General features: G+C 57.0%; 57 protein-coding genes and 2 tRNA genes (2 of these 59 running past the window's edge). 42 read left to right on the top strand and 17 right to left on the bottom strand.

Going from position 1 to position 55,028, the window contains the following annotated elements:
- Both ACR0L9_RS15485 and ACR0L9_RS15480 read right to left on the bottom strand, forming a co-directional pair.
- A protein-coding gene (locus ACR0L9_RS15485) for a Gfo/Idh/MocA family protein (RefSeq protein ID WP_480896022.1) crosses the window boundary here: on the bottom strand, positions 1-801 show its 5' portion. Its footprint begins 231 nt before the window's first position; the window shows 801 of its 1,032 coding nt (coding positions 1-801); it begins with the start codon at positions 799-801; its stop codon lies beyond the left edge, outside the window.
- Positions 798-1,886: an isocitrate/isopropylmalate dehydrogenase family protein gene (locus ACR0L9_RS15480; RefSeq protein WP_480896021.1), complete on the bottom strand. Its 1,089-nt coding sequence runs from the start codon at positions 1,884-1,886 to the stop codon at positions 798-800. Before ACR0L9_RS15480 ends, ACR0L9_RS15485 begins: the two co-directional genes overlap by 4 nt.
- Positions 1,887-2,021: 135 nt before the next feature.
- Between ACR0L9_RS15480 and ACR0L9_RS15475 the strand changes: the two genes are divergently transcribed.
- Genes ACR0L9_RS15475 through otnC form a run of 7 tightly spaced genes read left to right on the top strand, consistent with a single transcriptional unit; the run spans position 2,022 to position 8,344 of the window.
- A complete protein-coding gene (locus tag ACR0L9_RS15475) occupies positions 2,022-3,029 on the top strand; it encodes a tripartite tricarboxylate transporter substrate binding protein (RefSeq protein ID WP_170423468.1) in 1,008 nt (335 codons plus the stop codon).
- A gap of 56 nt (positions 3,030-3,085) precedes the next feature.
- On the top strand, positions 3,086-3,835 hold the full coding sequence (locus ACR0L9_RS15470; RefSeq protein WP_480763335.1) for a hypothetical protein: 750 nt from the start codon (positions 3,086-3,088) through the stop codon (positions 3,833-3,835).
- Between the two features lie 4 nt (positions 3,836-3,839).
- The gene (locus ACR0L9_RS15465; RefSeq protein ID WP_480896019.1) at positions 3,840-5,351 is read left to right on the top strand and encodes a tripartite tricarboxylate transporter permease; all 1,512 of its coding nucleotides are present in this window, start codon (positions 3,840-3,842) and stop codon (positions 5,349-5,351) included.
- Positions 5,351-5,638: a putative quinol monooxygenase gene (locus ACR0L9_RS15460; protein ID WP_480896018.1), complete on the top strand. Its 288-nt coding sequence runs from the start codon at positions 5,351-5,353 to the stop codon at positions 5,636-5,638. The genes ACR0L9_RS15465 and ACR0L9_RS15460 overlap by 1 nt, the downstream gene beginning before the upstream one ends.
- Positions 5,635-6,435 (top strand): N-acyl homoserine lactonase family protein, encoded by an 801-nt coding sequence (locus ACR0L9_RS15455; protein WP_480896017.1) that lies wholly within the window; start codon positions 5,635-5,637, stop codon positions 6,433-6,435. The genes ACR0L9_RS15460 and ACR0L9_RS15455 overlap by 4 nt, the downstream gene beginning before the upstream one ends.
- Positions 6,429-7,706 (top strand): 3-oxo-tetronate kinase, encoded by a 1,278-nt coding sequence (gene otnK / locus ACR0L9_RS15450; RefSeq protein WP_480896014.1) that lies wholly within the window; start codon positions 6,429-6,431, stop codon positions 7,704-7,706. Before ACR0L9_RS15455 ends, otnK begins: the two co-directional genes overlap by 7 nt.
- A complete protein-coding gene (otnC, locus tag ACR0L9_RS15445) occupies positions 7,703-8,344 on the top strand; it encodes a 3-oxo-tetronate 4-phosphate decarboxylase (RefSeq protein WP_480896012.1) in 642 nt (213 codons plus the stop codon). Before otnK ends, otnC begins: the two co-directional genes overlap by 4 nt.
- 412 nt (positions 8,345-8,756) lie before the next feature.
- Here the strand turns inward: otnC and ACR0L9_RS15440 are convergent.
- Both ACR0L9_RS15440 and ACR0L9_RS15435 read right to left on the bottom strand, forming a co-directional pair.
- Positions 8,757-8,832, bottom strand: a tRNA-Ala gene (locus ACR0L9_RS15440).
- A gap of 137 nt (positions 8,833-8,969) precedes the next feature.
- Positions 8,970-9,293 (bottom strand): TIGR02300 family protein, encoded by a 324-nt coding sequence (locus tag ACR0L9_RS15435; RefSeq protein WP_170402007.1) that lies wholly within the window; start codon positions 9,291-9,293, stop codon positions 8,970-8,972.
- A gap of 100 nt (positions 9,294-9,393) precedes the next feature.
- On the opposite strand from ACR0L9_RS15435, the gene ACR0L9_RS15430 reads away from it, so the two are divergent.
- The 3 genes from ACR0L9_RS15430 (at position 9,394) to ACR0L9_RS15420 (ending at position 12,006) form a co-directional block, all read left to right on the top strand.
- On the top strand, positions 9,394-10,086 hold the full coding sequence (locus ACR0L9_RS15430; RefSeq protein WP_480439232.1) for a M48 family metallopeptidase: 693 nt from the start codon (positions 9,394-9,396) through the stop codon (positions 10,084-10,086).
- A 30-nt stretch (positions 10,087-10,116) separates the two neighbouring features.
- The gene (locus tag ACR0L9_RS15425) at positions 10,117-10,764 is read left to right on the top strand and encodes a GntR family transcriptional regulator (protein ID WP_170395556.1); all 648 of its coding nucleotides are present in this window, start codon (positions 10,117-10,119) and stop codon (positions 10,762-10,764) included.
- A gap of 111 nt (positions 10,765-10,875) precedes the next feature.
- Positions 10,876-12,006 (top strand): lytic murein transglycosylase, encoded by a 1,131-nt coding sequence (locus ACR0L9_RS15420; RefSeq protein WP_480896010.1) that lies wholly within the window; start codon positions 10,876-10,878, stop codon positions 12,004-12,006.
- 4 nt (positions 12,007-12,010) lie between these two features.
- On the opposite strand, the gene ACR0L9_RS15415 is transcribed toward ACR0L9_RS15420, so the two are convergent.
- Entirely contained in the window at positions 12,011-12,973 is a 963-nt protein-coding gene (locus ACR0L9_RS15415) for an acetyl-CoA carboxylase carboxyltransferase subunit alpha (RefSeq protein WP_170395560.1), read from the bottom strand.
- A 121-nt stretch (positions 12,974-13,094) separates the two neighbouring features.
- Here ACR0L9_RS15415 and ACR0L9_RS15410 point away from each other — a divergent pair, with 121 nt between their 5' ends.
- Positions 13,095-13,928 carry an AraC family transcriptional regulator gene (locus tag ACR0L9_RS15410; protein WP_480896031.1) on the top strand — a complete coding sequence of 278 codons (834 nt, stop codon included), beginning with the start codon at positions 13,095-13,097 and terminating at the stop codon, positions 13,926-13,928.
- Position 13,929: 1 nt separating this feature from the next.
- Here ACR0L9_RS15410 and ACR0L9_RS15405 read toward each other — a convergent pair whose 3' ends face one another.
- Positions 13,930-14,526 (bottom strand): LysE family translocator, encoded by a 597-nt coding sequence (locus ACR0L9_RS15405; RefSeq protein WP_170395564.1) that lies wholly within the window; start codon positions 14,524-14,526, stop codon positions 13,930-13,932.
- 72 nt (positions 14,527-14,598) lie between these two features.
- Here ACR0L9_RS15405 and ACR0L9_RS15400 point away from each other — a divergent pair, with 72 nt between their 5' ends.
- Both ACR0L9_RS15400 and ACR0L9_RS15395 read left to right on the top strand, forming a co-directional pair.
- Positions 14,599-15,051 carry an Lrp/AsnC family transcriptional regulator gene (locus ACR0L9_RS15400; RefSeq protein ID WP_170733525.1) on the top strand — a complete coding sequence of 151 codons (453 nt, stop codon included), beginning with the start codon at positions 14,599-14,601 and terminating at the stop codon, positions 15,049-15,051.
- A 118-nt stretch (positions 15,052-15,169) separates the two neighbouring features.
- Positions 15,170-15,748: a PA14 domain-containing protein gene (locus ACR0L9_RS15395; RefSeq protein ID WP_170395568.1), complete on the top strand. Its 579-nt coding sequence runs from the start codon at positions 15,170-15,172 to the stop codon at positions 15,746-15,748.
- Between the two features lie 39 nt (positions 15,749-15,787).
- On the opposite strand, the gene ACR0L9_RS15390 is transcribed toward ACR0L9_RS15395, so the two are convergent.
- On the bottom strand, positions 15,788-16,750 hold the full coding sequence (locus ACR0L9_RS15390) for an L-malyl-CoA/beta-methylmalyl-CoA lyase (protein ID WP_480896009.1): 963 nt from the start codon (positions 16,748-16,750) through the stop codon (positions 15,788-15,790).
- 295 nt (positions 16,751-17,045) lie between these two features.
- Here ACR0L9_RS15390 and dgcN point away from each other — a divergent pair, with 295 nt between their 5' ends.
- From dgcN to ACR0L9_RS15375, 3 genes are all read left to right on the top strand, one after another.
- Positions 17,046-18,047 (top strand): N-acetyltransferase DgcN, encoded by a 1,002-nt coding sequence (dgcN, locus tag ACR0L9_RS15385; protein WP_170395572.1) that lies wholly within the window; start codon positions 17,046-17,048, stop codon positions 18,045-18,047.
- A 68-nt stretch (positions 18,048-18,115) separates the two neighbouring features.
- Positions 18,116-19,081, top strand: coding sequence for an N-acetyl-D-Glu racemase DgcA (gene dgcA / locus ACR0L9_RS15380; RefSeq protein ID WP_480896008.1), 966 nt, complete (start codon positions 18,116-18,118; stop codon positions 19,079-19,081).
- Between the two features lie 10 nt (positions 19,082-19,091).
- On the top strand, positions 19,092-19,952 hold the full coding sequence (locus ACR0L9_RS15375; protein WP_480896007.1) for a D-amino-acid transaminase: 861 nt from the start codon (positions 19,092-19,094) through the stop codon (positions 19,950-19,952).
- 45 nt (positions 19,953-19,997) lie between these two features.
- Here ACR0L9_RS15375 and ACR0L9_RS15370 read toward each other — a convergent pair whose 3' ends face one another.
- From ACR0L9_RS15370 to ACR0L9_RS15360, 3 genes are all read right to left on the bottom strand, one after another.
- Complete coding sequence (locus ACR0L9_RS15370; protein WP_170512703.1) at positions 19,998-20,312, bottom strand: DUF1244 domain-containing protein; 315 nt, start codon at positions 20,310-20,312, stop codon at positions 19,998-20,000.
- A gap of 114 nt (positions 20,313-20,426) precedes the next feature.
- Positions 20,427-20,666 (bottom strand): DUF6868 family protein, encoded by a 240-nt coding sequence (locus ACR0L9_RS15365; protein ID WP_170626220.1) that lies wholly within the window; start codon positions 20,664-20,666, stop codon positions 20,427-20,429.
- 87 nt (positions 20,667-20,753) lie between these two features.
- Positions 20,754-21,491 (bottom strand): N-formylglutamate amidohydrolase, encoded by a 738-nt coding sequence (locus ACR0L9_RS15360; protein ID WP_480896006.1) that lies wholly within the window; start codon positions 21,489-21,491, stop codon positions 20,754-20,756.
- A gap of 118 nt (positions 21,492-21,609) precedes the next feature.
- Between ACR0L9_RS15360 and pyk the strand changes: the two genes are divergently transcribed.
- From pyk to rplT, 5 genes are all read left to right on the top strand, one after another.
- Positions 21,610-23,055, top strand: coding sequence for a pyruvate kinase (gene pyk / locus ACR0L9_RS15355; protein ID WP_170395584.1), 1,446 nt, complete (start codon positions 21,610-21,612; stop codon positions 23,053-23,055).
- Between the two features lie 243 nt (positions 23,056-23,298).
- Positions 23,299-23,736: a universal stress protein gene (locus ACR0L9_RS15350; protein ID WP_170395586.1), complete on the top strand. Its 438-nt coding sequence runs from the start codon at positions 23,299-23,301 to the stop codon at positions 23,734-23,736.
- 14 nt (positions 23,737-23,750) lie between these two features.
- Positions 23,751-25,301 (top strand): alanine/glycine:cation symporter family protein, encoded by a 1,551-nt coding sequence (locus ACR0L9_RS15345; protein WP_170465878.1) that lies wholly within the window; start codon positions 23,751-23,753, stop codon positions 25,299-25,301.
- 182 nt (positions 25,302-25,483) lie between these two features.
- Positions 25,484-25,684, top strand: coding sequence for a 50S ribosomal protein L35 (gene rpmI, locus ACR0L9_RS15340; RefSeq protein WP_010443552.1), 201 nt, complete (start codon positions 25,484-25,486; stop codon positions 25,682-25,684).
- A 14-nt stretch (positions 25,685-25,698) separates the two neighbouring features.
- The gene (gene rplT / locus ACR0L9_RS15335; RefSeq protein WP_008756009.1) at positions 25,699-26,064 is read left to right on the top strand and encodes a 50S ribosomal protein L20; all 366 of its coding nucleotides are present in this window, start codon (positions 25,699-25,701) and stop codon (positions 26,062-26,064) included.
- Positions 26,065-26,395: 331 nt separating this feature from the next.
- Here rplT and ACR0L9_RS15330 read toward each other — a convergent pair.
- Positions 26,396-26,485, bottom strand: a tRNA-Ser gene (locus ACR0L9_RS15330).
- A gap of 334 nt (positions 26,486-26,819) precedes the next feature.
- Between ACR0L9_RS15330 and ACR0L9_RS15325 the strand changes: the two genes are divergently transcribed.
- Both ACR0L9_RS15325 and ACR0L9_RS15320 read left to right on the top strand, forming a co-directional pair.
- Positions 26,820-27,746, top strand: coding sequence for a FecR family protein (locus tag ACR0L9_RS15325; RefSeq protein WP_480896004.1), 927 nt, complete (start codon positions 26,820-26,822; stop codon positions 27,744-27,746).
- A gap of 162 nt (positions 27,747-27,908) precedes the next feature.
- Positions 27,909-30,029 carry a CHASE2 domain-containing protein gene (locus ACR0L9_RS15320; RefSeq protein WP_480896003.1) on the top strand — a complete coding sequence of 707 codons (2,121 nt, stop codon included), beginning with the start codon at positions 27,909-27,911 and terminating at the stop codon, positions 30,027-30,029.
- A 220-nt stretch (positions 30,030-30,249) separates the two neighbouring features.
- On the opposite strand, the gene hemC is transcribed toward ACR0L9_RS15320, so the two are convergent.
- Positions 30,250-31,206, bottom strand: a complete 957-nt coding sequence (gene hemC, locus ACR0L9_RS15315; protein WP_480896001.1) for a hydroxymethylbilane synthase — start codon at positions 31,204-31,206, stop codon at positions 30,250-30,252.
- A 107-nt stretch (positions 31,207-31,313) separates the two neighbouring features.
- Between hemC and hemE the strand changes: the two genes are divergently transcribed.
- Positions 31,314-32,348, top strand: coding sequence for a uroporphyrinogen decarboxylase (hemE, locus tag ACR0L9_RS15310; protein WP_480896000.1), 1,035 nt, complete (start codon positions 31,314-31,316; stop codon positions 32,346-32,348).
- 58 nt (positions 32,349-32,406) lie between these two features.
- On the opposite strand, the gene ACR0L9_RS15305 is transcribed toward hemE, so the two are convergent.
- Positions 32,407-33,501, bottom strand: a complete 1,095-nt coding sequence (locus ACR0L9_RS15305; protein WP_480571380.1) for a CaiB/BaiF CoA transferase family protein — start codon at positions 33,499-33,501, stop codon at positions 32,407-32,409.
- 155 nt (positions 33,502-33,656) lie between these two features.
- On the opposite strand from ACR0L9_RS15305, the gene ACR0L9_RS15300 reads away from it, so the two are divergent.
- The 7 genes from ACR0L9_RS15300 to uvrC all read left to right on the top strand — a co-directional run bounded on the left by ACR0L9_RS15300 (position 33,657) and on the right by uvrC (position 40,950).
- Positions 33,657-34,172 (top strand): SRPBCC family protein, encoded by a 516-nt coding sequence (locus tag ACR0L9_RS15300; RefSeq protein WP_170395597.1) that lies wholly within the window; start codon positions 33,657-33,659, stop codon positions 34,170-34,172.
- 91 nt (positions 34,173-34,263) lie between these two features.
- Positions 34,264-35,193, top strand: coding sequence for an ABC transporter ATP-binding protein (locus ACR0L9_RS15295; protein WP_170395599.1), 930 nt, complete (start codon positions 34,264-34,266; stop codon positions 35,191-35,193).
- A complete protein-coding gene (locus tag ACR0L9_RS15290; protein ID WP_170395601.1) occupies positions 35,190-35,951 on the top strand; it encodes an ABC transporter permease in 762 nt (253 codons plus the stop codon). Before ACR0L9_RS15295 ends, ACR0L9_RS15290 begins: the two co-directional genes overlap by 4 nt.
- A 104-nt stretch (positions 35,952-36,055) precedes the next feature.
- Positions 36,056-36,853, top strand: a complete 798-nt coding sequence (locus tag ACR0L9_RS15285; RefSeq protein ID WP_170395603.1) for a S49 family peptidase — start codon at positions 36,056-36,058, stop codon at positions 36,851-36,853.
- A 168-nt stretch (positions 36,854-37,021) separates the two neighbouring features.
- Positions 37,022-37,984 carry a calcium/sodium antiporter gene (locus tag ACR0L9_RS15280; protein ID WP_170395605.1) on the top strand — a complete coding sequence of 321 codons (963 nt, stop codon included), beginning with the start codon at positions 37,022-37,024 and terminating at the stop codon, positions 37,982-37,984.
- Between the two features lie 21 nt (positions 37,985-38,005).
- Positions 38,006-38,785, top strand: coding sequence for an SDR family oxidoreductase (locus ACR0L9_RS15275; RefSeq protein WP_170395607.1), 780 nt, complete (start codon positions 38,006-38,008; stop codon positions 38,783-38,785).
- A 290-nt stretch (positions 38,786-39,075) separates the two neighbouring features.
- Positions 39,076-40,950, top strand: coding sequence for an excinuclease ABC subunit UvrC (uvrC, locus tag ACR0L9_RS15270; RefSeq protein ID WP_480895997.1), 1,875 nt, complete (start codon positions 39,076-39,078; stop codon positions 40,948-40,950).
- Here the strand turns inward: uvrC and ACR0L9_RS15265 are convergent.
- Positions 40,947-41,831, bottom strand: coding sequence for a DMT family transporter (locus ACR0L9_RS15265; RefSeq protein ID WP_480895996.1), 885 nt, complete (start codon positions 41,829-41,831; stop codon positions 40,947-40,949). The two genes, uvrC and ACR0L9_RS15265, sit on opposite strands and share 4 nt — an antisense overlap.
- A 190-nt stretch (positions 41,832-42,021) precedes the next feature.
- Between ACR0L9_RS15265 and pgsA the strand changes: the two genes are divergently transcribed.
- Genes pgsA through ACR0L9_RS15250 form a run of 3 tightly spaced genes read left to right on the top strand, consistent with a single transcriptional unit; the run spans position 42,022 to position 43,384 of the window.
- Positions 42,022-42,690: a CDP-diacylglycerol--glycerol-3-phosphate 3-phosphatidyltransferase gene (pgsA, locus tag ACR0L9_RS15260; RefSeq protein ID WP_170395613.1), complete on the top strand. Its 669-nt coding sequence runs from the start codon at positions 42,022-42,024 to the stop codon at positions 42,688-42,690.
- A gap of 3 nt (positions 42,691-42,693) precedes the next feature.
- Entirely contained in the window at positions 42,694-42,939 is a 246-nt protein-coding gene (moaD, locus tag ACR0L9_RS15255; RefSeq protein ID WP_170395615.1) for a molybdopterin converting factor subunit 1, read from the top strand.
- Between the two features lies 1 nt (position 42,940).
- A complete protein-coding gene (locus ACR0L9_RS15250) occupies positions 42,941-43,384 on the top strand; it encodes a molybdopterin synthase catalytic subunit (RefSeq protein WP_170395617.1) in 444 nt (147 codons plus the stop codon).
- Positions 43,385-43,389: 5 nt separating this feature from the next.
- Here ACR0L9_RS15250 and ACR0L9_RS15245 read toward each other — a convergent pair whose 3' ends face one another.
- The 3 genes from ACR0L9_RS15245 to ubiA form a co-directional block, all read right to left on the bottom strand.
- A complete protein-coding gene (locus tag ACR0L9_RS15245) occupies positions 43,390-43,710 on the bottom strand; it encodes a hypothetical protein (protein ID WP_170395619.1) in 321 nt (106 codons plus the stop codon).
- Between the two features lies 1 nt (position 43,711).
- Entirely contained in the window at positions 43,712-45,634 is a 1,923-nt protein-coding gene (locus ACR0L9_RS15240; protein WP_480895995.1) for an OmpA family protein, read from the bottom strand.
- A 67-nt stretch (positions 45,635-45,701) separates the two neighbouring features.
- Positions 45,702-46,664: a 4-hydroxybenzoate octaprenyltransferase gene (gene ubiA, locus ACR0L9_RS15235; RefSeq protein WP_170736745.1), complete on the bottom strand. Its 963-nt coding sequence runs from the start codon at positions 46,662-46,664 to the stop codon at positions 45,702-45,704.
- Between the two features lie 12 nt (positions 46,665-46,676).
- Between ubiA and ACR0L9_RS15230 the strand changes: the two genes are divergently transcribed.
- The 8 genes from ACR0L9_RS15230 to pheT form a co-directional block, all read left to right on the top strand.
- Entirely contained in the window at positions 46,677-47,402 is a 726-nt protein-coding gene (locus ACR0L9_RS15230) for a 16S rRNA (uracil(1498)-N(3))-methyltransferase (protein ID WP_170408406.1), read from the top strand.
- Complete coding sequence (locus tag ACR0L9_RS15225; RefSeq protein WP_170802322.1) at positions 47,399-48,247, top strand: GNAT family N-acetyltransferase; 849 nt, start codon at positions 47,399-47,401, stop codon at positions 48,245-48,247. Before ACR0L9_RS15230 ends, ACR0L9_RS15225 begins: the two co-directional genes overlap by 4 nt.
- A complete protein-coding gene (locus ACR0L9_RS15220; protein ID WP_170818562.1) occupies positions 48,244-48,771 on the top strand; it encodes a hypothetical protein in 528 nt (175 codons plus the stop codon). The genes ACR0L9_RS15225 and ACR0L9_RS15220 overlap by 4 nt, the downstream gene beginning before the upstream one ends.
- A 66-nt stretch (positions 48,772-48,837) precedes the next feature.
- Positions 48,838-50,208: a glutamate--cysteine ligase gene (locus ACR0L9_RS15215; RefSeq protein WP_480895994.1), complete on the top strand. Its 1,371-nt coding sequence runs from the start codon at positions 48,838-48,840 to the stop codon at positions 50,206-50,208.
- A 70-nt stretch (positions 50,209-50,278) separates the two neighbouring features.
- Complete coding sequence (gene pheS / locus ACR0L9_RS15210) at positions 50,279-51,352, top strand: phenylalanine--tRNA ligase subunit alpha (protein WP_010443591.1); 1,074 nt, start codon at positions 50,279-50,281, stop codon at positions 51,350-51,352.
- The gene (locus ACR0L9_RS15205; RefSeq protein WP_480895993.1) at positions 51,349-51,861 is read left to right on the top strand and encodes a hypothetical protein; all 513 of its coding nucleotides are present in this window, start codon (positions 51,349-51,351) and stop codon (positions 51,859-51,861) included. Before pheS ends, ACR0L9_RS15205 begins: the two co-directional genes overlap by 4 nt.
- Positions 51,862-52,126: 265 nt before the next feature.
- On the top strand, positions 52,127-52,930 hold the full coding sequence (locus ACR0L9_RS15200) for a CE1 family esterase (RefSeq protein ID WP_480895992.1): 804 nt from the start codon (positions 52,127-52,129) through the stop codon (positions 52,928-52,930).
- 78 nt (positions 52,931-53,008) lie between these two features.
- Positions 53,009-55,028, top strand: the 5' portion of a protein-coding gene (gene pheT / locus ACR0L9_RS15195) for a phenylalanine--tRNA ligase subunit beta (RefSeq protein WP_480895991.1). It continues 377 nt past the right edge of the window; 2,020 of the gene's 2,397 nt are visible here — the first part of the coding sequence; the start codon lies at positions 53,009-53,011; the stop codon falls past the right edge of the window.

The raw sequence follows: 55,028 nt of genomic DNA, 5'->3' as shown, positions 1-55,028 counted from the left end.
AACTGAACCATCGCCGTTAAGAACCAATGATCCTGTTGTTCCTTCAATGAGAGCTTCACCCATAGTTTGACGCAGGTTTTTGGCGCTGTGGTCAAGACACCTGTTCCCATCGAACAGAGCTTTCAAACCATTGGGATGATCAAACAGGATATAGCCGGCGTCCTCACCCGCGATAATGGGGTTCACTTGGCGCAAGTCCGCATAAACTGCGCTGGGCGCATCGAACAAGAATCGGAATGTGTCGACCCAGTGAACCGCTGTTTCATGAACCAGGAAACGCGGCATGTCCTGAAAATACGGCTGCCGGTCAAGGTAGGCTCGTGGTCCCTGTCCGTCGCCGGGCCGAAGCCGGAAAGTAGCTTGCAAAGGTGTACCAATTCGACCCTCGGTCATCGCCTCTTTGATCGCGCGATACCAAGGTTGAAAGCGAAAGTTCTCGTGTACAACAATAGTTGCTCCTACCGCTTCGGCCTCTGAAACAATTTTCTCAGCTTCATGCAGCGACATGCAGAAAGGTTTTTGGCAGATCAACCACTTTATTCCAGAGCGCAACGCCATTCGGATGGCATCGGCCTGCGCTACAGGCGGAAGGATGATGTCCACAAGATCTGGTTGTTCCGCCTCCAGCATTTTTGATAGATCATCGTAAGCGGCCAGTCCTGTATCTTTCGCCTTTTTGATGTCACGGTTGCAGGATGCAATCGGAATCGCTCCGGGCATTCGAGACCAGCTTTCGTAGTGGAACTTGCTGAAATACCCCGCACCTACGCACGCGACCGTGATGGCTTGTTGAGTATTCATGCCAGCAATGCTTCCAATACCGATGAGGCTGCGTCCTGTGTTCCGGCTGTGCCACCTAGGTCACGCGTCAGGTTTTGACCGCTCTCAGTCACCTTTTCCACGGCTTCCTGTAAACGTTCGCCATCTTTGGACAATTCTGGATGATTATGGGTCAACCCTAACCATTCAAGCATCATTGCTGCAGACAGGATCATTGCGAAAGGATTGGCAATGTCTTGTCCCGCAATGTCCGGAGCAGAGCCGTGACAGGGTTGGAACACGGCGTGGTTCAACCCGATATCTGCTGAAGGAGCCAATCCAAGACCGCCCATAAGGCCGGCGCCAAGGTCAGAAAGGATGTCGCCGAACATGTTCTCAGTGACCAAAACATCGAATTCCCAAGGTTTTTGAACCATCCATAGAGCGGTGGCATCAACATAAGCATGGTCTGCCTGCAATTCGGGATGGTTTGCAGCTTCTGCATCAAACATCGATCTGAAGAACGCAAAGGCGCGGAATACATTGGCTTTGTCGACACATGTAACTCGACCCCGACCGCGCCCGGTTCTTTTGCGGTTCTGGGCGAGTTCAAACGCAAACCGGAACAGTTTTTCGGACACCTCACGAGTGATCAGCAGAGTTTCACGTGCTTCGTGTTCAGTAACTTCTCCAGCGCCTTGGGTGAAGAACAGTCCTTCTGTGCTTTCGCGTATCAAGACAAAGTCGATCTCTTTTCCGGGAGGCAGCGCCAAGGGGGTCATTTGTCCGCTGCTTACCTTTACTGGTCTTACACCAGCGAAAAGTCCAAGTTGCTTTCGCAGATCGATCTGCGGTGAAATCTCGGTTCCGTCAGGGTAGCGAACATCCGGCAAACCCATTGCAGATAGCAGAATCGCATCAGCCTTGCGTGCAGTTTCAAGTGAACCAGTCGGAAACGATTCTCCAGTTTTGGCGTAGTGGGCTGCGCCCGCCGGAGCGTCTGTAAACACCAGTTCGTAGGAAGGACCGCCGCGCGAGAGCTGACGCAGAATTTCAAGCGTAGGGGCCATAATTTCCGGGCCGATTCCGTCCCCGTGGAACACTGCCACATCATAACTTTTCTTCATCTTAGCCCGCTTCCTTCCCGTTTCGCATTCATAGCGCGATAGCAGCTTTCACTACAGTCCGTTGACAACGCATTCTTTAATGTATACGCAAATAAATGCAATAATAAACGCAAAGATGTTTGGGAGGACTTGGAAATGAAACTGAAGCTAGGGCAGTTGGCGGCCGCAGCCGTGATTGCAACCGGGATTTCAGGGGCTGCTACCGCGCAGGATTACCCTTACCGTGATATCACCACAGCTGTGGTCTGGGGGGCCGGTGGCGGCACGGACACGATCAACCGAATGATCATGGCCGAAATGGAAAAACACCTTCCAGTCTCGATCAATGTGATCAACCAAACCGGTGGGGTCGCAGGCTCCAACGGCATGGTCTACGTCATGAACCAACCAGACGATGGCTATACACTGGTTGGTCTGTCTGAATCGAACGTCACCGCTGCTGTGCAGGGTGGTTGGGATAAGAAATTTGACTTTTGGTATCCGTTTATTGTTGGCGGATCACCCGATCTGATCTCGGTTCCGGCGGACAGCCCTTACAATACTCTGGAAGAACTGGTCGACGCTGCCAAAGCCGCTCCTGGCACTATTCCCGCTGCCGCGTCCGGCGCGGGTTCGATCCACCACTTGAATCTTCTCGCCATCGAGAAAGGGTCCGGTGCAGAGTTCAAGTTTGTTCCATACAAAGGCTCAGCGCCCGGGCAGGAAGCGGCGATAGCAGGTGAGGTTGCGTTGGTTGTGACTTCGCTGGCTGAACAAGCTCCTTTGATCGAAGGCGGACAGTTGAAGCCACTTGCGATGTTGACACCGGAAGATGCGCAGATTGCCGGAGCTACAGTGCCATCTGCCTTTGGCATCTATGACGGTCTCGACAAGTATCTGCCACTAAAACAAGCCATCGGATTTGCCGTTCACAGCTCGGCTGGAGATGATGTGAAGGCGGCCCTCGGCGAAGCGTTCGAGCAGGCGATTGCATCCGATACCGTCGCTGAATGGGCTGAGGCAAACAATTATGATGTCGGTGGTCAACACGGCGAAGAAGCTCAAGAATTGTTTGCGAACCTTGAGGCTACTTTTGCCTATACCTTGCAAGATTTGGGCGCTGCCACGGTCGATCCAGCCTCGCTGGGTATCGAGAAGCCCTAATCCGATCAACTTTGGAAGGGCGCGTCTGATCGCGCCCTTTCCTCCAGGAGGCAGGCATGGACAAAATCGACGAAACACTGGTCATGCGGACCCGCGATTTCTGGGCTGCGATTGTTCTAATAACAGTGTCCGTCTTTTTCCTTTGGAAGACGTTGGACATCCCACTTTGGGGTGAAAACCGCGCAGGTGTAAGTGGGTCGGACTGGTACAACTCGGCTGCAATTGTACCGTTGTTCATCTTCTGTGGATTGCTTGTGTTGTCCTTCGTCTTGCTGGCTAATTCGATCCGCTCAGGTGGAGCCCAGAACGCACTCACGGCTTTGGGGATTGGATGGGATAAGTCGGAAGCCTATCGAGCAACAACAATAGGCCTGATCCTTCTTGCATACGTCGTCGGGCTGGTTCCCAGAGTGGACTTCATATTGTGCTCGGGGTTACTGATTACAGCTTTGACTTACGGCTACTACGGCGGTCACGCGCGGCGTGCTTTGGTAGCCTGTATCGCAGTTGTTTCTGCCGGGGTTTTTGCGTTCGCCGTGTTTCCCGCGCAGGCGGAATGGAATGCACACGGTGATGATTGGTTTACACTGGCCCTATGGGTCTCGCTATCACTTGTGGTGTTGATCAAATCGGCTTCCGAACGCGTTTTGCGGTTTGTGCCAGTCGTCGCAATACTGGCCCCGCTGATCCTCGTCTGCGCGATGGCCTTTATTTTCCGACAGAACGTGCCCGCGCGCGGGGGGCTGATCTTCAAGCAAATCGAATACCACTACTACGTGACGCTTCGTCCGTTATGGAAAGACTGACCGGATGGACCTTATCCTTTCGCAACTGGCTGGGTTTGGGACCGCATTCGTTGGTCTGGCAGTGGACCCGCTGACCTATCTGTATTTGATTGCTTCCGTGTTCCTAGGCATCACGTTCGGCGCATTGCCCGGCCTGACCGCAACGCTGGCAGTGACGATCCTGACGGGATTTTTCGGCAACAAGATCCCATTGGACTATTCGCTTATCGCTTTGCTCGGGGCCTATGTCGGCGCGATTTACGGCGGCTCTTACCCGTCTATTCTGCTGAACATACCTGGCACAGCAGCCAGCGCGGCGACTGCCATGGATGGCTACCCTCTGGCCAAAGCAGGTCGAGGGGGCGAAGCACTTGGTCTGACCACAACGGCCAGCTTTATCGGTACGGTTATCGGGACGATCACGCTTTTGATTTTTGTCTGGGCACTGCTTTTGGTTTCGAAGAACATCGCGAGTCCGGAAAAAGCACTCTTGGCTTTGTTTGGCATCCTTCTATCCGGCACACTTATGAGCGAGGATCTGGTGATCAAGGGATGGATCGCCGGTCTGATCGGGCTTGCAATGTCTATGGTAGGGCTCGATCCGCTTCTGTCTGAGCCGCGCTATACTTTCGGCTGGTCTTACTTATTGAGCGGGTTTCAGGTTGTGCCCGTTTTGATGGGGGCTTTTGCGATACCTCAAATCATCGACGGTCTAAGGCATGTTGAAGCCGGGAAAGTTCTGGCACTGAAGGGCCGTATTCTTCCAAACCTTCGCTCTATTCGACGCTACCTGCCGACCATAGGCCGTTCAGGGGTAATTGGGACCGGGGTGGGAGCGCTTCCTGGCGTGGGCGAAGATGTCGCCGGTTGGGTCAGCTACGGTGTCGGCAAGACCGTATCTGCTGAGGGCGACAAGTTCGGAAAAGGTTCATTGGAAGGTCTGCTATGCTCTGAAACAGCAAACAACGCCTGCATTGGGGGCGCGCTAATCCCGCTTTTGGTTTTGGGCATTCCCGGTTCGCCACCCGCCGCGGCTTTGATGGGGGCTTTCAAGATCAACAACGTGATCCTGGGCCCCACGATAGACCCCGAGATCATTCTGCGCGTAGTCGCAATCCTAGTGCTGGCATCCCTGACTATGTTCTTGATGGGCCTGTTCACTGCTCGGGTCTTTATCAAAATACTCGCCATACCGCAGACCATCTTCTTGCCGGTTGTGATGGTTCTGACAACAATCGGGTCCTTCAGCGTCGGTGGTGGCATCAATGATCTCTACCTGATGCTTGGTGTCGGCGCCGTCGCCTATTTTATGAACCTGATGAAGTACCCAATCGCTCCATTGGTCATTGGGGTTATACTGGGAAGCCTGTTTGACGAAACTTTCCGCCGATCGCTGTTCTTGTCGGACGGGGATCTTTCTGTCTTCTTTTCGCGACCCGGTGCGGCCATTCTACTTGTGCTCAACGTTGGTCTGATCCTCAGCCAACTGCCCATGGCAAAGCGCGCTTTCTTACGTTTGAAAGGACTTTCCGTCTGATGTTTGTGGTTACCGTCACCTTCACTCTCAAGCCCGGTACGAGAGAAACCTTTTTGCCGCTAATGGTCGAAAACGCTTCAACCTCTTTGCGTGAAGAACCCGGATGCCAGCAGTTTGACGTTTGCCTCGGCGACGATCCCGAGACAGTTTTTCTCTATGAGGTTTATGATGACAGCGTGGCGTTCTACGCCCACCTAGAAAGCGCGCATTTCCAGTCCTTCGATACGGCTGTGGCTGATATGATCGCCACCAAGACTGTTCAACAGTATTCCGAGGTCATCCGATGAACGATTGGGAAATTCACGCCGTGAAATACGCGGATCGCAATGCCCGCACTCGACGCGACAGCTTCATATTGGATGACAATCACGATGCACCTCACGCGATGGACTATTTCGTTTGGGTGCTCAAGCGTGGCAACAAAGTTATACTGGTCGATACCGGATACGACAGCGACGAGGCAGCCGCCCGTGGACGTCCCATTGTGATGGACCCACGCGAGGCTTTGCGCCCATTGGACATCATGCCCGAAGCGGTGACCGAGGTTATCGTGACCCATCTCCATTATGACCACGCTGGGGGGCTGCATATGTTCCCAAATGCGAAGTTGCACATGCAATCGGCGGAAATGGCCTTCGCTACAGGTCCCTGCATGTGCCACGACCACTTACGCGCGCCTTTCTCGGCGGGCCATATCTGCGAGGTCGTAAAGCGCCTCTATTCAGGCAAGGTCGTGTTCTACGACGGAGAGGCCGAGATAGCAGATGGGGTGACCGTACACTGTATCGGCGGGCATTCGCGGGGGTTGCAATGTGTTCGTGTAAGAACAGCAGCCGGGTGGATGGTTCTGGCCTCGGATGCCTCGCATTACTACGAGAATTTCATGGCGCGAAAAGCTTTTCCCATCGTCGTCGACCTGCAGGACATGATGGATGGTTTCAAGACCCTAGAGAGGTTGGCCTCACATCCTCGACTTATCGTGCCCGGCCATGATCCACTTGTGCGCGAGATTTTTCCCGTCGGAGCAGCACCGCACATCCATAGGCTGGATCCAGGGCCGACGAAGGACATTAAGATATGCTAATCGGCGTCATAGCGGACGATTTCACTGGTGCGAGCGACATTGCGAACACCTTGGCAAAGGGCGTCGAGCCGGAAGGTGGGTTAAGAACCGCGCAGTTTCCAGGTATTCCGGATACCCCGGCCGACAAAGAGATCGAAGCGGGTGTCGTCTCACTCAAGAGCCGCACCGCACCTGTCGAAGAAGCTGTTGCGGACGGCCTGCGAGCCCTGCGATGGCTTAAAGATCAAGGATGCCGCCAGTTCATCTTCAAGTATTGCTCGACCTTTGATTCCACTAGGCAGGGAAATATCGGCCCGGTTGCTGAAGCGTTGGCCAACGAACTGGGCGCGCAAAAGGTGGTTTTCTGTCCAGCCTTTCCGACAACGGGGCGCACCATCTATCACGGCCATCTATTTGTGCTCGGCAAGCTGTTGAACGAGTCCGGGATGGAAAATCACCCTCTTACTCCGATGACGGATGCCGACATCAAGCGTTGGTTGCAGTATCAGATCCAAGAAGCGGTTGGGTTGGTTTCAATTGACGCCGTGACGCAAGGACCAGAGGCGATTGCTACTGCTTTGCGGAACGTCGACGAACGCTTTGTGATCGGTGATGCGATTTCGGACGAGGATTTGCTGGCCTGGGGCGAGGCTCTGAAGGATGCCCAGCTCATTACTGGGGGGTCTGGGATAGCGCTGGGGCTACCCAAGAACTTCGTCAGAAAAGCTTCGTCCAAAAGAGGTGGCAGTGTATTCACAGGTATCGCTGGGCCCGCCGCTATCCTTGCAGGGTCTTGCTCAGGTGCGACCCGTGGTCAGATCGATGTTCATGCGAAATCCCATCCGACCTTCGCCATTGACGTTCCGGGTGTTATGTCCGGGGATGTGACTATGCAAACGCTTCTGGATTTCTTTGAAACGCATCCGGGTCAGGCACCGCTCGCCTATTCATCGGGAAGCCCGGATGATGTGCGCGCGGTACAAGGTCAATTTGGCCAAGAAGCCGTGGCGGAAAAGCTGGACAATCTCTTTGCAGATACCGCGCGCGAGCTTGCTCAGAAGAGCTACAAGCGATTGGTGGTTGCCGGAGGGGAGACGTCGGGAGCTGTCGCCAAGGCTGTCTCTGAGGCACTGGGGTCTCCGGCCATGTCACTAGGGCCAGAGATAGACCCGGGCGTACCAGTCTTGAGCGTTGGAAAAACTGAACCCATTGCGCTGGCTCTAAAGTCTGGAAACTTCGGCGCTCCGGACTTTTTCGCTAGGGCGCTCAAAATGATGGAGGCCGGCAAATGAGTTCTAAAGAACAGGCGCTGCGAAAGCAGATGTCGGACCTGTGTGCATCGCTGTTTGCGCGCGGATTTTCCGTCGGCACTGCGGGCAACGTCTCTGCACGTCTGCACGACGGCATCCTCATGACACCAACCAATTCCACCTTGGGCGATATCGACCCCGAGCGTATCGCCAAGATCGATTTGAATGGCAACCACGCCTCCGGGGATAAGCCGACCAAGGAAGTCTTTCTGCATCAGGCTTTCTATGAGACGAGACCGGAAGCGGGTGCCGTGGTGCATCTACATTCGACCTGGGCCACCGCACTGTCGTGTCTGGAAGACACCGATCCCAATGACTGTATTCCACCGCTTACACCATACATGGTCATGCGCGTAGGCACAGTCAAACTGGTTCCATACGTCAAGCCGGGCGATCCGAAATCTGGTGATTTGATCCGTGAACTGGACGGCAATTATAGTGCTGTTCTGCTGGCCAATCACGGACCCGTCGTATCGGGAAAGGATCTGTTTTCAACGGTCTCTGCAGCAGAAGAGCTGGAAGAAGCAGCCAAATTGCTCATGGCCTTAAGAGGGATGCCAACCCGCATGTTGGATGCAGTACAGGTGGCAGAACTCAAGGAGACTTTCGGAACGGTTTAGGCCGACACCGAAATGGGGAGTTCGCAAACTTTTGGGCAAACCGTGAAAAACTATGCGTAAGTAGCACGCAAAGTTATGAGCAATCTTCCAAGATTTCCTTTACTGAAATCAATGCCGGAAATGCAACATTATGGGAGCACTTACAGCGGTTTGTAGGTGTACCCATAGCTTTGCATTTCGTTTAAAGATTTGCATCTTTGGCCCATAACCCTAAGCACAGCAACCATACATTGATCTTGGAGTTCGAAGGTAATTGCTTGCCTGGTAAATTCTTGGTTGGTCCCCAGACGCAATCGTAGTTCCTGTAGCCCAATTGCAAACGTCTGCTTCGGGCCCTGAGTTCCGCTTCGGCCCCAAAGGAAAATCCTGCTGCCAAAAAGGAAGAACTATGGGTGGCGGATCAAAAGTGAGATGGTGGAGCCTAGGGGAGTCGAACCCCTGACCTCTTGCATGCCATGCAAGCGCTCTCCCAACTGAGCTAAGGCCCCATAAAGGTACCGTCGTAACGGTGGACGGACGTTTATGAGACGCCGTCGATGAGTGCAAGTCCTAAAATCGGAATCGGCAAAAAATTCAGACCGACTTCGCGGACCGGGTCGAGGCGGCGGGGCCGCCTCGGGATCCATCAGTTTTCGTCTTCTGACGACATGTCCTTGATATCGTCGAGTGAAACGTTATCGCCATCGTCATCGTCGTCCAGCAGATCATCGTCCAGTTCGACATCGACGTTGTCGTCATCATCCAGAACGATGTCTTCGTCCGACGACGCTTCGCGCGCCTTGACCGATGCGGCATCTTCAGCATCCGCGGCGATCATCCGGCTTTTTCCGGTGTCCAGCTCCACGACCTCGCCCGTATAGGGGCTGACGATCGGGTCCTTGTTCAGGTCGTAAAACCGTTTGCCGGTTGTCGGGCAGACACGCTTTACGCCCCATTCTTCCTTGGGCATATCAAATCCCCTTGATATCAGGTGAATCTCATCAATGATTCAGGTCACCTGCCACATGCGGCAGGCACTGTCAAAGCCTTTGCGCAAAGGAGGCCCACCTATGGGGCGACACGCATTGCCCGGAACGCCTCCGGTGCCACTGACACTGCGCAGATCGGCGCGCGCACGGCGGATCAGTTTGCGAATTTCCCAATTGGATGGGCGGGTTACGCTGACCTACCCGACAGGGGTGGCTGAAGCCGAAGCGCTGGATTTTGCACAACAGAAAGAGGGTTGGATCCGCGGGCACCTGCAGGATCGACCTAGCCTTGAAGCAGTCGGCGTAGGGCAGTTCATTCCGATCGAGGGTACGGCTCGGCGAATCGTTTCTGCATCGGGTCGGAGGGTCTTGCTGAGTGGCGATGCGATCGGGGTTCCGCCCGGTGCCGAAGCACGGCGACTAGCGCGGTTTCTAAAAGAGCTTGCCCGTGATCGTCTGACCGGTGCGTGCGATGATTACGCGGCGATGCTGGGGCGGTCGTACAGTAGCCTTACTTTGCGCGATACGCGTTCGCGCTGGGGGTCGTGCAGTTCTGCGGGCGGGTTGATGTTCTCGTGGCGGTTGATCCTCGCCCCGACAGAGGTTCTCCATTATGTGGCCGCGCATGAAGTGGCGCATCTTGCCGAAATGAACCACTCACCTGCGTTCTGGGCGCAGGTCGAGCATATTTTTGGCCCTTACAAAGAACCACGCCGCTGGCTGCGAGACAACGGGGCTGAACTGCACAGATATCGCTTCGACTCCGTCGCTTGACCTCAGCGCGATTTGTGATCACATAAACTCATGTTAACCTCACGCCCCGCCGAGTCTCATACGGCAACCCATGATCGCGTTTATCGCGCCCTCAGATCCCGCATCATGCATGGAGAGATTGCCCCGGGGCAGGCGTTGACACTGCGCGGGATTGGCAAGGAATTCGGTGTGTCGATGACTCCGGCGCGCGAGGCGGTGCGGCGTCTGGCGGCAGAAGGTGCTTTGTTCCTGTCCACCTCCGGTCGGGTATCAACGCCGGAACTCACGCGCGATCGGATCGAAGAGCTGGCGGCGCTGCGCGCGCTGCTTGAGGTTGAACTGGCCAGCCGGGCCCTGCCGCGCGCGCATATGGCGCTGATTGACCGGTTGCAAAGCATCAACATGGCAGTGGCCGAGATGGTCACGAAACGCGATGCGGTGGGATATATCCGTGCAAATCTGGAATTTCACCGCACGCTGTATCTACGCGCACAGGCCCCTGCGATGCTTGCCATGGCCGAAACTGTCTGGCTGCAGCTGGGTCCCACGATGCGTGCCCTATACGGTCGGTTGCGGAGGACCGAGCCACCGCACTACCATCGTCTGATCATCGCAGCGCTCAAGGCCGGGGATGAGCCTGGGTTGCGACTAGCAGTGCGTTCGGATGTGACCCAGGGCTTGCGGCTGCTTGTGACCTGAGCGGCTTGTTGCCCATCTTCCAATTCAGTTGATTTCGGATGTCGCTTTGCTGGCTTGAGCGACCGGGCTGCGCTATTCTGAACGCAAATCACAACAAGAGCAGATTTAACCATGATTAATCGAAGAGTGTTTTCCTTAGGGCTTGGTTCAACCCTGTTGACGGCCTGTTCCACAGGCACCGCACCCAACAGTGCCCCGGCTTCGCGGATGCGTGCGGTTCCGAACGCAGGATGGGATGCCTGGGTGGCCAGTTTCAAAAATCGGGCAGCGTCGCAGGGCATTTCACAGACGACCCTTAACCGAGCGTTTCAAGGCGCCGGATATCTACCCGATGTGATCGAACGCGATCGCAATCAGGTCGAATTCAAACGCTCGCTTGAGGATTATCTGGCGATTGCTGCCTCGGATGAACGGATCAACACTGGCAAGCAAATGCTTGTACGGCATGCAGGAACCCTGTCGCAGATCGAAGCCCAATACGGTGTCGACAAGGAGGTCGTCGTGGCTGTTTGGGGCCTGGAAAGCCGTTATGGTGCACGGCGGGGCGATGTGCCGGTGATCTCGGCAACGTCGACTCTGGCCTATGACGGGCGGCGCGGAGCGTTTTTTGAGAAGCAACTGGTGGCGGCGCTGAAGATTATTCAAGAGGGCGATACGACCCCGACTAACATGACCGGCAGCTGGGCCGGAGCGATGGGCCACACACAGTTCATTCCGACGTCCTACCTTGCTTATGCAGTCGATTTCACCGGCGACGGGCGGCGCGATATCTGGTCCGATGACCCAGCAGATTCACTTGCGTCAACGGCTGCTTATCTGGCACGTGCCGGTTGGGTGCGAGGGCAGCCTTGGGGCGGTGAAGTCGGCACGGTTTCGGGCACGCCGGCGGCAGTGCTGCAACCGCAGACGCCCGGCCCACGTATTTCTGTGTTCCGCAATTTTCAGGTGATCAAGCGCTACAACAATTCGGACAGCTACGCGATCGGCGTAGGTCATCTTTCTGATCGCATTGCTGGCGGCGCGCCGTTCCAAGCGTCATTCGGGCCGGATGCGACCGGTTTGACGCTGGAGGATCGTAAAGAACTGCAGCGCCGCCTGACATCCGCGGGCTATGACACACAAGGCGCAGATGGTGTTATCGGCAAGAATACTGAGGCGGCAATTAGCGCCTACCAGCGCGCCAACGGGTTGTCCGTGACTGGCCAGCCTTCGGTGGCTCTGTTGCAGCGGTTGGGTGGCTGACGGGTTAAGCCGCCAGCCCTTTCGAACCGATATCCAGGAACTTCTGACGGCGGTCCTTGATCAGGGCTGCCGCGTCTTTCCCATCAAGCTCTTCCAGCATCGAGGCAATTGCAGACCGCACGGCTTCGACCGCCGCCGGGCGGTTGCGATGTGCACCGCCCTTGGGCTCGGTGATGATGTGGTCACAAACGCCCAGCTTGTGCAGATCCTGAGCGGTAAGGCGCAACGCTTCGGCGGCCTCGCGCATTTTTTCGGCATCTTTCCAAAGAATCGACGCGCAGCCTTCGGGCGAAATCACCGAGTAGACCGAATGCTCCAACATCGCTACGCGGTTCGCAGTCGCAAAGGCGACCGCGCCACCAGAACCACCTTCGCCGATGATTACGGACACCAAAGGAACGCCAATCTTTAGGCACATCTCGGTTGAGCGCGCGATCGCCTCGGACTGGCCACGTTCTTCCGCCCCCTTGCCGGGATAGGCCCCAGCTGTATCGATCAAGGTGATTACCGGCAGGCCAAAGCGGCCCGCCATTTCCATCAGGCGTACGGCCTTGCGATAGCCCTCGGGGCGGGCCATGCCGAAATTGCGTTCAATCCGCGATTTGGTATCGCTGCCTTTTTCGTGGCCAATCACCATGACGGGTTGATCGTTGAACCGCGCCAGACCGCCAATTACCGCCAGATCGTCGGCAAAGTTCCGGTCACCTGCCAGTGGGGTGAATTCGGTAAACAGCGCATCCACGTAATCGTTGCAGTGTGGACGTTCAGGATGACGCGCCACCTGACATTTCCGCCATGGGGTCAGATCGGCATACAGCTCGTCCAGAAGCTTGGCGGCCTTGGCATCCAGCGCGGCGGCCTCTTCCGTCACATCCATTTCTTCATTGGCACGGGCCAGCGCGCGCAGCTCTTCAGCTTTGCCTTCGATCTCGGCCAGCGGTTTTTCGAAATCCAGATACTGGGTCATGACGCCTCTCAACGCGGAAGTTCCCTGCTATATGACCAAAGGTGGTCCGGGATGCAACTCAGCAAGATTTGTGGTCGCGGAATATGCGACCACGGACGGGCAAAGAGAAGGAAGGATACCGATGGCCGCCAGCTACGAAGATCGCGTGTTGCACGTGTTGGCCTACATCCATGATCACCCCGCCGGGGATCTGTCGCTGGATGCTTTGGCCGAGGTCGCAGCCATGTCGCGGTTTCACTGGCATCGCGTGTTTCGCGCCATTACTGGCGAGACCTGCGCGCAGGCCACCCGTCGGATACGCCTGCACCGTGCCGCCTGCTGGCTGGTGCAAACAGACAGACCGGTTACGCGGATCGCGACCGACATTGGCTATCCGAACCAAAAATCCTTTGCGCGGGCCTTTTCCGAGGCCTACGGCAGCAGCCCCACCGCGTTTCGACGTGCGGGGCAAATACTGCCGGCCCATCCAATGTTCAAAACCGGAGGATATCCGATGCATCCCGTAACAACCCGAACCGAACCGTCTCGCCGAGTCATAGCGCTGCCACATAAAGGGGCGTATGCCGAGATTGGCCGCAGCTTTGAGGCCTTTGGTGCCCTGTGCGAATCCCGCAAACTGTGGCCGCAAGTCGGCCCGATGATCGGGCTGTATCTCGACAGTCCGGACGATGTGCCCGAGGATGAATTGCGCAGTTTTGCAGGTGCTGAATTCTGCGGTGATGATACGCCCGAGGGGATGGAAGACCTTGAAATTCCGGGTGGCAAAACAGCGGTGCTGACCTTCAAGGGACCTTATTCCGGCCTTCACGGCGCGTATCAGGCATTATTTGGCAATTGGTTGCCCGAGTCTGGCGAAGAACCTGCGGACCATCCGTGTTATGAGATTTATCTCAACGATCCACGAGAAACGGCCCCCGAGGATCTGTTGACCGAAATTTGCCTGCCGCTCAGGTAACCTAATTCGGCCACAGCACCGGATAGAGCGAGGCCACAAGCAGGGCCGCCATCGTCCAGTTGAATGCCAGCAATCGGTGCGGGTTCGTCAGGATTCGCGCCATTTGCTGTCCAAGAACCGTCCAGGTGCTGACCGAGGGCAGGTTGATGGCTCCGAACACCAGCGCGACCAGCAGAATCGCGTTGATCGTTTGGTCGGGCGCATAGGCGGCTGTCGCGGTCAACGCCATCGCCCAGGCTTTTGGGTTCACCCATTGGAACGCTGCAGCCTGCAGGAACGTCATCGGGGTGCCTGCAGCATCGGCACCTTTGGCGGGCGCTGCGTGGGCGATTTTCCAGGCCAGATACAGCAGATACAGAACCGACAGTACTTTTAACACGGTATGACTGATCGGATACCGGTCAAAGATCTGAACCAGACCCGCCCCCACCAGAAGCACCATAAAGGTAAAGCCCAAACCAATGCCCAGCATATGCGGGATTGTCCGGCGAAAGCCGAAATTCGCACCCGATGCCATCAGCATAAGGTTGTTAGGGCCTGGAGTGATTGACGAGACAAAAGCAAACGCGATCAGGGCCATCAGGATATCGTAGGTCATGGCTGCATTTTCTCGCTGAACCCGGCAAATGAAATTGCGTATTCGTGCGTTCTAAGGCTAATGTCGCAATAAATGGCGAAGATTGATCAGATCAACCAACAAATATTGCACGAACTTTCGCGCGATGGCCGCGTCAGCAACCTCGATCTTGCCGAGCGGGTGGGCCTGTCCCCATCCGCTTGCTTGCGCCGGGTGCAGGAGCTTGAGCGGGCAGGGGTCATTTCCGGCTACCGAGCGGTGCTGAACCCGGCGGCGCTGGGGGTGGGTTTCGTTGCCTATATCGGCGTTGGTTTGGGCGAGCACACAAAAGCGGCGCAGGAAGGGTTCGAAAGGGCCTTGCAACAAGCGCCCGAAGTGGTGGAATGTCACAACATCACCGGCACGATCGAATACCTGTTACGGGTCGAATGTGCCGATCTGCCTTCCTACAAAACCTTCCACACCGAGGTGCTGGGTACACTGCCGCATGTGACCTCGATCACCTCATATGTTGTGATGGGATCGCCTAAGGATATGCGTGCGTGACCATTAAAAAGTGATTTTTAACCATCTTGCGAGGTCAAAGTTCAGCGCCTAGTGTCATCTCAACAGGATCGTCGGCAGGGATTAACCCCGAAGCAGGCGCAAATTCAGGGAGTAGACCATGACATTTTTCCGCACCGGAGCGCTGGTGGCTGCCTTGGCAATGTTTGCCGGCGCTGCGACAGCAGCACCTTTGAAGTTACAGCCAGCTAGCCCTCAGCCCAGCCCAAAAGCCGGTTTGAACGTAAAATACAGTTGGGAAGGTAACCCGCCTCGCAAAATCCAGAACCTCTCGAAGGTCAATCATCTGCTGAAAAAGGCAAAGCCGGGTCAGCCCCTCCGAGGTTTGGACTACAGAGACACGAACGAAGGTGATCCTGTCCTGACCTACAATCAGGCGTTCAATGTTGCCGCGGAAATCAGCGGATATATCCGGTTTGATTCACCCGGAGTTTACGAGCTTGAGACCTGGTCGAACGATGGGATTGACGCCTGGGTCGGTGGTCAGCAGATCGGCTATGTCAACGGCCGTCAGGGCTGCGAAGCCAACCAACGCACCGAGGTCGAGGTGCCGCAGGCGGGTTGGTATCCAATCAAAATCAAGTATTTTCAGAAATACGGTACCTCGTGCCTGATGATGAAATCAGGAAAGAAGGGTGAGCGTTTCACATGGACACCAAACAATGTATTTGGACGCTGATCAGATCGATTGGGGCGCTCAGCTGAGCGCCCTTTTTTCTTAGTTACCCGCCGCGATTAATTCCGCCTGCGCCACAATAACCTCGGCTTGCTTAATCGAAGCGATATCGACCAAACGCCCTTTGTAGACCGTCGCGCCTTCACCGTTGGCTTTTGCCTGTTCCATGGCGGCCAGAATCTCGCGCGCTTCGGACACTGCTTCATCCGACGGTGTGAAGACCTGATTGGCCAATGCGATTTGCTTGGGGTGGATGGCCCATTTGCCGACCATCCCCAGCGTGGCAGACCGTTTGGCCTGCGCGATATAGCCCTCATCGTCTGAGAAATCGCCAAACGGGCCGTCGACAGGCAGCACGCCATGAGTCCTGCAGGCGGCGACAATTGCGGCCTGCGCCCAGTGCCACGGATCGGACCAGTGCTTCTCACCCTCGCGCAGCATATAGTAGTTTTCCTGCGTACCCCCGATGCCGGTTGTTTGCATGCCCATTGAGGCTGCAAAATCTGCGGCACCAAGGCTCATGGCCTGCAGGCGCCGGGATGAGGCTGCGATTTCTTCGACATGCGCCAGTCCGGCGGCAGATTCGATGATCACTTCGAATGAAATTGGCTTGGTTCGGCCCTTGGCGCGCTCGATCGCGGTGACCAGCGCGTCAACTGCATAGACATCCGCCGCGCAGCCTACCTTGGGGATCATGATCTGATCCAGACGGTCGCCTGCCTGTTCCAGCACATCAACCACGTCACGGTACCAATAGGGTGTATCCAGCCCATTGATCCGAACCGACATGTATTTATTGCCCCAATCGACTGTGTTCAGCGCCTCGATTACGTTAGCGCGAGCGGTATCCTTGTCGGAAGGAGCCACCGAATCTTCTAGATCCAGATTAATGACGTCTGCAGCTGATGCAGCCATCTTGGGAAATAGCTTGGTGTTCGAGCCCGGGCCAAACAGTTGGCAGCGATTGGGCCGGGCCGGAGCGGCAGGTTGGATGCGGAAGCTCATTTGGACCTCATGAGAGTAAGGAAATTGCGTTTAGGGTTGGTCATGGGATATTAAATTGCGCAATGCTGCGCAAGCGTGATTGTGCATATGCGGCAATGCGTATGCAGCATGATTGAAGATACTGGCAAAATGGGGTGCTTAAAGTTTGATCAGTTTAAAAACTTCGAACAATCTTGTGCAAGAAAGCCCAAATACGCAAAAACTTCCCGCTGTGGGCGGGCAGGCAAGAAGAATTTGAGAAACCCTCGTCAAAACGGTTCTCTAGCTTAAGCCAGAATCAAAGGAGTGCACCGCAATGATCGAGACACCGTACCTGTTGTTTTTGGGCGATGCGCCCGACTTGTTGGCGGCCAAAGTGGCCATTGGTATCCGCGACTGGCGTCCTGAGAATGCCGTGGGTCAAATAAGGCTGGATGGTTGCAAGACTGATTTGGGTCTTACCGAAATGACACTTGCCGAAGGTAAAGCTGCTGGTGCCAAGACTCTTGTCATTGGTGTTGCCAACCGGGGTGGTGTCATCAGTGAGGCCTGGAAAGAGGTTCTTATCGCAGCGCTGGAGATGGGTTATGATCTGGCGTCGGGCCTGCACAACCTGCTGCGCGACGAAGGCGATCTGGTTGCTGCGGCGCAGACTCACGGCTGCACGTTGCACGACGTCCGTGTGCCGACCGTAGGATATCCTATCGCAAACGGCCGCAAGCGTACCGGTAAGCGGTGCCTGGCCGTTGGAACCGACTGCTCTGCCGGCAAGATGTACACTGCGATGTCCATGGACGCTGAAATGCGCAAACGCGGCATGAAATCCACCTTCCGGGCCACCGGTCAGACCGGAATTCTGGTCACGGGTCAGGGCGTTCCGCTGGATGCGGTTATCGCCGATTTCATGGCGGGATCCGTTGAGTATTTGACACCGGACAACGATCCGGATCACTGGGATCACATCGAAGGGCAGGGCTCTTTGTTCCATGTGTCCTATTCTGGCGTGACCATGGCGCTGATTCATGGCGGTCAGCCCGACGCGCTGATCCTGTGCCACGAGCCGACCCGGACCCATATGCGAGGATTGCCTGAGTATTCGCTGCCGACGCTGGAGCAGTTGCGCGACACAGCGCTGCCGCTGGCGCGTGTTGCTAACCCGGAATGCCAGGTTGCGGGCGTGTCGATCAACACCCAGCATCTGAGCGAAGACGACGCACACGCATACATCGCCAAGGTTGAGACCGAGATGGGTATCCCAGCAACCGATCCTTACCGGTTTGGTGCCGGTAAACTGGTGGATGCGCTGGCCGCACTGTGATCTAAGCAGGTTGCCGATCGCCCCTTGCTGTCGGCAACAGACATCACTTTCGATGAAAGGTTGAACGCGTGCAGATTGACGTTTCCCGCGATGTATTTCGGCTGGCGCAGGTATTCACTATCTCGCGCGGCTCACGGACCGAGGCAAAGGTCCTGACGGTTCGGATCTCGGATGGTGTGCATCATGGTTGGGGCGAATGCGTGCCCTATGCGCGCTATGACGAAACGCTGGATTCAGTCGAGGCCGAGATTGCCGGCCTGCCCGACGTATTCTCTCGCTATTCCCTGATGGATCTGCTGCCTGCCGGCGCGGCTCGGAATGCAGTGGATTGCGCGCTTTGGGACCTTGAGGCGAAACGCTCCGGCAAACGGGCGTGGGAGCTGGCGGAACTTGCCGCACCGGGGCCTGAAGTTACGGCCTATACTCTTTCCCTGGACACTCCCGAGGCAATGCAGGCACGGGCGGCAGAAAATGCGTTCCGACCCTTGTTGAAGATCAAACTTGGTACACCGGACGACATGCCTCGGCTTGAGGCCGTGCGGGCTGGTGCGCCGGACTCCAAAATCATTATCGACGCCAATGAGGGTTGGTCTGCTGAAGTGTACGCCGATCTTGCGCCGCATCTTGTGCGACTGGGCGTTGCTCTGGTTGAACAACCTCTGCCAGCCGGTGAGGATGATGCGCTGATCGGTATGGATCGTCCGGTGCCGGTATGTGCCGACGAATCCTGTCACGATCGGGCCAGCTTGCCTGCGCTAAAAGGCAAATATGATGTGGTGAACATCAAACTCGACAAGACCGGCGGTCTGACCGAGGCGCTGGAGCTGCGCAAGGCCGCGCTGGCCGAGGGCTATGGCATCATGGTCGGATGCATGGTTGGAAGTTCGCTGGCCATGGCACCTGCAACGCTGGTGGCGCAGGGCGCGATGGTGACGGACCTTGACGGACCGCTTTTGTTGGCAGAAGACCGCGACACACCCCTGATTTTTGATGACGCCGGAGTGCATCCGCCCAAAGCGGCACTTTGGGGCTGAGGAGAAGAACATGACCCGCACCGTTTATGTAAATGGCGAATACCTGCCTGAAACCGAGGCAAGCGTCTCGATCTTTGATCGAGGTTTCCTGTTTGCAGACGCCGTCTACGAAGTGACCAGTGTGCTGGATGGTAAGCTGGTCGATTTCGAGGGCCACGCGGTGCGGCTGAAACGCTCGCTGGACGAGTTACAGATGGCTGAACCCTGCAGCAAAGAAGAACTTCTGGAAATCCATCGCAAACTGGTCGAGCTGAACAACATCGAAGAAGGTCTGATCTATCTGCAGGTTTCGCGCGGCAGTGACGGCGACCGGGATTTTGTGTTTCCGTCAGCGGATACCAAGCCTACGCTGGTTCTGTTCACGCAGAATAAGCCAGGTCTGGCCGACAGCCCCGCGTCGAAGAAAGGGGCCAAGGTCATTTCGATCGATGACATCCGTTGGGGCCGCCGCGATATCAAAACCGTGCAGCTGCTGTATCCGTCCATGGGCAAGATGATGGCGAAAGCGGCTGGCTGTGACGATGCCTGGCTGGTTGAAGATGGCTATGTCACCGAAGGCACCAGCAACAACGCCTATTTCGTCAAGAACGGCAAGATCGTCACCCGCCCGCTGTCCAACGACATTCTGCACGGCATCACCCGCAAGGCGGTTCTGCGCATGGCAGCCGAGGCGCAGATGGAGATTGAGGAACGCCTGTTCACCATCGACGAGGCGAAAGAGGCGGATGAGGCCTTCACCACTTCCGCCAGCGCCTTTGTCATGCCGGTGGTTGAGATTGATGGCGTGGCACTGGGTGATGGCACGCCGGGCCCGATTGCCAAACGCCTTCGCGAGATCTATCTGGACGAAAGCCGAAAGGCCGCAATCTAAACCAAATGCCCGCAAGTATGGCGGGCATTTTTCGTTTTCGGGGCGTCAGCCTTTTTTCGTGACGTTCTCTTCAAACGCGACCTTGAAGGCGGCTTGTTTCTCGGCGTTCGCTTCGGTCTGGTAGTTGGCCTTCCACTCATCCATGCTCATGCCATAGAAAATCTCGCGCGCTTCGTTTTTGTCCATGTCGATGCCCTTGGCATTGGCGGCTTCCTGATACCAGCGCGACAGGCAATTACGGCAGAACCCGGTCAGATTCATCATATCGATGTTCTGTACGTCGGTGCGATCCTGCATCAGATGCTGCTGCAAACGGCGAAACGCTGCGGCCTGAAGTTCGATTTCAGTTTGCTTGTCCATTGTCGGGCTCCGAATGATTGTCTTGCGATCTGGACCTGACCTAGCAATCCGTGGGCCATGTTACAACGAACAGGAGGGGCCCTAAGGCCCCTTGGAACGTCAGGTTTGGATGCTTTATGCCAGCTTGAGGGCCAGCCACGGCACAAGGCAAAAAATGATTGTCAGGATTTTGTAGTTCGCAAGATACCTGAAATAGGCCCTCTTTACGTCGGCCCGCTCCATTTGGAACATTCTGCCATGTACGCCTGCGATCCAGTCCTGCATGATGATGATCATCAGCGTGCTTAACAACAAAACCGCAATGTTAAGGGCGGTCATCCAGCCGAAGACAGTTGTCAGGAATTCCTGAGTCATGGTCGTCTCCTTTCCCTTAATATATGGGTGTCAGTATATTGGCTCACAATATTTCGAGGATCGGAAGCGGCATGAAGTGACCTTAAGTCATAGTCCGCTATCGTTCAGTGCATCTTGCAGAATAACGGCCAATCGTTCGGCCCAGCTGCGTTGCCCGTAATGATCCGCAATCAGATCATTACGCAGCTCGATCAGTGCATTAGGACGGCCGAAACTGCTGCAATGCTTGTCGATCGCATCGCCGGGTAGCACACCTGTATAGGGTTCATTTACCCCAACGCACAGATCATCCTCGGCGTTCAACCGGTTGATCAGCGGGCGCGAGAACCGCTCATCCGGTGTGTGCAAGACGCCGATGTGCCACGGCCGAGGATCGCGGCCACGGAGCTGGCGCGTAAAGGAATGCATCGAGATGATGACCGCATGCGGCAGGGCCGCAAGCTGTGCCAGCGCATCGTGATAGGGCCGGTAACACATATTTAGACGACGCTCACGCTCGGTCGCATCTGCGTGTCGGTTACCGGGGATGATCGAACCGTCATAGAGCTTCATCAGCAGCGTCGGATCGTCCTCGCCCCGGTTGGGGTCAATTACGAGGCGCGAGAAGTTGGCTGCGATTACGGGGGCGTTCAGGACCTCACCCAGATGCTTTGAGACCTCGTAGGCGCCCACGTCATAAGCGATATGGCGTTCCATATCTTCGCGCGGCAGGCCCAGGTCTCCGCCGTTGATATCGGGCGGCACCATGTTGGTGGCGTGGTCGCAAGTAATCAGCCAACGCGACGGGCGATCCGCGCCGTGAACAAAAAACGGAGAGTATGTCATGAGCCTGTCATCTTGTTTGCCGCAGGTGTAGGACAGTTGCGTTGGAAAGGGAATTGCGCAATAAGCAGCCTGAGCAATGTTTGCGGTAACATTTACGCGTTTGAGGAGAGCCTGATCAATGCGACGCCTGAGAAATGTGAAAATCGTGGCGACGCTGGGACCGGCGTCCAATGACTATGACACCATCCGAGCGCTGCATGAGGCCGGGGCCGATGTATTCCGGCTGAACATGAGCCATGGCAGCCACGATGAGATTCGCGAGAGGCACCGTATAATCCGGCAGATCGAAAAGGATCTGGAAAGCCCGATCGCGATTCTGGCCGATCTGCAGGGGCCAAAGCTGCGCGTTGGCGTGTTTGCAAATGATGCGGAAGAACTGGAGGAGGGCGCCGCATTCCGTCTGGATCTTGATCCGGCAGCCGGGGATATCACCCGGGTCTGCCTGCCACATCCCGAAATTTTTGCCGCATTGGAGCCAGGTGCGCGCCTGCTGGTCAATGACGGAAAGATTCGTCTGATCGTACAGGATTGCGGTCAGGATTTTGCACATTGCACGGTCGAAGTCGGCGGCACGATCTCGAACCGCAAGGGTGTGAACGTGCCTGACGTGGTGCTGCCATTGGCAGCGCTGTCGGCCAAGGATCGCGACGATCTGGAATTTGTCTGCCAACTGGGTGTGGACTGGTTGGCGCTGAGCTTCGTTCAGCGTGCCAAGGATGTGTTCGAGGCGCGCGCACTGGCGGATGGCCGAGCATCGATCTTGTCCAAGATCGAAAAACCTGCTGCGGTCGAAGCTTTTGACGATATCCTTGACGCCTCAGACGGGATCATGGTTGCGCGGGGTGATCTGGGCGTCGAACTGCCTGTTTCGGCAGTCCCCCCGATCCAAAAACGTCTGGTGCGTAAATGCCGTACAGCCGCGAAGCCTGTGATTGTCGCAACCCAGATGCTGGAAAGCATGATCGAAAGCCCAATGCCCACACGGGCCGAGGTTTCGGACGTGGCCACCGCGATCTACGAGGGTACCGATGCAATCATGCTGAGTGCTGAATCGGCTGCTGGTTCTTATCCCATCGAGGCGGTTCAGACGATGAACAAGGTTGCCATCGAAGTTGAAGCTGACCCAACCTACACTCAGATTATTGCCGCGTCGCGTACCGCCAAGGGTACGACCATCGCTGATGGTATCGTGGCTGCGGCACGCGAGATTGCCGAAAAGACTGACATCAAAGCCATCTGCTGCTTCACTCAAAGCGGGACCACCGCCTTGCTCACCGCCCGTGAGCGTCCCGGTGTGCCTATCATCGCGATGACCCCCGCCACCGGCACCGCCCGCAGGCTTTGCCTGAGCTGGGGTTGTCATTGCGTCTTAACCCCTGAACAAGAGCGGTTCAAAGGTGCGGTCGTCAGCGCCGCTCGCGCCGCCCGTTCGGGTGGTTTCGCCGCTGAGACTGATCAGATTGTGGTCACCGCCGGCGTCCCTTTCAATGTTCCTGGCACCACCAACATCTTACGTATAGCCCCTTGTGATGAACGGCTGATCTACAACACTGATCCGGGCTAAGCCCGGATCACCACTACTAATTTCAGTTTGATACAAAGCGCATGCCTAATATTTAGGCATATAATAATATTTATTTACAGTGCCTTAGAAGTTTGAGGGTTGTATCCAGAAATAATCTCTCTGTTTTTGCGTGTTTTTTCGGGATACTTGCCCTTAGGGCGGTCTACTCAAGCAAGTTCCAGGTTCCGGCTGCCCTGCCGGGGGCGAGGGCCCCGGCCAAAGCAACAATAACGGAGGAACGGCATGACAACGAAAATTGTCATAGGACTGGACGGGACAGAAACCGGAGAACGCGCGATCGCCTTTGCCAAAGACTTGGCCGGGCGTATCGGTTCATGCGAGCTTCTGGCGGTTTACGTCATCGAATGGTCTCCTTTCACATTCCAGACACCAGAAGAGAACGCCCTGCGCCACAAACGGCGCGAAGAAGAGGTTGCGTTAGCTACGTCACGGATCATCGAGCCAGCGGTCGAGGCGTTGAAGGCTGCAGGATTCGAGGCGCGCGGCATCGTCCGTCACGGAGATGTGGCGGAAACGCTGAATGCAATCACGGTTGAAAACGGTGGCTCCCAGATCGTTGTGGGTCGGGCCTCGGCAGATGGGTTTAAAAAACGCCTGTTTGGCAGTTCGACCCAGAACCTTGTCATGCACGCCGATGTTCCGGTTACGGTCGTGAACTGAGGGGAGAGATTATGATGAATATTCAGAACAAACTGAGTCTGGCAGCACTTGCCGCTCTGGTTGCGAGCCCCACTGCCGCACAGGAGGCGGTCGGGTTGGACGATAAAATCAACCAGGCCTTTGCTGATTTCACCGGGCCTTTCGTCAGCTTTATTTTTGCCCCGTTTCCGGGCACCGGGTTCCCTTGGATCGTGGGTTGGCTGGTGATCGCCGCGACCGTCTTCACGCTTTATTTTGCCTTTGTACAATTGCGTTTCTTCGGTCATGCGATCAGCCTTGTGAAAGGTGACTATTCTGATCCCAATGATGCGGGTGAAGTTAGCCACTTTCAGGCGCTGGCAACGGCGCTGTCCGGTACAGTTGGCCTCGGTAATATTGCCGGTGTTGCGGTCGCCGTCGGTATCGGCGGGCCAGGTGCAACTTTCTGGATGATTGTCGCAGGCCTGTTGGGCATGGCGTCGAAATTCACCGAATGTACGCTGGGTGTGAAGTACCGCAACGAATATGATGACGGCACCGTTTCTGGTGGTCCAATGTATTATATGTCGAAAGGGTTCAACGAACTGGGCCTGCCGGGCGGTAAAATTCTGGCCGTTCTGTTCTCGATCTTCTGCATCCTTGGCGCGCTTGGTGGGGGCAATATGTTCCAGGCCAATCAGGCGCATCAGCAGATCGCAGGCATCGTCGGAGATTACCCGGGCTGGATCACTGGCCTGGTCTTTGCAGGCATCGTCTTTGCAGTGATCGTGGGCGGCCTGAAATCCATCGCGCGCGTGACTGAGAAAGTCGTTCCTTTCATGGGCGTGATGTATGTGGCCGCGGCGCTGGTGATCATCCTGATGAACGCGGATCAGATCGGTTGGGCCTTTGGCCAGATCTTCGCAGGAGCCTTCACCGGTCTTGGTGTTGCTGGCGGTATGGTCGGCGCATTGATCCAGGGCTTCCGGCGTGCGGCGTTCTCGAACGAAGCGGGCGTTGGTTCTGCGGCGATTGCCCACTCGGCGGTTCGCACCAAAGAACCGATCACCGAGGGCTTTGTGTCTCTGCTGGAGCCGTTCATTGATACGGTTGTGATCTGTACCATGACCGCGTTGGTGATCATCATCACGCAGCAGCTGATCGTCGATCCGGAGACCGGAAACTATATGCTGAACGAAGCCGGTAATGCCATCGCAACGGTTGACGGAAACTCGGGCGTCAGCCTGACTTCAGCCGCCTTTGGCAGCGCGTTCAGTTGGTTCCCTTACGTTTTGGCAATCGCAGTAGTTCTGTTCGCCTTCTCGACCATGATCAGCTGGTCCTACTACGGCCTCAAGGCCTGGACCTACCTGTTCGGTGAGGGTCACACCAAGGAACTGGTGTTCAAGGTCATCTTCTGCATCTTCGTAGTCATCGGTGCAGCGGCTAACCTTGGCCCCGTTATCGACTTCTCGGATGCGGCGATCTTTGCCATGGCGGTTGTGAACGTCTTCGCGCTCTACTTCCTGATGAAAGTGGTACGTCAGGAACTGGCGTCCTACGCCGAACGGCTGAAGAGTGGCGAAATCCGCAAATTCGAACATTAATCCAAACTACCGGGGCGGCGCGCGTCGCCCCGGTGCCTAGCCAGCCTGCAAAAAGCGCAGATTCTGGCCCAAACCCCCTTGCCAGTATGACCGAACTTGCGTAAACGGCGCTTCTGATCGCGTGACCGGCCGAGATGGCATGCCGAGTCGCGTTTGAAACCGAACCCCGAAAGGAGACGGAAATGCCTAAGATGAAGACAAAGTCGAGCGCCAAAAAGCGCTTTAAGGTGACTGCGACCGGTAAGGTCCTTGCTGGCCAGGCCGGCAAACGGCACGGCATGATCAAGCGGACCAAGAAATTCATCCGCGACGCCCGTGGCAACACCACCCTGTCCGCCCCCGACGCCAAGATCGTCAAGGGCTACATGCCCTACGACCGCTAAGAGGAGATTAAGAGATGTCCCGCGTTAAAGGTGGAACCGTAACTCACGCCCGTCACAAGAAGGTCATCAAGGCTGCCAAAGGTTACTATGGCCGCCGCAAGAGCACCTTCAAGGTTGCCCGTCAGGCCGTAGACAAGGCCAACCAGTACGCAACCCGCGACCGCAAGAACCGCAAGCGCAACTTCCGCGCGCTGTGGATCCAGCGTATCAACGCCGCTGTCCGTTCGCATGACGAGGCACTGACATATTCCCGCTTCATTAACGGCCTGAACCTGGCCGGTATCGAAGTGGACCGCAAAGTTCTGGCCGACTTGGCTGTGCACGAACCGGAAGCGTTCGGCGCGATCGTCGCCAAAGCACAGGCCGCGCTGGCTGCCTGAACCTCTTTCGAGAGACAGTGAATGAAAGGCCGTCCCAGTTGGGACGGCCTTTTTTTGAATCCGTAACGGGTGTCGATTTTGCCAGCTTGCTAAATTTAGCTCTCTAGGGCGATGAAGATAATTATCTCACCGCCTCCAACATCCTGGGCTGAATTGTACTGCAGACAACGCACCAAGCTCCGGCATCAGGGTGCAATGGTTGATGCGACCGATCCAATCCGCCTTGAGAATTGGTAGTGTGCAACGCCCGTGAAATGTCGTGAATTCAGTGAGATGATCTTATGAGATCGTTCAGACCATGGCAGGCATCGCAGGTGATGCCCGGTATGGGTGGCGGAGACGAAGGGATTCGAACCCTCGAGACGGTTTCCCGCCTACTCCCTTAGCAGGGGAGCGCCTTCGACCACTCGGCCACGTCTCCGCTGGCCGGTATATCCTTGCCTGTCATCCAGATACAAGGCGATTTTCTATGTCTGGAAATTTTTTCTGAATACCGATGATCAAACCCACAAGAAGGAGCGCTGGGGCTACCGGAAGCAGGGGTGCGAAACCCCCGAAATGCTGAAAAACATGCAAAACCTTGCCAACTCCACCTGTTCTGGCGCATATTTGTCTAGTTTTAAGGCTCTAATAACTATTCAGATTTAGCTTTCTGAGGCGACAGATATCGGGCGTGGGGTGTTTGGCACCCTGGTAGGTACCTTTTGGGGGAAGGGGACTTGGGTTTGGCCTGGTTGAAATTGTTTTGTGTTTTCTTGGTTCTAGCGACGCTGCCTGCGTCGGCCATCGCATCAATCGGAAAAGTGCTCAGTGCTAAACCGGGCGCGGATATTATCCGGGCCGGTAAAAAGATACGCTTGCGTGAAGGGATGGATGTTGTTTCAGGCGATACTATTTCGACCGACAGATCAGGCGTGGTTCAATTGGTGTTTGTAGATGAAACCAAGATCGCGGTTGGTCCGAACGCGCGAATGATCCTGGATGTCTCGATGCTGCGAGGCAATCGGAAGGCAAAAAACTTCACCGTGCAGGCGCTGGGCGGCAGTTTCCGTTTCATTTCGGGCAAAAGCAGAAAGCGCGCTTATTCGATCAAAACGCCCGATGCCACCATGGCCGTGCGGGGAACGACATTTGACATGTGGATTACATCCGGCAGCCAAAGCGCGATGCTGGTTATCGAGGGCACCGTTCAGATGTGCGGCCGACGCGGGTCATGCCGGTCGGCAAGCCGACAGTGCAGTCTCTTTGCGACCGGTTCGGGCGGTCAGGTGGGGCGCCCGGTAGATCAGGAGCAGTATGACAAAGCGCTAAAAGGTGGTTTCCCCTTCATACGCTCGCAAACGCAACTGCTGCCACCGTTTCGGGTGAGTGCCGAAGGGTGCTCGGGCAGACAGGCTCAGGCCCTAAAGATTGAATCTGAAAGGCCAGAGCGGCGTGAAGCGCGGCGGCAAACGGAACAAGGTCGTTCTGAGGTGTCGGCGGCCCGCGAAAGCGGGCGATCCGAAGCGCCAGACCGGGCCTCAGCCAGCGCCGAAGGGCGTTCCGGGACATCAGCGCGCGCAGGTGTAAGCGCCTCGGGTGAAACGAGAACATCCGTAAACGCATCCAGTGGAGATAGCGGTGGATCGGGTGTCAGGGCAACGGCGACGGCAGGTAACGCTTCAGCGATAGCTGGTTGGTAGCATCAGGTTACATATATTTTCATGTTCCCCTGCGCCTGGAAGGTGAACGTGGTGGGTAAGATAAGTGACAAAATTGGGCATCGATTAGTATTCAGGCTTGTAGGCTTGGGGCTGATCTTGATGGGCTGCTTCATTAGGGTCGCGGATCCGTATCCCGTTCAAATGTCCAGATTGATTTACTTCGATATCCTGCAGCGGATTTCACCACGGGCCTACAACCCGGATCTGCCGGTCCGCGTAGTAGATATTGATGAAAGGTCTCTGGCAGAATGGGGCCAATGGCCATGGCCTCGTACCCTGTTGGGTCAGATGGTCGAACGATTGGGCGAATACGGTGCCGCTGCGATTGCCTTTGATATGCTGTTTGCCGAGCCCGACCGATACTCTCCGATGCGACTGTTGCAAGACCCGACCTTGTCCGGACTATTGCAGGTGGATCAGGCCGCGATCGATCTGGACAATGACGTCAGATTTGGGGACGAAGTTGCGAAATGGCCAGTGGTTCTGGGTGTGGCAGCCCGGCAAACCGATAGCGGTTCGGCCATTGTACCGAAGGCGGGGTTAGTCGAAATCGGAGAGAACCCCGCAGCTGGCCTTGTCAGCGTTGCCCACTGGACCTCTCTGGCGCCGCCATTGGGGGAAGAAGCGGCCGGGATCGGGGGTGTTAATGTTTCGCCCCAAGGAAGTTTGGGTGTGGTGCGACGGGTCCCTGTGCTTTGGTCCGGGCCTAACGGTGTATTACCTGCGCTTGGGGTTGAAGCCCTGCGGGTGGCCATGGGCGAATCCGTTTATTTTGCCGAAGGATCGCAGGACGAGATCGGCATCATGCTTGAGGTTGGTCTGGGTGATTTTGTGCTGCCGACCACCGAGAATGGCGAGATTTGGGTGCGTTACAGGCGGGACAATCCTGGCCTCTATCTGTCGGCCGATGATGTCATGCGTAGCGGTAGTGATCCAACGCTTCAGTCAGAGATAGAAGGACGGATCATTCTGGTCGGCACCTCTGCGGCGGGCCTGTTCGATATGCGCGAAACGGCACTGGGTGAATCTGTTCCCGGTGTTTCGATTCACGCCCAGATTATCGAACAGATCATCCTTGGCGATGTGCTGAGCAGATCGGATGTTACCTCTGCACTTGAGCTGCTGGCGTTCGTGATCCTGGGTGTCGTTGTCACAGTGGTCATGTCCAACTATGGGGCGGTCGCTTCTTTTGCTGCAGGCGGTGTTGCCGCATCGGCCGTAATTGCCATCAGTTGGTTGGCGTTCCAGAACCAGTCGGTTCTGTTTGATGCGACCTTCCCTTTGGCCGGAGGTATGGCCAATTTCGGGCTTCTGGCCGGGTACCTCTTTGTTTCGACCGAGCGGGAGAAGCGGGTGATCCGCCAGACTTTCTCGCATTATGTCGCACCGGAAATCCTCGATGAGATGGAGGCCAATGGGCATCAACTGCAATTGGGAGGTGAATCTCAGGAGATCACGGTGATGTTTTCGGACATTCGGGGCTTCACGCCATTGTCCGAGTCTGTATCAGCCACCGATCTGGTGGCCCTGCTGAATGCGCTGTTCTCAGAGATCGGGGATCAGATTCTGGTCGAGCGTGGAACGATCGACAAGTTCATCGGCGATGCGGTTATGGCTTTTTGGAATGCACCGCTGCCCGTGGATGACCACCCGTGCCGCGCTGCCTTGGCCGCGCTGAAGATGCGCGGCGCGCTAGATAAGTTCAACACTTTGCCCATCATGCGCGGGCGTCCTCCCATCGCACTGGCGACAGGCTGCGCAACCGGAGCCGCCTGCGTCGGCAATATCGGCTCGCGGCGCCGGTTCAATTACACAGTAATCGGAGATGTGGTGAATGTGGCAGCGCGGATCGAACAAAACTGCCGACATGTGGATTATGATATTCTAGTCTCAGACTCTATTCGCCGTGTCACCAATTCTGATCTTGCGCTGCTAGAGGCGGGCTTCGTGGATTTGAAAGGTAAAAGCGAGCCAGAGCCTGTTTATGTACTGGTCGGAGATCGGGAAGTTGCAGGCAGTGCATCGTTTCAAAAGCTGCAGACCGCACACATAGGTCTACTAGAGGCGATACGCGCACGGGAGTCACAGACCGTAGTCGCTGGATTGTGCAAGGAATGTGCCAAGCATGCGATGGCGGTTGAGCCAGGTTTGGCATCATTCTATCGCGCGCTACCGGGGCGCATGGCGGATTTCCGATCAGAGGTGCTTCATGCGCGACCGGTGTTTAGTCATCATCATGGTCTGCGCGAAGGTGCAGAGTAAGTACTTCGCCATATGCTTTGGAAAAGAGAACGGGGCGCTGTTGAAAATCAACTGCGCCCCGCCGGAAGTATCAATCTCGCCCCCTCGAATACCATCTAAAACAACACGGGCTAAAACTTTCGATATATTCGAGATCGACCTTCTATCCCTATATTTAACGAATTCGGCGGGGTAGACAGTGAAGAAGTTCACATTACCCTGAAATTGTTTAAATTTTTTCTTAGCGCCAGTCGAAAAACCCTGGTCCGGCCTGTTTCAGCAGAGAGGCGGCCATTGTCTGACCCAGTTTTGCTCCATCTTCGAGCGCCCCGGTGGCTTCTTCGCTGATCGCCTCGGAACCGTCCGGGCGCAGAACTTCTCCTCGCAAAGCAAGTTGGCCATCCTGAACTTGCGCCAAACCGGCGATCGGTGTTTCGCATGAGCCATCCAGCCCGGCCAGCAGGCTGCGTTCAGCCGCAAGGCGTTGGCTTGTTTCGACATGATGAATCGCCGCCAGCATCTCGGCGGTGCGGTTATCGTCGCTGCGCCGTTCAATGCCGATGGTGCCCTGCGCAATGGCAGGTAGCATGTCATCAGGTGATATGGCAGTCGCGGGGACGTCTTTCATATCCAAGCGGCGCAATCCGGCCATGGCCAAAAAGGTACAATCGGCCACGCCATCGGCCAGCTTCTTCAGGCGAGTCTGAACATTGCCGCGAAACTCGACCACATTCAGATCGGGCCGCCGGTTCAGCAACTGTGCCCGACGGCGCAGCGAAGACGTCCCGACAACCGCGCCTTCGGGCAAGTCGTGAATCGAACTCAGCGTCGGAGAGATAAAGGCATCGCGCACGTCTTCACGCGGCAGAAAAGTATCCAGCACCAGCCCATCAGGCTGTTCGACCGGCATGTCCTTGGTCGAATGCACGGCGACATCAATCTCGCCCTTCAGCATCGCCTCTTCGATTTCCTTGGTGAACAGACCCTTGTTGCCAATCTCTTTCAGCGGTCGGTCCGCATCGATCATCGCGCGGTTGTCGCCGGTGGTCTTGATCACCACGATCTCGAACGCATCTTCTGGAAGGTCGAAAGCGGCACCAAGCCTCTGACGGGTTTCATAAGCCTGCGCCAGCGCCAGCGGAGATCCACGGGTGCCGATTTTCAGAGGCGATGCGGGGGTAGGCAATGTAAGACTCATGTGCACAGCTTTAGTCGCGTCACATTGCCCTGACAATGGGGGCAGAGCTTGACAAATTGCCACTGAGGGCCGACGCGTTGCACCAAACCGGAACACTGGGGGCACGAATGGCCGAGACAAAGAAATTGCTACGGGCGCTGGCGGGGGAAGTGCAGGATGTGCCGCCGATCTGGATGATGCGACAGGCTGGGAGGTATTTGCCTGAATATCGTGCAACGCGCGCACAGGCCGGAGATTTCCTGTCTCTTTGCTATAACCCAAAGCTTGCCGCCGAAGTCACCCTTCAGCCTATTCGCCGCTACGGCTTTGATGCCGCGATCCTGTTTGCTGATATCCTGCTTGTGCCGCAGGCGCTGGGTGCGGATTTGTGGTTTGTCACCGGCGAAGGTCCTCGCCTTTCGACAATTACACGGCAGTCGGAGTTTGATGCGCTGAAGCCCGTTGATGCAATTCATGAGACGCTTTCTCCGGTGTATGAAACCGTGCGCATCCTTTCTCGCGAGCTTCCTTCTGAGACTACTTTGATTGGCTTTGCTGGCGCGCCCTGGACAGTGGCGACCTACATGATCGCCGGACGGGGCACCCCGGATCAGGGGCCAGCCCATGCACTGCGCGAAGAAAACACTGCGCTGTTCGAGGCGCTGTTGGATCGGATCACGGCCGCGACAATTGAATACTTGTCAGCTCAGATCGAAGCTGGGGCCGAGGTTGTCAAAATATTTGATAGTTGGGCAGGATCATTGAAGGGCGAAGCGTTTCAGAAATACGCCGTAGAACCCTGTCGCGAGATTACTGCCGCCATAAAGGCCCGCCATCCGGGCATTCCCGTGATAGGTTTCCCACGCGAAGCGGATCAGGGTTACATCGGTTTCGCCAAGGCCACCGGTGTGGATTGTGTCGCGCTGGACAATTCTGTGTCGCCCGAATGGGCTGCTGCGAATGTGCAAGTCGATGGGTGTGTGCAGGGCAATCTGGCTTCATCGAATATGGTGACAGGCGGGCAAGCGCTTGTCGATGAGACGCGGCGGATTGTCGAAGCCTTCTCAAAAGGACCGCATATCTTCAATTTGGGTCATGGTATTACGCCAGATGCGGACCCTGAGAACGTTCAATTGATGATCGATACGGTGCGCGGGCGGTAAGCCTGGCGAGGGGGCCAGCCCCCTCTTGGCCTGCGGCCAATTCACCCCCGAGGTATTTTTAGCCAGATGAAGCGGGAGGAAGTTCGTTCAAAATCTCATTTGTATGCTCTCCGCGTTTGGGGCTGGGCCGCGGTTGCCAGTTGTAGGTTGAGAATCTAGGAGCGGCTGCGGCTTGACGTGTTTCGTCGTGGTCGACCCATGTTTGGCGAGCCGAATTCATGGGGTGATCTCGTGCTTCTTGTGGACTTAGGACCGGCGCAACGCAGGCGTCTGTCCCCTGGAATAGCGCCGCCCATTCGTCGCGCGGTTTTCTGGCAAAGATTTCGCTCAACCGTTCCGTCAGGTTGGGCCAAGCGGTCTGGTCGTATTGCTGAGCGAACTCCGCATCATCGCTGAGCCCGAGGATGTCCAGAAAGTGAGCATAGAATTTTGGCTCTAGACACTGAACTGAGATGAAGCCGCCATCTGCGCAGGCGTAGGTTCGGCTCCAATGCGGTCCGTCAAGCAGGCTTTGACCCCGGGTGTCGGACAGGTTGCCGGTTTGGCGCAGGCTCATCAGCAAATTCATCATGTGTGCCGAGCCATCGTAGATGGCGGCGTCCACCACCGTGCCTTTGCCTGTACTTCGGGCATTCAAAAGCCCGGCGAGCAGACCTGCAACCAGATACATCGCACCACCGCCGATATCCCCGACTAGTGTTGCGGGCGTCAAAGGCGGTTGGCCGGGCGGCGACGCGTAGGATAAAGCCCCTGAAAGGGCAATATAGTTGAGATCATGGCCCGCTGTCTCAGAAAGTGGGCTATGCTGCCCCCAGCCTGTCATTCGGCCATAGACCAGCTTTGGGTTCAGGTGATGACAGTCTTCCGGCCCCAGCCCCAGCTTTTCCATCACGCCGGGGCGAAAACCCTCGATCAGCGCATCAGCCGTTGCGATCAGCCGTTTTGCAACGCTAAGGTTCTGCGGGTCTTTGAGGTCCAGCGCAATTGATCGTTTGCCGCGATCCAGCAGCGAACGTTCAGGCATACCCGGAGTGACGGCGGACCCTTTGCGATGGATGGTAATGATATCGGCGCCCATATCCGCCAGCAGCATGGCCGCGAAGGGGGCTGGGCCCAGCCCTTCGATTTCGATGATGCGTATGCCGTGCAGCATGTCTTCCTCCTGCGGCGCAGGGTTTCTGTTGGGCGGAACGAATGCAAGCGAAGAATCCCGATCCAGTGCCTTGGTTTGAGCAAACTGGTTGCCTGCATCGATGTTTCAGGGCTAGGTCTTTGTGGTCTGCCGTAGGATTAAAAAGAGGTTGAGAGATGCAGTTAAGCGATACCCGTGAAATTCAGGCGCCGCCTGCCGCCGTTTACGCTGCGTTGCTGGACCCTGAAGTATTAAAAGCCTGCATCAGCGGCGCGCAGGAGATTACCGGTGATCCAACCGAGGGGTATAATGCGACCGTGGTGCAAAAGGTTGGCCCTGTGAAGGCGACTTTCAAAGGCACAGTGACCATGTCCGACATGATTGAGCCCGAACGCCTGACCATCGCAGGTGAGGGCAAGGGGGGCGCTGCAGGCTTTGCCAAGGGAAGCGCAGATGTAACCTTCGCGCCCAGCGAGGCTGGTGGCACCCTTCTGACCTACGAGGTCGAGGCTAAGGTTGGTGGCAAACTGGCTCAGCTGGGCAGCCGCCTGATTGATGGGTTTGCCAAGAAGATGGCCGATCAGTTTTTCGCCAATCTTCAAGAATATTTCGAAGGTCCGCCACCGCAAGAAGACGCTGCCGAAGAAGAGACCAAGTCAGGCTGGCTAGGTCGCCTGACGGGACGAGACTGAACCCTGCGCACACGCGCATGGCACTGTGCGGAATTGGACTGTTCCACGATGGTCCGTCGCGATAGGTTGCGGGGTCAGAACGAGGGTACGCATGACGACCATATTGTCGATCCGGGATTTGCGGAAGTCTTATGCCGATGGGTTTGAGGCGCTGAAAGGTGTGTCTCTGGACATTGAAGAAGGTGAGATTCTAGCGCTGTTGGGCCCCAATGGGGCGGGTAAAACAACGCTGATCTCGACTGTGTGCGGTATTACCACGCCGACTTCGGGCTCGGTCACCGTAGGTGGCCATGACATCCAGACCGAGTATCGCGCAGCCCGCAAGATGATTGGGCTGGTGCCGCAGGAAATCGCGCTGGAACCGTTCGAGAAGGTCTGGAACACTGTCCGCTTTTCGCGCGGGCTGTTCGGTCATAGCGGAGACAACGCCAGGATCGAGGAAATCCTGCGCAAGCTGTCCCTATGGGACAAACGCCGTAACGCAATCAAAGAACTATCCGGAGGCATGAAGCGACGTGTGCTGATCGCGAAAGCCTTGGCGCATGAGCCAAGGGTGCTGTTTCTGGATGAACCCACCGCCGGCGTAGATGTCGAGCTACGTAAGGACATGTGGGAGATCGTGGCCGAATTGAAGCAGGCTGGTGTCACCATCATCCTGACCACTCACTACATCGAGGAAGCCGAGGCAATCGCCGACCGTGTGGGTGTCATCGACAAGGGTGAGCTTTTGCTCGTGCAGGACAAAGACACATTGATGGCGCAGATGGGCAAAAAGCAGATTGAGGTCATGTTGACCGAGCCCATTTTATCGGTTCCCGACGTTCTGTCCGATCATCAACTGACGCTCAACGGTGCAGGCGATGCGCTGATCTATACTTACGACACCAATGCCGAGCGCACGGGCATCACCACTCTTCTCAATGATGTTGCACAGGCCGGTCTAGTGCTGCGTGATGTGCAGACGCGGCAATCGAGCCTTGAAGAGATTTTCGTCAACCTCGTGTCCGGAGAACCCGCATGAACTGGTCCGCTATTACTGCCATCTACCGGTTTGAAATGGCCCGATTCTTTCGCACACTGGCGCAGAGTTTTTTGTCTCCGGTCCTGTCGACCTCGCTTTATTTCGTGGTGTTTGGCACTGCCATCGGCAGTCGCATTCAAGAGATCGAAGGCGTGTCCTACGGGGCCTTCATTGTGCCGGGTCTGATCATGTTGTCCGTAGTGATGCTGTCAATCTCGAACGCGTCCTTTGGCATCTACTTCCCCAAATTCTTGGGTACGATTTATGAGTTACTTTCAGCTCCCATCAATTTCATCGAGATTGTGATTGGCTATGTGGGCGCGGCCGCAACTAAGGCACTGTTTGTAGGTCTTGTCATTCTGGCCACTGCGACGTTCTTTGTGGACATTCGCATTGAACACCCGTTTGCCATGGCGGCTTTCCTGATCTTGTCTTGCCTCAGTTTCTCGCTGCTGGGGTTTATCGTGGGCATTTGGGCCGGAAATTTTGAGCAAATGTCGCTTGTCCCCCAGCTTGTTGTGACGCCCCTGATTTTTCTGGGTGGGACGTTTTACTCGATCTCGATGCTACCTCCGCTTTGGCAGACGATCACTCTGTTCAACCCTGTGGTTTATCTGATTTCCGGGTTCCGCTGGTCATTCTATGGTATCGCAGATGTCCCGATATTTTGGAGCCTTCTGGCCATACTAGCCTTCACCGGAATATGCCTCGCGATCATTGGCTGGATCTTCAAAACCGGTTGGCGCATCCGCAGCTAGGGCGTTGCATTTTTGCCCATCAGGTGTGTGAAATTGGTTCACGTCGCGTTTATGGCGCTTCGGGTCTCTTGTTTACGGCTCCGGCGCGCTCTACATCGGCTTCCATGAAACTCAGCCTGCCCTTCATGAAAAAGCCGCCACTTGTGGCCGTTGTTCGCCTGTCCGGTGCCATTGGAATGGCCGGGCGAGGGTCGATGAACGCGACCGCTCTGGCACCGGTGTTGGAGAAAGCCTTTCGCAAGGGCAAGCCCGCTGCGGTCGCGCTGGAGATCAATTCGCCGGGCGGCTCCCCCGTTCAAAGCTCATTGATCGGTGCGCGTATCCAACGGCTGGCGGAAGAGCTTAAGATCCCTGTCTACGCTTTCGTCGAAGACGTGGCGGCTTCGGGTGGATATTGGTTGGCGGTTTCAGCGGATGAGATTTGGGCCGATGACAGTTCGGTTCTGGGGTCGATCGGCGTGATATCATCGGGATTTGGCGCGCATGTTTTTCTGGCACGTCAGGGCTTTGAACGACGCGTACATACTGCCGGTCAGTCGAAATCAATGCTCGACCCGTTTGCTCCGGAAAAGAAAGAAGACATTGCACGGCTTAAAGTGCTGCTGGGCGATATCCACGAGAATTTCATAACCCATGTGAAATCTCGCCGGGACGGCAAGCTGGACAGCAGCGCTGATCTGTTCAATGGCGAGGTCTGGCTGGCCCGTCGCGCGCAACAGCTGGGCCTGATCGATGGTATTGCCCATCTAAAGCCCAAGATGCAGGAGAAGTTTGGCGACAAAGTCAGGTTCCGCCGCTATGGCCTGCGCAAACCGATCTGGTCGCGCTTCGGCGCGACGCTGGCGCAGGATGCCATAGCCGGGTTTGAGGAGCGCGCTGCCTACGCGCGTTTCGGGTTGTAGAGTGATCATCAAAGCAGTCACCTTGTTCCTGATCGCCATGGGCGTTCTGGCGATGTTCGGCAAGCTACGCTTTCCTGGACAGAAACGATTGAGTTCTGCGAAATGTCCGCGTTGTGGGCGGTTTAGGATCGGCAAAGGCCCGTGTCCTTGCGAAGAAGGAGGCCGTGGATGACGGCATGGCTGTTCTCCGGCCTCGGGCTGCTGATCCTGTTGTTGGCAGGTGACGCGCTGGTGCGTGGGGCCGTGAACCTCAGCCTGCGGTTGGGGGTTCCCGCCCTGATCGTCAGCCTGACAATCGTTGCATTTGGAACTTCGGCCCCTGAGCTGCTGATAGCAATCAGCGCCATCAAGGAAAACGCGCCGGGCATTGCGTTGGGTAACGTGGTGGGCTCGAATACAGCGAATATCTTGCTGGTTCTGGGATTGCCCGCGCTTCTGGCGACCTTGCACACAAGCGAGTGCGACAGCCGCAAGAACTACATCTTCATGCTTCTGGCGTCGGTGTTATTTATCGGGTTGGCTTTTTGCGGGGTCTTTAATCTGCTCAGCGGGGCAATTTTGCTGGCTGCGTTGGCTCTGATCCTCGGCAACGCGTTTCGCGAAGCACATGCGCACCGTAAAGCCTGTGGTGAAGCTTGTGCCGATGAGGACGAGCTTGAGGGTCTTGAGGAAGCAGATCCTGACATGCCCTATTGGAAGGTGGCGATCTACCTGATCCTCGGCTTGATCGGCCTGCCAATGGGTGCGCATCTCCTGGTCGAAAATGCGACCGTCATTGCCCGGAACTATGGTGTGAGCGAAACAGTGATCGGCCTTACGCTGATCGCGGTGGGTACGTCCCTGCCGGAACTGTCGACAACCGTCATGGCTGCCCTGAGGCGACAAGCGGATGTGGCACTGGGTAACGTCATCGGATCGAACATGTTCAATCTGCTGGCCATTGTCGGCATTACGACCTTGTTTGGGCGTATTCCCGTCGATCCTGAATTCCTGCGTTTCGATCTGTGGGTGATGCTCGGCGCGTCGCTGTTGTTGGTTCCTTTTGTGTTCTTCAAGAAAGATATCACACGCGTCTGGGGCCTGATCTTGACAGCGCTGTATGTGATCTATGTTGCAAGCCTGTTAGCCTGACCTGACGAGGAGAATGAGCCCATGACCCGAGCATTGGTGACCGGTGCCGGTAAACGCCTTGGTCGTGCCATGGCGCTGTATTTGGCGCAGCGCGGAATGGATGTCGCTGTGCACTATTCCAGTTCGGATCAGGCCGCGCGTGAAACGGTTGATGAGGTTCAGGCGCTGGGCCGAAGGTCAGTTGCGCTGCAGGCCGATCTGCTTGATGAGGGGCAAGTCAGCTCATTGCTGCCGCGTGCAGCTGAGGCGCTGGGTGGTCCGATCACCTGTCTGGTCAACAATGCATCGATATTTGAGTATGACAATATACACACAGCTACCCGCCAAAGCTGGGATCGGCATCTCGACAGCAATCTGCGCGCACCATTCGTACTGACCCAAGCCATGGCCGAGCAGGGGTTGCAGTCGGAGCTTGATGATCAGGGAGAGCCTCTGGCGATTGGGCTGATCGTGAACATGGTGGATATGCGGGTGCGTAAACTGACGCCTGAGTTCATGTCATACACGATTGCCAAGATGGGGTTGTGGGCCTTGACCCGGACTGCAGCGCAGGCTCTGACACCCGCAATCCGTGTGAACGCGATCGGCCCCGGTCCAACGCTGCAGGGTCATCGCCAAAGTGATGCTCATTTTAGCGCTCAGCGGCAGAACACGATTCTGGAGCGCGGCGCGAACCCGTCGGATATTACTGCTGCGCTGGGATACTTTCTGGACGCACATGCGGTTACGGGGCAGCTTCTTTGCGTCGATGGTGGGCAACATTTGGGTTGGCAAACACCCGATGTTCTTGGTGTAGAATAAGTAAATCTGCTGCAAGTTTTGCACTGCTCTCGTTCCTGTTATCTGAACGTTACAAAAATGTCTTAATTTTCATACACTTGTCTCAGATCAACAAATTTATCTTTTAAAAACAACACCATAATTTCCTGCCTATTTTTTGTGCAGATCAACGAATAGGCAAGGATTCAAGGGAAAATCACGATGCCCCTAAAGTTATCTGCACAGTTATCCACAGAAGTCGTGGATTTGTTTTCTCTTGATCTGAAGCGCACAAGATTGCAGCCATGGTCAGAGAATCATATCTCAGACTCATGACCGCCAGTACCGATTCCGAATCGTCGACCCAAGCCACCGGCTATGCCTGCATTCAGCGTTATGTGAAAACGCTGGACAGCTCGCCGGGTGTGTATCGGATGTTGGATGGGGACAGCCGAGTTCTTTACGTAGGTAAAGCGCGAAACCTGAAGGCGCGGGTATCGAACTACACGCGCCCGGGGCACTCGGGTCGGATCGAGAAAATGATCGCCGCAACTGCCTCGATGATGTTTCTGACCACTCGGACCGAGACCGAGGCGCTGCTGCTGGAACAGAACCTGATCAAGCAGCTCAAGCCCAAATACAACGTATTGTTGCGGGATGACAAAAGCTTCCCGAATATTCTGGTCGCCAAGGATCATGCCTTTCCGCAGATCAAAAAGCACCGAGGGGCGAAGAAAGAAAAGGGGGCTTATTTCGGCCCCTTCGCCAGTGCAGGCGCGGTGAACAGGACGCTGAACCAGCTGCAAAAGGCGTTCCTGCTGCGGAACTGTTCGGATTCCATGTTCGATAGCCGGACCCGGCCGTGTTTGCTCTATCAGATCAAGCGATGTTCTGGACCGTGCGTCGAACTGATCTCGGAAGCCGACTATCGTGAAAGCGTTAAGGATGCCGAAAGGTTCCTGTCAGGCCGATCTACCAAAGTGCAGGAAGATCTCGCCGCGCAGATGATGGCTGCCTCCGAGGCGATGGAGTTCGAACGGGCCGCCGGTTTGCGCGACCGTATCCGGGCGCTGACGCAGGTGCAGACGTCTCAGGGCATCAACCCGCGCGGCGTGGCCGAGGCCGACGTCATTGGCCTCTACATGGACAGCGGTCAAGCCTGCGTTCAGGTGTTTTTCATCCGGGCCAACCAGAACTGGGGTAACCGCGATTTCTATCCGCGCGTCGGCCCGGATGTGTCACAGGCTGAGGCGATGGAAGCGTTTCTGGGCCAATTCTACGACAATAAGGAACCACCCCGGCAGTTGATCCTGTCTGATGCGATCGAGAATGCCGATCTGATGCAGGAGGCATTGTCGGAAAAAGCTGGACGCAAGGTGGAAATCCTGGTGCCCCAACGCGGTGAAAAGCAGGAACTGATCGCTGGTGCCTTGCGCAACGCACGTGAATCGCTGGCCCGGCGGATGTCGGAAAGTGCCACGCAGGCCAAATTGCTACGCGGTGTGGCCGAGGCCTTTGATCTGGACGCGCCGCCGAACCGGATCGAGGTTTACGACAACTCTCACATTCAAGGCACCAATGCCGTGGGTGGCATGATCGTCGCGGGCCCAGAGGGGTTCATGAAAAACGCCTATCGCAAGTTCAACATCCGCGGCGATGATCTAACCCCCGGCGATGACTTCGGCATGATGAAAGAGGTCCTGACCCGCCGTTTCACACGCCTGCAAAAGGATGATCCGGATCGGGACAAGGGGCATTGGCCCGATCTGCTGCTGATCGACGGTGGTGCAGGGCAGGTGAGCGCCGTGAATGAGATCATGGCCCAGCACGGGGTCGAGGATATCCCGATGGTCGGTGTCGCCAAGGGTGTCGATCGCGATCACGGCAAGGAAGAATTCCACCGCATCGGGCAGCGCCCTTTTGCGCTGAAACGCAACGATCCCATATTGTACTTTATCCAGCGCTTGCGGGATGAGGCACATCGCTTTGCCATCGGCACCCATCGCGCGAAACGCGCCAAGGCGGTTGGTGCAACGCCACTGGACGAAATCCCCGGCGTCGGGGCCGCGCGCAAACGCGCCCTGCTGACTCATTTCGGCAGCGCCAAAGCGGTGAGCCGAGCCAATTTGGCGGATCTTAAAGCCGTCGAGGGGATTTCAGCCGGGTTGGCGCAGAAGGTCTATGACTTCTTCCATGACAAGGGCTAGGCTTTTCGCCCCCGCCAAAGGATATAGAGGCCCGACGCCACGATGAGGGCGCAGCCAATCCACATGGTCTGATCCAATCGCTCGCCAAACATCACCACGCCCAAGCCGATACCGAACAACAGCCGCGAATAGCGAAACGGCGTCACAGATGAGACCTCGCCGGTGCGCATCGCCTTCATCAGCGCGGCATAGGCCATGACTCCCATCACAATCGCCCCGCCCATGTGCAGGCTGACATTAGGCGTCAGAGTTTGCAGCGATGTTCCTTCCCAGAATCGATAAGCCAAACCCGCGACAATGATGCAGAGGAAGCCATAGAACCCCAGAACCTCAGTGCCCAGTGTTGCGGGCGCGGCGCGGCTGGCCAGATCGCGCCCCGCAAAGCCGAGCATCCCCAGCACGGCAAGGATTGACAGGGCCGAGAAGCTGTCTCCGGTCGGTTGGATGATGATCACAACGCCAACAAGACCGATCAAAATGGCGCTCCATCGCCGCCAGCCGACGGATTCACCAAAGAACAACGCGGCCCCTGCGACGACAACCAGTGGTGTGGCCTGAAGGATCACCGTAGCCGAGGACAGTGGCGTCAAAGCGATCGCCAATACATAGAAAAGCCGTCCAAGGATCTCGAAGACCACACGTACCTTCATCGGGCGCGACAACACGTCGGGCTGGAACAGACGCGTGCTACGTACTGTGGCAACCGCTGCGTAGATTACTGCACCGCCCGCACCGAAGAGAACAAGCACTTGCCAGATCGGGATCGACGCCGAAGCCGCCTTAAGCAGCGCATCCTCCAGCGCGAAAAGTGCCATTGCGGCGACCATCCAGGCGCTGCCGATCAGATTTGACCGGGGATCGGTTTGAATATGCGGTGTCATGTCAGCTCTGGGGTGTTGTCTGGTTGGCCAGCCGACAATCTGACGCCAAAGCAATCAAGTGCCAAGATGAAACCTGTAATGTGACCACCACTGCGACGCTTTGACTTTTAAGACAGCAAACGCTTGTGCTGGGTCAGTTTTTTAAGACCCTGTCTTTTCTGTCTTGAACCGGCGATGTAGGGTCCTAGCCATGAAATGGAACCTGCCGAATATTCTGACTGTACTGCGCCTTGTGGCGGCCCCCGGTCTCGCCGTGATGTTTCTGTATTTCACCCGTCCCTATGCGGATTGGTTTGCTTTGATTCTGTTCCTGTCAGCGGCGATCACCGATTGGTTCGACGGGTATCTGGCGCGCGCCTGGAAACAGGAAACGAAGATTGGCGCCATGCTGGATCCCATTGCCGACAAGGCAATGGTGGTAATCGCGCTGATGATATTGGTGGGCTATTCGACTGAACACTGGACACCATGGCTGGTCCTGCCCGCGACAGTGATCCTGTTTCGCGAAGTCTTTGTCTCAGGCTTGCGAGAGTATCTGGGCGATGTGGCCGGAACCCTGAAGGTCACCAAGCTGGCCAAGTGGAAAACGACGGCACAGATGGTAGCGATCGCGATCCTGTTCTCGCAGGGGATATTCGAGCACCATTTTGTGATGGCCACGTTTGGCATGGATGCGACAACCATTGATCAGGTTCTGGCAGGGCAGGTCGAGGACCTGAACAACATCCGCTGGCATCTTGAGGCCATGTTCTGGTCAGGTCGTATCGGGCTATGGCTGCTCTGGATTGCCGCGACGCTGACATTGATCACGGGCTATGACTACCTACGTAAAGCCATGCCCCACCTGAAGGAGAGCTAACCGATGAACGTGCTGTATTTCGCCTGGGTGCGCGAACGCATCGGACTGCCGAAAGAGAAGATTGAAACTGAAGCCGCAACAGTCAGCGATTTGGTCGCGGAACTGAGCGCGCGTGAGGATCGCTATGCTGCTGCCTTTGCCGATCTGTCGGCCTTGCGCGTGGCGCTGGACCAAGAGCTTTCGGATTTTGACGCCCCGCTGACCGGTGTGCGCGAGGTTGCGTTCTTTCCGCCCATGACGGGTGGCTAGAATGCGGATCGTCGTGCAGGAGGCCCCGTTCGATCTGGGGGCCGAAGCCAACGCTTTTGCCGCCGGGGACGATACCAACGGGGCCATCGTGACCTTCACAGGCGTTGTGCGCGATCTGGCTTCGGGCGATCTGGATGTGATGGAGATCGAGCACTATCCTGGCATGACCGAACGCGCCCTAACCAAGATCGCGGAAGAGGCGCAAGCCCGTTGGTCACTGGGCAACGTTCTGGTGATCCACCGCCACGGAAGGCTTGCTCCGGGTGACCGTATCATGATGGTGGCCACCGCCGCACCGCACCGCAAAGATGCGTTTGAGGCGGCGGAATATCTGATGGATTACCTCAAGTCTCGCGCGCCATTCTGGAAGAAGGAAATCACCACTTCCGGAGCAGAATGGGTGGCTGCTAAGGACGAGGATGAAGACGCGCTGACCCGCTGGTAGGGTGCCTAGTCTGCGTTGTTGATCCGCCCGCGCATCTCTTCGGCTTCCTGCCGCGCCGCGCGCAGCCCTTCCATTGCGGCATTCAACTCGGCTTCGGTTTGCGTCAGCTGGTTGGTTAGCTCTGCCTCACGCTGCTGCAAATATGTGATGGCCTGATCGCGTGTTTCTTCGGCCTCGTGCAGTTCCTGACTCATGCGGTCAAGATCGGCCACGTCGCTTTGGCGAACACGGGACAGCCGATGGGCCAGCCAGTTGGCGAACCAACCCATGCAGAAAGCTGCGAACAGGATAATGGCTGTGGCGATGATGAATTCTGTTCTGTTCAACTTACTGGTCCTCTGAGCCTGCATCCGGTGCGTCGGTTTCAGGTGTCTCGATTTCGGCCTCAGATTCGGCCTCGGCTTCCATCGCCTCAAGCCCGGTCAGGGTGTTGGCCACGGGTTCAGGACGGATCAGGCGAAACTCGATTCGGCGGTTCTCTTCGCGGCCTTCTTCGGTTTCGTTATCGGCGATGGGCTGCGTCTCGCCATACCCGACCGCAGAAAAGCTTGAAGTCGGCACGCGCCGTCCGCGCAATTCGTTCAGGATCGACTGCGCGCGCGACTGGCTGAGCTGCTGGTTCATCTCTTCACGGCCCTGACTGTCGGTATGGCCCTGAATCTCCAACCGGATGGGGCCACATTCACGCAGGATGTCCGCGATCTGGTTCAGGGCATCGCGCGAGTCTGCTGCGACGGTGGCTGATCCCGGTTCGAAAGCAATCTTGCTGGTGGCCTGAACCTCGGCCAGCTGCTCTTCGCAGACCTCAGGGTCGGGCGGCGCGTCGGCGGGTGCGGGCGGCTCCTGATAGGTGATTGACAGGGTGTAATCCTGCGCCTCGCCCAGCTTGTCCGACAGCATGCCGGCGATCCGGGCCTTGGCGTCGGGATCATGGCTGATGCCCGACAGCGCTACATTGTCCGGCGTAACGGTCAGGGCGCCATTGTGCAGTTGCGACAGTGCCTCCAGCCCGGCCAAGACGCGTATGGGCCAATCCGCGGGCAGGTCCGGTGCAATCCGGGTGGCTGTGTGCACCTGCAATGATCCAAAGGCGGCACGTGCAAAGCTGTCGGTCATTTCACGCAGCGTTTCGTCACTCAGACGGCCACGCAGTTGAACCAAACCCTCAGGGCTACGTGTTGCGACGAATTCAATAGGCCCAGTCGGGTCATCCGGTTCGGGTTCGGGAAGAACTGCATGCAAGGCGAAAACCTCGGGCAGCGCATTTTCGAGCTCTCCCACGATGCGGTCGAACTCCAAAGGGTTAGTCCCTTGTGTGGCAACTAGAGTGATATCTGCATCCGACAGAGTAACTGAACCCTGACCAAGTTCGGATAGCGCACGAATGCTGAGCTGCGCTGCATTCGCCCAACGCGGAGACGGTACGCCTAGCCCAATGGTGCAGGAATAGGGGCCGGTTAATCCGGCCTCTTGTGCTGCAGCGACGATGATGTCGCGCGCAACTTCATCCTGGGCCGAGCACGCATCAAACTGCCCGCCATCCTCATCTATCAGATAGCGCAGCGTGAATGGTGTGATTACCGGGCGAGGTGCCGAAATCGAAAGGCCGATTCGCAGACCTGGTGGCGCGGCGCGGCTTAGGTCTTGTTCCAGCTGGTCTTTCTCTTGCTGGCTATCGGCAATCGCCGTGATACGCACCAACCCTGGGCTGGCAGATATCTTGGCCCGTGGCAAATCCGAGAGCGCTTCGATCGCATAGTCGATTGCCTGATCCCATCCGTCTGGCTTGGGATAGTCGGCACTTTCCATCAGGTCCGAGACTGACGCGTCCCGATCAAGGCGTTGCAGCCTGTCTACCAGATCGTCGCGATCCAGAGCCGCAGGTACTAGCCCGATAATCGAAATTCCGCTGTCATTGCGCAGGATCTCGGTAGAAAAGCGGGGCGGTGTCAGATCGGCGGTGGGAGCAACCTCCATCTCGTCAATGACGCGCGAGGTGTCGACCTCGGTGCCCGCAGCGATCAGGGCGTTGAATCGGGTCGCCTCAGTCGGGGCCGTGCCGGTCAGAACGACACGCAGGCCGTCGGATTCGACTTCGGCCCAATCATGCCCCTGCAAGTTCAAGGCCTTTCGCACGGCCAGTTCCGAGGCGTCTTCGATCTTGCTGACCGCAAATCCAGCGACCACCAGCGATAGCACGGCGGACACCGCGAAAATCGACGCAACAGCTAGGGCGTAAGGCAGACGCATGGGCGAAATCGAGACTCCTCGGGCGGTTGGTTCCGGGACTCATACAGAGCGCAGCACAGAGGTGCAATCAGAGGAAAAGGGCGACGCAGAGGAAGATCAGCGGAATCAAGCCGGTGTCGCGATTGGCCCGGAAAAGCTGTAGCAATTTTGCGTTGTCCTCCGTGTCCAGTCCCCGCAATTGCCAGGCCAGATGCCACCCCATCGCCCAGGGCCCTCCAAGGGCGACCGCCAAAGCAAGAACCGATGACCCGGGCAAAGCCGCGTCGATAATTGCAAAGGCCATTAGACTGACGGTTCCAATCAGAAAATACTTGAGCCAACGGGCCGTATCGGTGCCAAACAGCCGTGCGGTGGACTTGATGCCAATCAGCTCGTCATCCTCGGCATCCTGATGGGCGTAGATCGTGTCGTAGAACAAAGTCCAGGCGATTCCTGACAGATAAAGCATGATCGCAGGCCAGCCCACGGTGCCGGTATGTGCAGCCCAGGCCAGCAATGCGCCCCAGTTGAAGGCCAGCCCCAGAAAAATCTGCGGCCACCACGTAAAACGTTTTGCATAGGGATAGATGGTAACAGGCAGCAAAGACAGAACCCCCATCGCAATCGCGGCTCGGTTGAAGGTCAGAAGGATGGCCAGGGCCAACAGACATTGCAGCACCATCCAGAATGCAGCCTGACGGACACTCACCTGGCCTGAGGGAATCGGGCGCGACCTTGTACGCTCGACCTTCCCGTCAAACTCACGATCAGTAATGTCATTCCACGTACAGCCCGCGCCGCGCATCAAAAACGCACCAATGGCACAACCAACTGCGATCCAAAGATCCTCCCATCGTGGTGCGCCGTCGCTCAGGATGGCCAAGGCCAGACCCCACCAGCAGGGAATCAGCAGCAGCCATGTGCCGATGGGTCGGTCTGCGCGGCTGAGCCGTAGGTAAGGGCGGGCAAAGGCGGGGGCGTGGGTATCGACCCAATTGCCGGTTACGGCATCGGCGACCTGACCGTCTGGTGTTGGGGCATTGCCTTGCATATGTAGGGTCTCATGAATGCGAAGATCAGACTGTATGTAGAGCACCCTTTGGGTCCGGGGCAATCGGTTCCTTTGACGCGTGAGCAGGCGCATTATCTGTTCGGTGTCATGCGCCTGTCGGTTGGGGGGCAGGTCGCGCTATTCAATGGCAGCGATGGCGAGTGGCAGGCAGAGGTAGCAGAAGCAAGTAAACGAGGCGGAATTCTGTCGTGCGTGGAGCAATCGAAACCTCTGCAATTACCGCCCGATCTGTGGCTGCTCTTTGCACCGATCAAGAAGGCGCGGACCGATTTCATCGTTGAAAAAGCAGCTGAAATGGGGGCCGCGCGGATCATACCGGTGCAGACCGAATTCACCAACTCCGAGCGCATTCGACAGGATCGCTTGCAGGCCCACGCAATTGAGGCGGCCGAACAATGTGGCGGCACTTTTGTGCCTGAGGTCGCTGACCTCCAGCGATTGGATCGTATCCTGGGCGCGTGGCCCGATGATCGCCAATTGATGTTCTGTGACGAGGCAGAAGCCGGCTCAGCCCTGCGCTTGGCAGAGAATGAGAAAGGCAAGCCGTGGGCGATCCTGATCGGCCCCGAGGGCGGGTTTTCCGAGCCCGAACGCAAACGGTTGGCAGAGCTGCCATTTACCCATGTGGTCAGCCTCGGCCCACGTATCCTGCGCGCCGATACAGCAGCCGTTGCGGCGATGACAATGTGGCAGCAATCGTTGGGAGATTGGACGTGACGTGGCAATTGGCGCAGGAAACGGACCTGTCCAGGATCGACTCGTTTTTGTCCCAACATATCCAAACATCGATGTTCCCTTTGGCCAATCTACGGGATTTTGGCCTGTGCGGTACGCATCCCCGGTCGTTGAATGCATGGACGCTTGGCAGCCCGTTGCGTGCGGTCTTTGCCATAACAAATGAAGGCATGATCCTGCTGCAATGTCCCGACTGTTCGGATACCGAACTTGCCGCAGCGATTGACCTTATTCGAGGCCGGGCCCTGTTCGGCATCGCGGCTGAGGCAACGCAGGCTCGTCGGATAATCCGGTTGGCAGGTTGGGAAGGGCGACCCGCGACCCTGAACAGCGATGAGCCGGGGTTTTCCCTGGCGCTGGATCGACTTCAAATACCGGATTTCAGTGGGGCAGATCTCATGCCGCTTACTGATGTAGACCGTTCGGTCCTTGAAGACTGGCGAGAAAGCTACCTCATCGAAGCCATGGATTTTGATCCTTTGCGCGCACAGACGCAGGCTGGGAAGGACATCAAGACCTATATCGAGCGGGATTCGCATCGAGTTTTGCTGCAGAATGGCCTACCGGTCAGCATGACCGGCTTCAACGCTCGCTTGCCTGAAGTGGTGCAGATCGGCGGTGTCTACACACCACCCGATTTACGAGGGCGGGGCTATGCGCGTTTGGCTGTTGCCCTGCATCTGGTTGAGGCGCGCGACGCGGGAGTTTCCAGGGCTGTCCTCTTTGCGGCTTCCGATGCGGCAGCGCGTGCCTATATATCCATTGGGTTCCAGCCTGCAGGTCAATACTCGCTGATCCTGTTCAAAAACCCGGAGGACGTGGCATGAGTTTCTTTCGACCCGAAGCCAAACTGGCCCTGTGGCGCTGGCGCGAAGTGCTGGTTGCAGGGTTTGTTCTGATCCTCGGCCTCAGCTGGATCAGCGGCCCCGGCGGATTGCTGGCGTGGTTGGGGTGGTTGCTGATCGTGGTTTCGATTGCTCTGGCCGTGATCGGGGTGCAACGGGTGCGTTTCCGCAATGGTGCAGGCGGTCCCGGGGTTGTGACCATCGACGAAGGTCAGATCACGTATCTGGGCCCGCTCGACGGCGGCATGGTCGCTGCGCGTGAGATTGAGCGGTTGGCGTTGGACCCGACCTCGCGCCCCGCGCTTTGGGTTCTGGACCAACCGGGGCAGCCGACCCTTCACATTCCGGTGAACGCTGAAGGGGCCGAGGCGCTGTTTGATGTCTTCTCAGCGCTTCCGGGGCTGAAAACCGAGCAAATGCTGTCGGAACTCAACGGTCGAGCGACGCATCCGGTGGTGATCTGGGAACGCACGCCGTCACGCCCGGCCCACCTTAGGCTGCATTGACACTCGCGCGGTTTGCGCTCAGGACTGAGCCGAAGACAGACACATCAGGATCGGAGCACGGGTCACATGTCCATCCCCCAGTCCGGCGGCGGACCGATCGAACGCCACGAGCAATTGGCCGAATATCTGGAATCGGGCTGCAAGCCCAAGGATGATTGGCGCATCGGAACCGAGCACGAAAAGTTCGGCTATTGCAAAGACACGCTGAAGCCGCTGCCGTTTGAGGGCAAACGGTCCATCGTGGCCGTGCTGGAAGGACTGCGTGACCGTCACGGTTGGGCAGAAGTGCGCGAGGCCGGGCATCTGATTGGGCTTGAGAAGGATGGTGCGAATGTCAGCTTGGAGCCGGGCGGCGCGTTGGAGCTGTCGGGTGCTCCGCTGGAGACGATCCACGAGACCTGCGATGAAGTGAACATCCACCTGCGCGAGGTGAAAGACATTGCTGATGAGATCGGCGTAGGCTTTATCGGTCTGGGCGCGGCTCCGATTTGGACCCATGATGAGATGCCGTTGATGCCCAAAGGCCGTTACCGGCTGATGAACGACTATATGGAAGAAGTCGGCACCATGGGTCGCGCCATGATGCGTCGTACCTGTACCGTTCAAGTCAATATCGACTTCGGGTCCGAGGCCGACATGGTGCAGAAGCTGCGCGTCGCGCTGGCCCTTCAGCCGGTCGCGACGGCGCTGTTTGCGAACTCTCCGTTTTTCGAGGGCAAGGTGAACGGCCAGAAAAGCTGGCGCAGTTATATCTGGCGGCATCTGGACGATGCACGGACGGGCATGCTGCCCTTTGTGTTCGAAGAAGGCTTCGGGTTCGAACGCTATGTACAATATGCGCTCGATGTACCGATGTATTTCGTCTATCGCGACGGCCAGTATATCAACGCGCTGGGCATGTCGTTCCGCGACTTCCTGCAGGGCAAACTGCCTGCACTGCCCGGTGAGACGCCGACTCTGTCCGATTGGGCCGATCACCTGACCACGGCATTTCCCGAAGCGCGGATCAAGAAATTCATGGAGATGCGCGGCGCCGATGGTGGCCCATGGCGCAGGCTCTGTGCGCTGCCTGCCTTCTGGGTTGGTCTGACCTATGATCAAACCGCACTGGATGCCGCTTGGGATCTGGTCAAAGGCTGGGATGCCGAGACGCGCGAAGCGCTGCGGGTTGAGGCTGCCAAGGATGGTCTGCAAGCACAGGTTGGCAACATCAACATGCATGATCTGGCGCGCGAAGTGGTCTCGATTGCCGAGGCCGGTCTGGCGTCCCGCGCACGTCCCGGTGCGGGAGGTCTGGTGCAGGACGAGACGCATTTCCTGAACGCGCTCAAGGACAGCATCGATACGGGTAAGGTTCCCGCAGATGAGTTGCTGGAACACTACAATGGCGACTGGAATGGCGACCTGACCCGGATTTTCCCCGAATACAGCTATTGATCCCCACCGTCCCGCTTGCATTCGCGGGGCGGGGCCGATAGCAGGTTGGCGACCAAATTCAGAGGGCGTCATGGACGATCTTAAGGCAAAATATCTGGGCCAAATCGCCGAAGCTGGCGATGAAAACGCGCTTGAGGCGATCCGCGTCGCTGCCGTGGGCAAAAAAGGCGAGGTCGCGCTGAAGATGCGCGAGCTGGGCAAGATGACCCCCGAAGAGCGTCAGGTCGCAGGCCCCGCGCTTAATGCCTTGAAGGATGAGATCAACTCGGCCCTGTCGGCCAAGAAAGCAGCGCTTGCTGATGCGGCGCTGGATGAGCGTCTGCGCACTGAATGGTTGGACGTCACCCTGCCGACCCGCGCCCGCCGTCAGGGTTCGATCCACCCGGTCAGCCAGGCGACTGAGGAACTAACCGCGATCTTTGCCGAACTGGGTTTCTCGGTGGCCGAAGGGCCGCGGATCGAGACCGACTGGCACAACTTTGACGCTCTGAACATCCCCGGCCACCACCCTGCGCGGGCCGAGATGGACACGTTCTACATGCACCGTGCCGAGGGCGACAATCGCCCGCCGCATGTGCTGCGCACCCATACTTCCCCAGTGCAGATCCGCTCGATGGAACTGCAGGGCGCGCCGATCCGCGTGATCTGCCCGGGCGGTGTCTACCGCGCCGACTATGACCAGACCCACACGCCGATGTTCCATCAGGTCGAGGGGCTGGCCATCGACAAAGACATCTCGATGGCGAACCTGAAATGGGTTCTGGAAGAGTTCGTGAAAGCGTTCTTCGAGGTCGACGACGTCGAGCTGCGCTTCCGCGCCTCGCACTTCCCCTTCACTGAGCCGTCGGCCGAGGTCGATATCCGCTGTTCCTGGGACAACGGCCAGCTGAAGATCGGCGAGGGCGACGACTGGATGGAGATCCTCGGTTCCGGCATGGTCCACCCCAAAGTGATCGCCGCTGGTGGTATTGATCCCGAAGTCTATCAGGGCTTTGCCTTCGGCATTGGCATCGACCGTCTGGCGATGCTGAAATACGGCATTCCGGATTTGCGAGCGTTCTTTGATTCTGACCTGCGTTGGCTGCGCCACTACGGGTTCGCGGCGCTGGATATGCCGAACCTGCATGGTGGTTTGAGTAGGTGACGGAAAAAACCACTGCGCTAGAAAACTTGGCAAGCGATTTTCATTGGGTGCCTGGTTTTGTTGCGTGGATTGGTGATTTGATAACCGATCTTGGTCCTCTGATTGCATTGGCAGGGGCTATTTATATTTACTATCGAAAGTCTGAAGACGAGAGAAAAGCGCTTCGCCGTGATGAGCGCCGAAAGGTTTATGCTGAGTACTTGCACCAATGCGGGTTGGTATGGAACGAAGTTACTTCAGGACCTGTAGATTCCAAAATATCAATGCGGAATTCAGACCTTAAGCGTTACTTTGAGGAGCTACGATTGTTGGCACCTATTGAAGTATATGAACGAGCTTTTGAACTTAGAGTCATTTATGTGAAATATGGAGCACATGTATTGTCTTTAACCCCACTAGAGTGGCGGAATAAGACTGCGGCTCAAAACAGCGTTGATACAGATTTTATAGCCAAACTCAACGCCGCCATTGATGAACTTATCACCGCCATGAGGGCAGATTTAGAGTGACCAGTCATATGTTGAAAACGCTGGCTTGGGCTGAAAATTTGTCTCCATAAGCGCTCCGTTTGAATGTTTCGCGGAATTGGCTGGCATAAAGTGCCCAACACAAACCTCTGATCGCCACCCCGCGGTCTGGCGATGGCGCGGCTTTGTGATCTGATCCGTTGTAGGGTGGGGTTTCACCCCACCGTGAAGAGGTTGGTGGGGTGAAACCCCACCCTACACCAATATGTTATGTGACAGCGCGGCAGACGTCGCTAGGCTCCGGCTTATGATCAATCGACTGCTTTTACTTCTGCTGACCGCGACTCCGGCCTTTGCGATGGGGCCGTGGAAATCTGACTGCCACGGCGATACCGCCTGTCAGATCGGCGACCGCTCGTACCATGTGCTGGAACCTGATGGCTGGGATGGCGAAACGCCTCTGCCGGTGCTGCTGCATTTCCACGGCTGGGCGCGGCAGGGCGATGTGGTGGTGAACCATGAGCGCATCGCCGGGGCAACCAAGCTGCGCGATGTGCTGTTGGTGGCTCCGAATGGGCTGGGCAAAAGTTGGAACTTCTGGACTGCTGATACCGCAGACGTGCCGTTCGCAGATCGCGTGCTTGAGGACGTCGCCAAACGCTATCCCATTGATCTTGAAAGCATATATGTCTCGGGTTATTCTTATGGCGGCGCAATGGCATGGCGCTATGTCTGCCAGTCGGGAAACGACATCGCTGCTCTGCTGGCGGTTGCGGGCTCGATCCGCCAGACCGAGGATTGCCCGGAAGCCCCAAGCGAGGTGCGTCATGTGCATGGGCTGGACGATACGGTGATGGATTTTCCCTTTGGGCCGGACGGCGATACGACCTATCCGGTGGCGCTGTGGAAGGCCAAGTTCAACTGCAACGGCGCGACCCCGCGTGGGGATTGGAGCGTGAAGCCCTTCCTGACGCTCAGCCGATTGGAGTGGACCGATTGCGCGCAAGGGCAGGTGACACTGGACACCCATCCCGGCGGGCACTTTATTCCCCACGGCTGGATCGGCTGGCAGCTGGACGAGCTTTTGGGTCGCACCCCCACCTATCCGTGAGCCGCAGCGCTTGCACCTCGGCGCAATCTTTGCCATTGCCTGTGCCGACTGAATGTTTGCCGAAAAAGGCCCGCTGCAATGAAATTCACTCTGTCCTGGCTGAAAGACCACCTCGATACGGATGCGTCGGTTGATGAGATCGCCGAAGCGCTAACCGATCTCGGGCTTGAGGTCGAAGAGATCGTCAACCCGGCGGACCGTCTGGCGGGCTTTACGCTGGGCCATGTGAAACATGCCGAGAAGCACCCGGACGCCGATAAGCTGCGCGTTTGCACGGTTGAAACCGACGAGGGCGATCTGCAGATCATTTGCGGCGCGCCCAATGCGCGCGAAGGCATCACCGTGGTGGTTTGTAAACCGGGTATGTATATTCCCGGCCTGGATATCACCATCAGCGTCGGCAAGATCCGTGGCGTCGAGAGCTTTGGCATGATGGCATCCGAGCGCGAGCTTGAGCTGTCGGATGAACACGACGGGATTATCGAGCTGCCCTCGGGTGAGGTCGGCGACAAGTTTGTCGATTGGTTGGCTGAGAACGATCCGTCAAAGGTTGATCCGATGATCGAGATCGCGATCACGCCGAACCGCCCGGATGCGCTGGGTGTTGCGGGTATTGCGCGTGATTTGGCCGCGCGGGGGTTGGGCACGCTGAAAGTGCGCGATTACACTCCGGTGCCGGGTGATTTCGAAAGCCCGATCAAAGTGTCGATCGACGAGGATACGCTGGACGGCGCGCCGCATTTCACCGGGCGTCTGATCCGTGGCGTAAAGAACGGCCCGAGCCCTCAGTGGCTGCAGGATCAACTGAAAGCGATTGGTCTGCGTCCGATCTCGGCTCTGGTGGATATCACCAATTATATGACCTTCGACCACAACCGTCCGCTGCACGTGTTCGACGCGGACAAGGTGCAGGGCAATTTGCGGGTGCATCGCGCCAAGGGTGGTGAAAAGCTGGTCGCGCTTGATGAAAAAGAATACTCCCTTCAGCCTGGCATGATGGTGATTTCGGACGACAAAGGCCCGGAATCTATCGCGGGTATCATGGGCGGTGAGGAAACCGGTTGTACCGAGGAGACTGTGAACGTCTTCCTTGAAAGCGCGTTCTGGGATCATGTACAGATCGCCCTCACAGGTCGGGCGCTGAAGATAAACTCGGACGCGCGGTATCGATTCGAGCGCGGCGTCGACCCGGAATACACGCGCGAAGGGTTGGAGCATGCGACGCAGATGATCTTGGATATCTGCGGCGGTGAAGCCTCGAATGTGGTCGAGGCGGGCAAAGCGCCGAACCACGCGCGGGCCTACAAACTGGACGCGGCGCGCGTGCAGTCCTTGGTCGGGATGGAGATTCCGGAAAGCGAGCAGCGGCAGACACTGACCCGTTTGGGCTTTCGTCTGGATGGCGAGATGGCGCATGTGCCCAGCTGGCGACCCGATATCATGGGGGAGGCCGATCTGGTGGAAGAGGTTGCGCGGATCGCTTCTCTGACCAAGTTGCAGGGTATTCCGCTGCCGCGTACGACAGCAGGTATCCCCAAACCGGTCATGACACCCACGCAGCGCCGCCAGTCGATGGCGCGCCGGACCTGTGCAGCGCTGGGGTACAATGAATGTGTGTCTTATACCTTCATCGATCAGGCCTCGGCAGCCTTGTTCGGGGGCGGTGACGCAGCAACCATGTTGGAAAACCCGATCTCGTCCGAGATGAGCCATATGCGCCCTGATCTGCTGCCTGGTCTGCTGCAAGCGGCGGCGCGCAATCAGGCACGGGGTTATGCCGATCTGGCCTTGTTCGAGGTCGGGCCGGTGTTCCATGATGGTGAGCCGGGGGATCAGCAGACGCAGATCACCGGCCTGTTGGTTGGGCGCAACGGCCCCAAGGATGTGCACGGTGCGTCCCGCCCGGTGGACTTGTTCGACGCGAAGGCCGACGCTGAGGCGGTGCTGGCCGCTATTGGCGCGCCTGCCAAGGTACAGGTTTTGCGCGACGGCGATGCCTGGTGGCACCCGGGCCGACATGGAAAAATCTGTCTGGGTCCGAAAAAGGTACTGGGCGTCTTTGGCGAATTGCATCCGCGCGTGTTGCAGGCGTTGGACA

The organism is Ruegeria sp. I3 (assembly GCF_056532525.1).
Note: the sequence above shows the minus strand (reverse complement) of the source record. Positions and strands in the feature narration are given on the sequence as shown.

Excerpts from the sequence above, each read along its gene's own strand:
- ACR0L9_RS15480 (WP_480896021.1), bottom strand. The coding sequence starts at position 1,886 with ATGAAGAAAAGTTATGATGTGGCAGTGTTCCACGGGGACGGAATCGGC.
- ACR0L9_RS15475 (WP_170423468.1), top strand. The coding sequence starts at position 2,022 with ATGAAACTGAAGCTAGGGCAGTTGGCGGCCGCAGCCGTGATTGCAACC.
- ACR0L9_RS15470 (WP_480763335.1), top strand. The coding sequence starts at position 3,086 with ATGGACAAAATCGACGAAACACTGGTCATGCGGACCCGCGATTTCTGG.
- ACR0L9_RS15465 (WP_480896019.1), top strand. The coding sequence starts at position 3,840 with ATGGACCTTATCCTTTCGCAACTGGCTGGGTTTGGGACCGCATTCGTT.
- ACR0L9_RS15460 (WP_480896018.1), top strand. The coding sequence starts at position 5,351 with ATGTTTGTGGTTACCGTCACCTTCACTCTCAAGCCCGGTACGAGAGAA.
- ACR0L9_RS15455 (WP_480896017.1), top strand. The coding sequence starts at position 5,635 with ATGAACGATTGGGAAATTCACGCCGTGAAATACGCGGATCGCAATGCC.
- otnK (WP_480896014.1), top strand. The coding sequence starts at position 6,429 with ATGCTAATCGGCGTCATAGCGGACGATTTCACTGGTGCGAGCGACATT.
- otnC (WP_480896012.1), top strand. The coding sequence starts at position 7,703 with ATGAGTTCTAAAGAACAGGCGCTGCGAAAGCAGATGTCGGACCTGTGT.
- ACR0L9_RS15435 (WP_170402007.1), bottom strand. The coding sequence starts at position 9,293 with ATGCCCAAGGAAGAATGGGGCGTAAAGCGTGTCTGCCCGACAACCGGC.
- ACR0L9_RS15430 (WP_480439232.1), top strand. The coding sequence starts at position 9,394 with ATGGGGCGACACGCATTGCCCGGAACGCCTCCGGTGCCACTGACACTG.
- ACR0L9_RS15425 (WP_170395556.1), top strand. The coding sequence starts at position 10,117 with ATGTTAACCTCACGCCCCGCCGAGTCTCATACGGCAACCCATGATCGC.
- ACR0L9_RS15420 (WP_480896010.1), top strand. The coding sequence starts at position 10,876 with ATGATTAATCGAAGAGTGTTTTCCTTAGGGCTTGGTTCAACCCTGTTG.
- ACR0L9_RS15415 (WP_170395560.1), bottom strand. The coding sequence starts at position 12,973 with ATGACCCAGTATCTGGATTTCGAAAAACCGCTGGCCGAGATCGAAGGC.
- ACR0L9_RS15410 (WP_480896031.1), top strand. The coding sequence starts at position 13,095 with ATGGCCGCCAGCTACGAAGATCGCGTGTTGCACGTGTTGGCCTACATC.
- ACR0L9_RS15405 (WP_170395564.1), bottom strand. The coding sequence starts at position 14,526 with ATGACCTACGATATCCTGATGGCCCTGATCGCGTTTGCTTTTGTCTCG.
- ACR0L9_RS15400 (WP_170733525.1), top strand. The coding sequence starts at position 14,599 with ATGGCGAAGATTGATCAGATCAACCAACAAATATTGCACGAACTTTCG.
- ACR0L9_RS15395 (WP_170395568.1), top strand. The coding sequence starts at position 15,170 with ATGACATTTTTCCGCACCGGAGCGCTGGTGGCTGCCTTGGCAATGTTT.
- ACR0L9_RS15390 (WP_480896009.1), bottom strand. The coding sequence starts at position 16,750 with ATGAGCTTCCGCATCCAACCTGCCGCTCCGGCCCGGCCCAATCGCTGC.
- dgcN (WP_170395572.1), top strand. The coding sequence starts at position 17,046 with ATGATCGAGACACCGTACCTGTTGTTTTTGGGCGATGCGCCCGACTTG.
- ACR0L9_RS15375 (WP_480896007.1), top strand. The coding sequence starts at position 19,092 with ATGACCCGCACCGTTTATGTAAATGGCGAATACCTGCCTGAAACCGAG.
- ACR0L9_RS15370 (WP_170512703.1), bottom strand. The coding sequence starts at position 20,312 with ATGGACAAGCAAACTGAAATCGAACTTCAGGCCGCAGCGTTTCGCCGT.
- ACR0L9_RS15365 (WP_170626220.1), bottom strand. The coding sequence starts at position 20,666 with ATGACTCAGGAATTCCTGACAACTGTCTTCGGCTGGATGACCGCCCTT.
- ACR0L9_RS15360 (WP_480896006.1), bottom strand. The coding sequence starts at position 21,491 with ATGACATACTCTCCGTTTTTTGTTCACGGCGCGGATCGCCCGTCGCGT.
- pyk (WP_170395584.1), top strand. The coding sequence starts at position 21,610 with ATGCGACGCCTGAGAAATGTGAAAATCGTGGCGACGCTGGGACCGGCG.
- ACR0L9_RS15350 (WP_170395586.1), top strand. The coding sequence starts at position 23,299 with ATGACAACGAAAATTGTCATAGGACTGGACGGGACAGAAACCGGAGAA.
- ACR0L9_RS15345 (WP_170465878.1), top strand. The coding sequence starts at position 23,751 with ATGAATATTCAGAACAAACTGAGTCTGGCAGCACTTGCCGCTCTGGTT.
- rpmI (WP_010443552.1), top strand. The coding sequence starts at position 25,484 with ATGCCTAAGATGAAGACAAAGTCGAGCGCCAAAAAGCGCTTTAAGGTG.
- rplT (WP_008756009.1), top strand. The coding sequence starts at position 25,699 with ATGTCCCGCGTTAAAGGTGGAACCGTAACTCACGCCCGTCACAAGAAG.
- ACR0L9_RS15320 (WP_480896003.1), top strand. The coding sequence starts at position 27,909 with ATGTCCAGATTGATTTACTTCGATATCCTGCAGCGGATTTCACCACGG.
- hemC (WP_480896001.1), bottom strand. The coding sequence starts at position 31,206 with ATGAGTCTTACATTGCCTACCCCCGCATCGCCTCTGAAAATCGGCACC.
- hemE (WP_480896000.1), top strand. The coding sequence starts at position 31,314 with ATGGCCGAGACAAAGAAATTGCTACGGGCGCTGGCGGGGGAAGTGCAG.
- ACR0L9_RS15305 (WP_480571380.1), bottom strand. The coding sequence starts at position 33,501 with ATGCTGCACGGCATACGCATCATCGAAATCGAAGGGCTGGGCCCAGCC.
- ACR0L9_RS15300 (WP_170395597.1), top strand. The coding sequence starts at position 33,657 with ATGCAGTTAAGCGATACCCGTGAAATTCAGGCGCCGCCTGCCGCCGTT.
- ACR0L9_RS15295 (WP_170395599.1), top strand. The coding sequence starts at position 34,264 with ATGACGACCATATTGTCGATCCGGGATTTGCGGAAGTCTTATGCCGAT.
- ACR0L9_RS15290 (WP_170395601.1), top strand. The coding sequence starts at position 35,190 with ATGAACTGGTCCGCTATTACTGCCATCTACCGGTTTGAAATGGCCCGA.
- ACR0L9_RS15285 (WP_170395603.1), top strand. The coding sequence starts at position 36,056 with ATGAAACTCAGCCTGCCCTTCATGAAAAAGCCGCCACTTGTGGCCGTT.
- ACR0L9_RS15280 (WP_170395605.1), top strand. The coding sequence starts at position 37,022 with ATGACGGCATGGCTGTTCTCCGGCCTCGGGCTGCTGATCCTGTTGTTG.
- ACR0L9_RS15275 (WP_170395607.1), top strand. The coding sequence starts at position 38,006 with ATGACCCGAGCATTGGTGACCGGTGCCGGTAAACGCCTTGGTCGTGCC.
- uvrC (WP_480895997.1), top strand. The coding sequence starts at position 39,076 with ATGACCGCCAGTACCGATTCCGAATCGTCGACCCAAGCCACCGGCTAT.
- ACR0L9_RS15265 (WP_480895996.1), bottom strand. The coding sequence starts at position 41,831 with ATGACACCGCATATTCAAACCGATCCCCGGTCAAATCTGATCGGCAGC.
- pgsA (WP_170395613.1), top strand. The coding sequence starts at position 42,022 with ATGAAATGGAACCTGCCGAATATTCTGACTGTACTGCGCCTTGTGGCG.
- moaD (WP_170395615.1), top strand. The coding sequence starts at position 42,694 with ATGAACGTGCTGTATTTCGCCTGGGTGCGCGAACGCATCGGACTGCCG.
- ACR0L9_RS15250 (WP_170395617.1), top strand. The coding sequence starts at position 42,941 with ATGCGGATCGTCGTGCAGGAGGCCCCGTTCGATCTGGGGGCCGAAGCC.
- ACR0L9_RS15240 (WP_480895995.1), bottom strand. The coding sequence starts at position 45,634 with ATGCGTCTGCCTTACGCCCTAGCTGTTGCGTCGATTTTCGCGGTGTCC.
- ubiA (WP_170736745.1), bottom strand. The coding sequence starts at position 46,664 with ATGCAAGGCAATGCCCCAACACCAGACGGTCAGGTCGCCGATGCCGTA.
- ACR0L9_RS15230 (WP_170408406.1), top strand. The coding sequence starts at position 46,677 with ATGAATGCGAAGATCAGACTGTATGTAGAGCACCCTTTGGGTCCGGGG.
- ACR0L9_RS15220 (WP_170818562.1), top strand. The coding sequence starts at position 48,244 with ATGAGTTTCTTTCGACCCGAAGCCAAACTGGCCCTGTGGCGCTGGCGC.
- ACR0L9_RS15215 (WP_480895994.1), top strand. The coding sequence starts at position 48,838 with ATGTCCATCCCCCAGTCCGGCGGCGGACCGATCGAACGCCACGAGCAA.
- pheS (WP_010443591.1), top strand. The coding sequence starts at position 50,279 with ATGGACGATCTTAAGGCAAAATATCTGGGCCAAATCGCCGAAGCTGGC.
- ACR0L9_RS15200 (WP_480895992.1), top strand. The coding sequence starts at position 52,127 with ATGATCAATCGACTGCTTTTACTTCTGCTGACCGCGACTCCGGCCTTT.